Here is a 57671-nt window from a genome sequence, read left to right as displayed (position 1 = left end):
TTTCATCCTCAAAACTCTTTGTACTTTCATCAGAAATCTTATTATTATTTTTTATTTGCACTCCATATTGATTTAATAACGTATTATTAATTATATTTGTAGATAATGCCATGACTATCACCCATTTTTTATAAATTATTTCCCTACATTATCTATATCGTATATACTAAAAAAAACTTTACATACTTTATTTTTTTAAAATCAAATGTATTACATAAGCAAGAATTGAGTAAACTACAAGAATAAGAAAACAAAAATTACACATAACACAGTAAAATGGTCAATCTACTTTATTAAATTTGGGATTTATTTGCAAATATTACTGATGTAAAATAAAAATTGTAGGCAGTGGGCTTATTTATATATTGAAGGTTTTTATGTAGAATTGTATAGGGTTATTAATATATAAGGTTATAGAGGGTGGGTAATATGAATAATGAAATTAATTACGTAGAAATTGGAAACTGAATAAGGCTGGAACGAGAAAGATTTGATATGACCAGAGAAAAATTAGCAGAGCTCTTAAACCTTTCCCCCTATTTCTTGGGACAAATTGAAAGAGGGGAAAGAAAAATGAGTGTTAGTACATTGATAAACATTTCAGAATGTTTACACATTTCAATTGACTATTTGTTTTTTGAACAAGCGCACATAAATACTAATAATAATGTATTGCATTCATTAATTAATAAATGTTCAGAAAAGGAAGTCAATATAATTGAAAGTCTTATAAAGTTATTATTACCGCACCTTGCAAGGTAATAAGTATAAATAACCCTTTTTAAAGGCAAATACAGAGTATGCTAACTCTATTTATAGGCTGCTAGCATATTATGTATTTGCTTTTTTTAATATATAATAAATTATGGATAATATATATACTAATTTTTTAGTATATATATTAGGAGGCTGTTTATGGATGAAAACATAATGAGAATTTTAGCTGAAGATAAGCTTAAAACCTGTATCGATACATTGAGAGACGTTTTAAATGAAATGTGCGCTACCCTTGATGAACATGACATGAGTATAGAGAAATTAATTGTCAGCAGAAAGCTGGATATGCTTATAGTTGAATATATGGTACTTAAAAAAAATAAATCTACAGATGAAATAGAAGTTTTAACACATATGCCTTTTTCTATATAGTAATTATGCTTTTTTTGTCTTTTTCCTTATTAACTTTATATGATTTCAAAATAAATTGCTACATTTATGCGCTTTAAATTATTTTTTTTATAAATGATTTAAATTATATTTATATGTGGTTTGTTTTAATTTATAAATAAACTAATTTTGCTTAGGTGTTTTTTACTTGCCATGTGGAATCCACTTTATGTCCAATCTTTTAAAATAGAACTAATTTTAATATTGAATAAAATTCTTGAGCATGTCCTACTTAATCTTAATTTCAAATTTAATTCATATTCTTCAAATTGGCATCCCATTTTTTGTTTAATTCTATTATGCAGAACATCATGAGTATAGTCCATATCATCATAAGGAACATTATCTATAAGAAAAAAATTCAACTCTTCCCCAGCAACACCTTTAAGCTGAAAATGGCTAGCCATTTTATTAATCATGAACCACTTTTTTATATTTTCATACTCTTTTATCAATTTCTCTAAGGACATATTATATATAGCCTCTTCCAGAAATGGAATCTCTTGCAAATGATTTATGTTCATCACATTTTCTTCTATGTCTCTCACAAAATAAAACATTTTTTCCCCCTCCAAAAACTGTATCCATATTAATTTATATATGTTTTTTCACAATTTCAAATTTCATACCTATTATAACAAATTCTCATTATATTTTCTATTAATACTTAAACCCAGTTGTTGCAAATATTGCTAGTATCCATTTGTTTTTACTCTTACAAAGTGATATTATTATATATATATTGTATAAAGGAGGAATTAAAATGAACACAATGAAAGAATTTACTTTTGAACCTCGTTTTCTCAGTTTAGCTGTCATAAAAGACATAAATGTTGGAAACAAAATACTCAATGAACTTATTTTAGATGATGAAAGTTGCTTAGGTCATAGACAGGTAGGCACTAGAAGTTATCACATCTTTTATTTTAAAAATGATCGTTTTGCAGTTTATTATCATAAAGGTGGCACAGACGCAATGTACTCCTCTAATTCACTAGATGTAGTTTTAGGTTATGTAAATAATTTAAAACCAGAAGATTTTGAATAACTAAATAAACTGAAGTAGGGTTGGAGATGATGTAATGGCAATAACAAATATTACAACACTAGCAGATACAAAGTATTTAAAACTTTATAATGCAGAGTATATTAATAAAAACGGGAAACCTAGAAATTGGACCATTGCTTCTAGAAAAGATTTAGATACCTTAAAAAACAATTATTTTAATGCAGCAGAAGACAATATTGATGCTGTTATAATAGTAGCTACATACGTAGATAAAGCTACTTATGTAGATAAAGCTACTCATGCCACTGAAGATAAATTAGTGGTTATAAAGCAATTTAGAATTCCTCTTAATGATTATGTTTATGAAATCCCTGCTGGCCTTATAGATCCGGGTGAGGACTTTGAAACTACAGTTAAGCGTGAACTAAAAGAAGAAACAGGACTTGATTTAATTCAAATTGATTATAATAAGACCAAATCTAAGGCATACATATCAACTGGTATGACAGATGAATCTGCAGCATTAGTTTATTGCACTTGCCTTGGCGAAATATCAAAAGCTTATTTAGAACCAGATGAGGATATTGAGATTATGCTATTATCAAAGCAAGAAGCTAAAAATCTGATTACTTCCAAGGAAAAAATAGATATTAAAGCACTTCTTGCCATACAAAACTTTATAGGTTAGATGTAATACCTTGGTTATAAATTATTTATAACTTCGCATTCCTAAATAATATTAAAAAGACTATCAGAATATTAATTTATTCTGATAGTCTTTTTTTCTTCTATTAAATCATTTTTTTATTATTAATTTTGGCAATATCTCTGTTTCAAAAAACTTTCTAGAAGTAGCTCCTGAAACACTATAAACTTCACCGTCATCTATTTTTACAGATACTCCCTTTGTACAATGACCTAAGCAGAAAATTGCTTTTAGTTGTACCTTGTCTGCCAGGTTATATTCTTCAATAATTTGCTGAAAGTTATTAATGACATTGTAAGATCCTTTAATATGGCATGCGCTACCTACACAAACACTTAAATCTATCACAAAAATCACTCCTTCCCTTTGTAATCTACATGTAACAGCTTGTGAACCTTACCTTTTAGAATTCCTTGATACAATGACATCATTACTGGATTTTCCTCTGAACGCTTAATGCTACTCATTCTGTCTGCTTCATATAGTCCAGCACCACGTTTTAATTTGCCCTCAGCTTTTGCAAATGGTTGTCCTGCGCCACAAATACATCCTCCTGGACATGCCATAACCTCAATGAAATCATAATGAGCAGCACCCGATTGGATTCTTTTTATAAGCTCATCAGCATTTTTAAGTCCACTTACTACTGCTATATTTATTACACGGTTATCCACAGTGATACTAGTTTCTTTAACTCCCGCCATACCACGTACGCCATTAAAAGCAAGAGCGCGTAATGTGGAAGTTGATTTATCATCTAAGACTCTACGTATTACAGCCTCAGTAACTCCACCTGTTACCCCAAATATAACTCCAGCTCCACTACTAACACCAAATGGCATATCAACTGCCTCAGGCTCTACCTCTGAAAATACAATTCCTGATTCTTTTATCATTTGGATAAGCTCTTGTGTAGTTATTACATAATCTACACTAGAAACTCCATCCTCTGTAAACTCATCTCTTTTTGCTTCGGATTTTTTTGCTGTACAAGGCATAATTGCCACAGATACAACTCTTTTATTAGAGTTTTTGTAGTGTTCCTTGAGTACTGAAGAAAACATTTGCATAGGTGAACGACAAGTAGAAACATTCTTCATTAAACTTGGATAAGTATTTTCTACATAGTTTACCCAAGCAGGGCAACAAGATGTAAATAGTGGCAATTTCTCATTTTTTTCAAGTCTTGAAAGAAACTCTGTAGTTTCCTCGAGTACTGTAAGATCCGCTCCTGTGGAAGTATCAAACACCTCATCAAAGCCCATTTTTCTAAGAGCACTTACTATTTTGCCCATTACGTTTTCTCCATCTTTTTGTCCCAGTTCCTGGCTAATTCCCACTCGTACTGCAGGAGCAATCTGAACTACAACCTTTGTATCCTTATCACTAATGTCTTCCCAAAGTCTCGCTGTATCATTTTTCACTACAATGGCCCCTGTAGGACAGACCGCCGCACACTGACCACAGCCAACACAATTGGAATCTGCTATAGGCTCATCAAAAGCAGTAGTTACAGTCATTTTTGAACCTCTTTTAACAAAATCAATAGCTCCAATATTTTGTACTTCTTCACAAACTCTAACACAATCACCACATAAGATACACTTACTTTTATCCCGTACAATACATGCAGATGAATTGTCTATTTGTCTTTCTTCAGAAGTATTATTAAATCTTACTTGCTTAATTCCAAAGCGTTGTGATAAATCTTGAAGCTTACAATGACCATTTTTTTCACAGGTAGTACAATCTCTACAATGATTTGAAAGTAATAGTTCAAGATTCATTTTTCTATATTTTCTAAGTCTTGGAGTATTAGTGTGTATTTCCATACCCGCTCTTGGAGGAGTAGAGCATGATGCTTCCATATCTCCCCATTTGTTTTCTACCATACACATACGGCAAGCACCATAGACTGAAAGCTCAGAATAATAACAAAAAGTGGGTAAATCTATACCAGCTTTTCTAACTAATTCAAGAATATTTTTTTCTCCATTTATCTCTACAGGTATATCATCTATAATCATAAACTCTCCATTCATTGTCTTAATCCTCCTTTATAGCTTTAAATGAACAGGCTTCAATACAAGCACCACACTTAATACACTTATTTTGATCAATTTTAAAAGGCTCTTTAATCTTGCCTGAAATTGCGTTAACTGGGCAAATTCTTGAACACTTTGAGCAACCTTTGCAAAGTTCAGCTTCAATAAATATTGTTTTAAGCTTAACACAGGTTTTTGAAGGACATTTCTTTTGAATTATATGCATTTCATACTCCTCACGGAAATTTTTAATAGTACTAACAACTGGTAATGCAGCTGTTTTTCCAAGGCCACATAGCGCTGTTGCTGTTATAGTATCCGCAAGTTCTAGCAGCAAGTCTATATCGGAGAGCACTCCCTTACCTGCTACGATTCTTTCAAGAATTTCTAGCATTCTTTTAGTACCCTCGCGACAGGGAACACACTTACCACAAGATTCATTTTGTGTAAAATTCATAAAAAATTTTGCAACCTCAACCATACAGGTATCTTCATCCATAACCACAAGACCACCGGAACCTATCATTGCTCCTACTTTTTTTAGCGAATCAAAATCTAGTGGCAAATCAAGATTTGTGCTAATAAGACATCCACCAGAGGGACCTCCTATTTGTACCGCCTTAAACTTTTTGCCATTTTTGATTCCTCCACCTATATCGAATATTATTTCTCTTAAAGTTGTACCCATTGGTACCTCAATAAGTCCCGTGTTTTCAATATTACCTGTTAATGCAAAGGCTTTTGTTCCTGGACTTTTCTCCGTTCCAATAGTTTTATACCACTGAGCTCCTCTAGTAATGATAGAAGGCACATTAGCAAAGGTTTCAACATTATTAAGTACTGTTGGCTTGCCAAAAAGTCCTTGCTCAACTGTTCTTGGTGGTTTTACCCTTGGCATACCTCTTTTGCCTTCAATTGAAGCTGTAAGAGCACTTCCCTCACCACATACAAAGGCACCTGCTCCTCTGTTGATTTTAATATCAAAGCTAAAGCTTGTTCCAAGAATATTATCACCTAAAATTCCATAACTTCTCGCCTGGCTAATAGCATTTTTAAGCCTATTTACAGCCAGAGGATACTCGGCTCTCACATATATATATCCTTCCTGCGCACCACAAGCAACTGCTGCAATAATCATTCCTTCAAGTACTCTATGAGGGTCTCCCTCCATTACACTTCTGTCCATGAATGCCCCTGGATCACCTTCGTCACCATTGCACACAATATATTTTGTAGGTTCCTTTTGAAGTTTTACCTGAGACCACTTACGCCCTGTAGGAAAACCACCGCCTCCACGCCCTCTCAAATTTGACTCTTCGATTTGTTTAATAATATCCTCAGAATTCATATCGAATAATGCTTTTTCCACTGCGCTATATCCACCTAGCGCAAAATATTCTTCTATGGAAGTAGCATCAATATGTCCACAATGTTCAAGCGCAATTCTAGTTTGTTTTTTATAAAAAGGTATTTCCTCTTGTTTTTTATGTATTTTTCCGTCTTTCGTATATGCAAGCCTCTCCACACATTCATTATTAAGTATAGTTTTTTCTATGATGTCGGCGCAATCTTCAGGTTTTACTTTTATATATAAATATCCCCAAGGCTCAATTCTTACAAGAGGACCCATTTCGCAAAATCCATGACATCCACTTTTTTTGATCCCAACTGATTCATCATGTGGTTCTTTTTCAAGACTTATTGCGCAATTTATTCCCTTCTCTTCCATTAACCTAACAAGTTCATCATAAATCTCCAAGGCCCCCCCTGCAATGCATCCAGTACCAGCACATATAAGAATTTTTTTCTTTTGCATATCAAGACTATCCTTATACTCATTTCTAATATCAATTAAATCATTTCTGTTAAGAAGCATATTATTTCTCCTCCTTAAGTGTATTTAAAAGCAATTTTGCTTTTTCTGGAGTCATAGCACCATGTACCTTTTCATTAACTGTTATAACCGGTGCAAGCCCACAGGCACCTAAACATGATACTGTTTCTACAGTAAACACTAAATCATCCGTTGTAATCTTAGAGTCGGAAAGCCCTAATTCATCCCTTAGCTTATTTAATATGGGAATAGACTTCCTTACATGACAGGCTGTCCCGTCACATATTTTTATAACATATTTGCCTTTAGGTTCTAAAGAAAAGTTGTCATAAAAAGTTGCTACACTATATATTTTCGCTCTGCTCATTCCAAGCTTTTCTGACAGATATGCAAATATTTCCTTAGGTAAATACCTATAGATTTCTTGCGTATCCTGTAATATTGCAATAATATTGCAGGATTTAAATTCATGATTGATTAATATGCTATCCAACTTACTGTAATCAAAGGTTTTATTCATTATAATTCCCCCTGTAAATATTGTTAATTTATTCCGATAATTATATATTATAATAATCTTTGGAATATTGCAATAATAAAATTCACACTTATGTAACTTTTGAATAAAAACTTGTAGGAAATTGTACCACCAAGGTTGAAAGTGACATAAAAAAAATCAGCAGAATATTATTCTACTGATTTTTTTCTTTATATTAATCACTTTCTGGTTTTATTACCTCTTTAACAATTATATTTTCTATAGGCTTTGATACTATTGAATTTTTTTCACTTGCCATATTTGCTAGCACCATACTCATTATTCCTTCCATTGCGTTAGGTGTTTTTCCATCAGTACCACCCATTATTACAGTTTGTGGTACAAGCGGAGACTTGCTTATCTTTAATGCCTCTGCAAATGCTATCATGACACTTTGTTGTACTTGTAACTCTGGGCCACCATATGCATCAACTAAAGCCCTTGCTGCTGCTCCCTTTGCAATACCTACCTTTGTTTCTTGCTCAGCTGTAGCATCTGCAACTGCTTTAATATTAAGTGCTGTTGCATTACCTACTTTTTCAAGTTTGAATGCTTCTGCACTTGCTTGTAATTCTACTTGCTTAGCATTTGCCGTAGCTGTTAATTCTATAGTTTTCGCTTGTGCTGCAGCTTGCGCTTCTCTAGTGTATCTTTCAGCATCCGCTTCTTGAGTTCTCTTATACTTGTCTGCTTCAGCAAGTTTCTGAGTTTTGAAGGCTAACTGTTCTGCAAGTCTTAATTCTGATTTACCTTTATTATCAGCTACCTCTATATCAATACTTGATTGAGTAAGTGCTGATTGCGCCATTGCTTTTGCTTGGGCTTCATTTAATTCTCTTTGCTTTTCAGCAGATTTTTGCTTAGCTTCATTAGTTTTAATCTCTTCCATAGCCACTTGCCTATCTCTAAGCTGAGCAAGGATTTTATCAATTCTTGTATCACTAGATGAAGCAGCTGGTGTTCCAATTAGTACTTCTTGTAGTTCCAAATCATAAAGTTTAAACTTTTCTTTCATTTCATCTGCCGCTTGTTGTTGAATCTGACTTCTGTCTTGAACTAGTTCAATAAGAGTTTTCGTTTGTCCAATATTCTTAAAGTAACCAGCTATCATTGGGTCAAGGGATTGCTCAATTAGCATTTTAATATCCCCAAACCTTTGTATAACTGATGAAGCTTTTCTATAATCAATATTAAATACTACTGTTAAAGGTAGATTTGGCTCAAAAGCGTCTTTAGTTATTAAATTAATTTCTTTTAAATTGTCATCTAACTTGTGTACCCCACTTTGACCAGTAATCCATTTTAATATTACATTGGTAGTAGGAACTGGCATAACTTTACCAGCATAAGTATTAAATGCATACTTTCCTGGCATCATGGAATCTCTCCAAATACCCTTTTTACCTTGTTCTACAAGTTCTCCATGAGAGTACCCTGTACCTGAAACATCTTCACCTTTATCACCAAAATAACTTACTACAACTCCTACATAACCGATATCTATTATACTTTTAGGTACTATATCCACACTTGCAAACATTCTATTAATGAAGTAAACTCCATCCGTAAGTACTTGCATCTGCTTACCTTTTCTACCATTTGCAGCTAAGAATTTTTCTGGTTCTTGAAAATTATTATGATAAAACTCATTATTTATACCATCACCAACAATAGGTGCTATAATCGCTCCATTGTCAGGCGTTGGTCCCTCATTAATAGTTACAATACCTATAGTATCGCGACTACCTGAATTACTACCTATTCTCTTATTAGCAACTGGCATTTCACTACCATCGTCCTGTTGGCTAATTTGCTCAGAGACTTTTGAACTTGATATAAGTACAGGACTAAATCCAGCTACTCTAGATAAATCACTTCGCATTGTTTCTATTTGTGCTGTCTCATCCTTTGAAGTAAATATTGAATGTACCTTGTCTTTCGTGATTATAATAAATTGTGCTAAGTTAAATGCATACGTACCCTCACGAAGAATCTGTCTCTGTGGTCCCTTTTGCCCATCATTCTTTAAAAATGCTACAACATCTTGGAATGATTTACATTCTGGTATGACCTTACCTAGCGTTTGACCATCTCCTAAGCTTTCTCCTGACCTTGAAAATACATAAGCTATTTGACCTTGTGGTATAGTTACCAGCCTTACCTTTTTAACCTTGTACTTAAAGGGCGTTTTAAAGTGAACACCAGCCCTTAGTACTTCTGGTTGATAACCCGCTTCTCCTTTAAGTGCTATTAACCCGTCTGAAGGCACTGAACCACTCATACTCCACCACTTCTCCACAATACCTACTTCATCTGTTCCTATGCTTGTAAACCCTATGCCATAAGCAATTAAGAATATTGATACTAACACTATTCCTGGTATAATTAAAAATGTGTACGAATCCATGATTTTTTCTCCCCCTTACAATTTATGTTTTGTTTTATAAATACTGTCACAAATTAATTATATCACAAATATTGCATTACTAGAACTTTTAGTTGTGCATTTTTCCCACTTGCCTAGTGATAATATTAGTATGTCATAAATTGATTTTTTACATTGCTCTATAAAAAAACATTTTCATATAACAGTTTCACTGAAACAATTGTATGAAGTTAAAGAACTAATTAAGATTAGCTAAATTAGTATTTTTTTAATAAAGAGCATAAAAAAAATAACAGATGTTTCAAATTAATGAATCATCTGTTATTTATATTGGTGCTACATCAGGGATTTGAACCCTGGCACCCTGATTATATGTTCAAGTTCGTATTACATATAGCTAAAGTTCGTATAGCATTTAAGTAAGTTATTAAAGTTAGTAATATAGCCATAGTTCGTTTTTAGTATGAAATACGAACTTTATAAGTTTATAAGTATTAATAGAAACAAAAGCACTTCATTACATAATAAAAAAGAACCAAATTTATAAACTTCCTATTATTCATACTTTTACATTAATTTTTAATTTATAATACATTGAAAGTAACAAGTCAATACAATATGTTACTTTCACATTATAAAAAATTAAAACATATTTTTTATTAACTATACAATTAAATTTGAAAAAGATGAATACCACTATTTTCTGTTCTTATACCGGTTTTCTGTTCCATTACTACACAACCCCCTATATGGGTAAGATGCAAGCTTTTATGGAAGCTTATTCTAAGAATTTGGCTGATTATTATATTTTCTCTGATGTATATGATCATAAAGTTATTTTTGATGATATAAGAAAAGGGGTACTTCCCCCGCGTTATATTAAGTCGGAATACAACTAAATTCGAAATCAATTACTTTAATATTAAAAAAGAAAGAACGGACCATTTATTTACAAAGACCCACGAGGGGGGACCTGATCAAATTGCAAGCAATTTATTTTGCTAAGTATGGTCAACTTTTTAGTTTCTTAAAAGGCTAGAAGCATATACCGTCTAAAGACGGTGGTTTTAACCCCGCGAATGGAAAACAAAAGATAAGACTAGATGGATAAAAGATAAGAAATCCAGATAATTTCGTTTATCACAATTATTTTCAAGAAAAATTAAAAGGGAGTAATAAACTTTCTTTTAAAGTTTATTACTCCTTCATATTATTTAAATTATTTTAACAAAGATTTGATGGTAGTTATTTCTTCACGGAGATTATACTCCTTAACCATTATCAATATAGCTTGTCCATATTATTCCCAATCTATGTAAGGTATCTGGTCCTTGGGTACTTTAATTCTTTTTTAGTTATAAGGTAGTGGATCGCTCCATATGAGAAGCATACCACTTACTAAGTACTATTTTAATAGAAGCAACAACAGGCACAGCTATCAGCATCCCTATAAGTCCACCTACATTTCCACCTATAATAATTGCCATCATAATAAATACTGGATGTAATCCCACACTATTTCCAATAACTTTAGGTGCCAACAAGTTATTATCAACTTGTTGAACTACAAACATTCCAATAATTGCCCATACTGCTGAAATAGGCTGTCCAGTTGTTAGCGTTGCAATTACTGCCAGAAAAGTTCCCACCAAGGGTCCAATAAATGGTATCATGTTACAAATACCCGAAATGACCCCTATTATTAAAGCATAATCTATTCCAATAAAATACAGTATAGCGGCTGATAAAACTCCTACAAAACAAGCCTCTAGTAATTGTCCTCTTATGTAATTATGAGTGGTATCATCTATAATACATAATATTTCTTTAAATCTAACTCCTGCTTTACTTTTCGCGAATATAAGATTAAACATTTTATTCCATAAATTCATAAAATAATTAGAATCATGTATTATATAAATGCTTAATACTATAGCTATAATAAATGAAGCTATGTTGGAGCCTATAGATACAATAGAATTTACCATTACCCCTATACTTGTAAAAAAATACGATCGCACATAATTTATAATTTGGTTAATCTTATCTTTTAACCCTCCTAGTATTGAAATATTTGATTGTTCTAATTTATCAACATTAGAATTAACTAACGATGCTGAATTCTTTAAATAATCAGTGATGTCTAACGTCATATTAGTTATGTTCATATTTTTAGAAAATTTTCCACCAATCATTATATATATTCCAATAATGGTAGCTATAAAACCAACTAATATCAATATATACACTGCTAAAATTCCCACTAATTTTCTAGAAGCGTGTTTTTTTAATATTTCTTTCTTTTCAAAAAAATTTTGTACAATGTTCACACATGGTTTCAATAAGTACACGATAACTAGTGCAGTAAGAAGCGGTTTCAGAACTCCAATAATTTTCCCTAATGTGCTGAATAATAAAGAAAGTATACCTCCTATATTATTTAAAATTGCTATACCAATGTATATTAGAAGTACGGTAACCGTGGAATATAAGCAGTATTGTAATAATTTTTTATCAATTTTCATTTTCGCCTCCAAACTAGCTTGTTTTCTAAATTTCTCTTTTCTTATTTCTGTACGTTACAATAAAAAACCTATAGGCTAAATACTTTTTTAAGTGTATAGTCTATAGGTTATAGTTTAATGTATTATACTTTTTTTAAAATCTCTCTTTATTTTTTGTTGCTTTCGCTTATTGTGGTTTTTAGTTATTGATTAATAAAATAACAACTAAAAAATATGGAGGACTTTGAGTATTATAATTATGACAACTACTCCACCAATTATACCTAATATACAAATCACGCTCCCTTTTATTTTTGAATTACTATTTATATCACGGTCTTTACAACCAATTCATCACAATATTCTACTAATCTATATTAAGTATCATACCATAATTTCCGACAAATTTCAACAAAATTCTTAAATATAGTAATTTTGTTGCAGATTCACTTAATTTTAGAAAGTAAAAACTTCCAGTTTTTACTACGACCTCGGGGTACGTTACAATAACTGGAAGTTATTGTTTACTATTGATGTCTAATAACTGAAAAGTGGCTTAGCATTTTGTCCTCGAACCTCACTCTTCTTGAACAATTGAAAACTTACTCCATAATTAATTGAACAGAATTTTTTATTTCATCGCTTTCGCCTGGTTCCTGTTAACTGCAAAGATAATGATTGATATGATGTTTCAATTATGAAATCAAAAACATCTAAATAATCTCTAGTTTCATTAACATCATCCAAAGTATGGATACCAGAGACTATGTTTTTATCTGCCAACTGATAGAATGCCGCTATAAAAAGTACTATTCTCTAATTTATTAGAATCAAGAAAAATCAACCCTTAAAATATAGTAACAAAGTTCGTATAAGTTTTAATGAGCGCTTGAATTTGTATAACCCAATAAACATGTAAAATATTGAAACAGCCTACATTAATTGTCGAAAAAGATTGAAATATGGCGCATTAGTGATACTATAACTATAATTTTCTAAGTTTTCCGTAAATTTAAATTTGTGTAGTATTAGACGTAAAATTTAGGTATTAACACCTTTTTTTAAAAAATAATTTATAAAGGAGTGATATCTGTATGGGATTCTTACGTTGGATAGCAGGAATATTAATAATTTTCTGGTTATTGGGGCTGGTGCTTAATATTGGTGGTGGCCTGATACACGCATTAATTGTCATAGCTGTTATATTATTCGTTTTTGATGTTATTGGTAGAAGAGGACGATAATAAAAAGTGTTATTTTAAATATAACACAGAGGCATTTTACGAAAAAATAAAATATGAAAGGGATGTTATTATGTTAAACAAGGCCAAAACACTAAAGAATTACAAATTAAGCTGTATAGACGGAGAAATAGGTAAGGTCAAAGAATTCTATTTTGATGACCACTTTTGGACAATTCGCTATTTGATTGTAAACACAGGAAATTGGTTAACTGGTAGACAAGTAATAATCTCACCGTATGCTTTGGCCGGGGTTAATAAAGAAGAACAATCCATCACCATTAATCTCACCAAGAATCAGATTGAAAATAGTCCGTCTTTGTATAATGATGAATTTATATCACAACAATTCGAAGAGGATTACTATAAGTATTATAAATGGCCAATATATTGGGGTGGACCAAACATGTGGGGAACGTATGGACTTTCTCCTCGCATAGAGAGTGGTCAAGACCAAGAAAAATTAATGGGATCACCTCAAGTTCACGAACAGCGGGAAAACCGTTTACACATGGCTAGCGATGTAATTGGCTACGACATCCAAGCTACAGATGTCACAATTGGACATGTTGATGATAAAACATTGGCGATTCGTTACCTAATAATTGATACAAAGAATTGGTGGCCGGGGAAAAAGGTTCTTATTTCACCAAAATGGATAGAACGCATTAGTTGGGATGAATCTAAAGTATTTATCACTCTTCTTCGTGATGACATAAAGCAGTCACCGGAATACACAGATGAAGTTCTGTTAACCCGAGATTACGAGAATGGACTGTATCAACATTATAATCAACAGGGATACTGGATCGATGAAGAGAATTTCAATGAACATTTACGCTAAAACCAGTGAGCGAGAATCTACATTTTTTTAATATAACTATATATTGGTGTAAATGTGTATGTTGATAAAGAACTAATTAATTAAACGGCAATGGTATAAATTGTATTTACCATTGCCGTTTTTGTTTCATTGCTACAGAGACCCCTGACCTGTCGTTATTAAACTTAATTGGTTATGGTGTAATATTCTATACATTAATTATAATTGTTTTCTTTTTTGTTACAGAAAAACTAATAGATAGAGAAATTATGAGTTAATAAAAGTATATATTAAATGATCACCCGTGAAGATAGTAAAACGGCAGAGCCAGATGCAAGTAAGAAGGTACCAATGAAGGCTGGTAAATATTTTTATAAAAAACAATAGGAATGTAATAAATAAACTTGGAATTCGGATAAAATAGATGGAGTTGGAAAATGTCAGATTTAAAAAACAAAATTGAGAACACAAAGGATAAAGTTATAGGAAAAGCTAAGGAGGGTGTAGGAAGGGCCACCGGGAGCCAAGAGACGGAGCTTAAAGGGAAACTTCAGTACCAAAAAGGGGATTTAAATGATAAGGTTGATAATAACAAGGAGAAGATTGCAGAGAAGATCAATGAAACATTGGATAAAAAATAAAAGTCTAAAAGAAATTAGTAGTCTTTAGTTTAGATAAAAAGGTATGAAAAAAAACAACCAAACTATTTTAAAATATATAAGCATGTTTTTTTATAAAGTCTATATCTTAATTTACTTGTTAATTAAAGATATAGGCTATTTTCTTTGTTAGTGTATATTCTAATTGAAAACTTCCCCACTTTATAATTGAATTATTCCCCCACCTGATTTGCAATTGAGAATTTTAGTGTGGGTTGGCGAAGCGTACCATTTACATTGAGAGTGCATGTGGTAGCCTATACCTATTGCTAAGGCATTGTTTACAATGGCTTGGTTAATGGCATATAACCATATGCACAGAGGCTCAATGGCAATGGCAACCCACATGAGCTATCAATTGATATAAGGGTGGGGGAATTTTTCGATTATAATATGGGGGAATTTTCAGTTAGAAAATACACTATACAAGCCCAAAGTTCCAAAAGCTAGTAAAAAGTTATGCGCTAGGACAATCTATGTCAAGGCGTGGTAACTGTTGGGATAATGCGCCACAAGAATCATTCTTCGAACACTTTAAAGATGAAGCAAATATAAAGACATGTGAAACTTTAGACGATCTTAAAAAGGAAATTAAAGACTATATGAGTTACTATAATAATTATAGATATCAGTGGGCATTGGAAAGGATGACTCCTGTTCAATACATAAATCATCTACTTAGTTCACTGTAGTATTTTTATATGTCCTTGACAAAGGGTACACATTATTGAATTTTGCGGTATTTTTATGTCGTCTTTCAAAAATATCCCGATGTAACTTATAAATAAATTATATCACCATATCTTTAATTCGGCACTATAGGAAGTGTATCAATAAACTATCATTGAATGGTGTTACAATTGCCAGATGCTTTAACTGTGTTTCTGCCTGTTCCACGTTGATTATATCGTGCATCATAATACTATAGTTTGTTGGAACACTTTTTTTAATATGTATTATTAAAAATATGCTAGTACTTACTACACACCGTGATAAAAATGAGACTAAGGATATATCTAAACTAGTAAAAAATAGAAAAACTTGATGCCTTAACTGGTACCACTATACAAAATGCACAGTTGGGTAGTCAGCAACAATCAAGTCCTACTATTAGTATAAAACAGCTCCTTTCTTATGTCAATAGCAATGACTTGAAATATTTTCCAAAGATTTTAAAGGTATTTCAGAAAAAACACCTACAGAAAAACAAAATGCATGTGTATCGGTAAGAGAATAGTGTGAATTAAAATCAAGGAGGGAATCATGAATAAAAAAGAAGCTATTCTTGATAAATTAATCGAAATGGGTTTGAGTGCTGATGAAATACAAAAGACTTATAAAAGATATAATTGGCACCTGGATAAGATAGAAAATTAGATCAAGCCAATCAAGATACAAAAAACTATTTAAAGAAATTCAATGGGTGGGTGTGTCCTCGCGATGAATGGAATAAAATGGATGATATGCATGTTTTGAAAAGAAGTTTGATGGCATAAAGCAAATTGCAAATTATATAAAATGATATACCTCTGCTACGATATTAATTAGCCAGAATGTAGATCCAAGTACAGTATCTAAAAGACTAGGTCATGCTAGAACTTCAACGACTATGGATATATATAGTCACAGTTTAAAGAAATCAGACAAAGTTGCAGCGGATAAACTTGAAAACCTATTTAATAAAAAACAACAAAATAAAAAACATGGATAATAAAACCTCTGCTTTCTCGTAGTATTTTATAGTAATTTTCAGTGTATTTTCGTAATAATAAACACCAATTAGCTATTTTCAAAAAAGAGTAAAAAAATAACAGATGCCTCAAACCATTGAGACATCTGTATTTATGCTGGTGCTACATCAGGGATTCGAACCCTGGGCACCCTGATTAAGAGTCAGGTACTCTAGCCAACTGAGCTAATGAAGCATGTTAATCAACTTCTTTAGTATATACCACTTTTCCGTATTTGTAAATACCTATAGAAATTAGGAATAGATACCCACTTATCTATTAGCTTAACTTATGTTTCATATAAAGTAAGCAAGGCCTTCAATAATTTTAATTACCCATTTACAACAAAAATCCAGCAAAATTATTTAATTCTGCTGGATTTATTGTTATTTTATGTAATTTACTGTGTTTTCTTTCCTTTTTGGTGCATTAGTTACCTGAATTTTTTTATATCCGAGGCACAATGCATGTATTTGTCTAAAACCCTCTGGTATTTCAAGTTCCTTAACCCATTCTGCGCCTTCTTCACTATTTAGTAAATGTGCAATAAGACCAATCCAACAGCCACCAATTTCTAAGGATTCTGCTGCTATACACATGTTTTCTGTTGCTGCTGCGCAATCAACTGAGGCAGCCTCATTGTTTTTGTCTCCAGATACCAATACAACTGTTGGTGCATTGTAAAACACATGGAATTTTTCATTATCAGCAAACCTTCTAATATACTCATTTTCTGATTTACTTGCAATATTTTTAAAAGCGTCATTTAATCTGTCTATAATATCTTTTCTTTGTATTACTGTAAAATGCCATGGTTGATTATTTGTAGCACTTGGTGAATAAATACCTGCCTCTATTATATCTTGCACATCTGTATCGTTAAGCTGCTCTGGTAAAAAAGCCCTAGTACTTCTTCTATTTCTTATATTTTTTAAAGTTTCATTCATATTAAACTCCTCCGTCTTCTTATTTTTGAATATCTATGATTATACTACTATATTGTTTTAATGTAAGTACGCACTTTTAAAACTCATAGTCACCAATATAATACCATACTTATAATAAAAACAGATAAAACACTAATATCCCCCCATTACCACAAAATATAAGGTATAATTAAAGTTATTAAATTAAAACATAAGAGGCAAAACAATTAATAATTGTTTTGTGCCCCAGCGAACTACAGGAGGGAAACAAATGATAGAAATAAATGATACAGTTACAGCTCTCTTAGAGAGTCTAAAAACCGCAGATGATAAACAGAGATCTGCAATAGTAAATAAGCTTTCCTTAGATTATAATAATGCAATTCCAATGTTATGGTCAAAAATAATAACTGAAGAGGACCCAAGGGCAATTCTTTCTGTTATGAGGGATATTTTAAAAAAAGAAAAACCAAAGGGCATGTTCAAAAGAACCATTGGTAATTCCAAAGAAAAACTTAGCGCTCTTCTTTCACATCCAGATCCAAAAGTTAGAAAGAATGTATGTGGTGTTATTGGAGAACTAGGAGATCCTGCATATTTAGAAGCACTATATAATGCCTATAACTCCGAGGATAAATTATTTGTAAGATATTCTTATGTACTTGCCATAGGAAACTGCGGTAGCATTCTTGATGCAGAAAAGTTAAAGAAAATGTTTGAAGATGTAGTAATGAACGAAAAAGCTTGCAGAGAGGATAACTCACTAATAACAACTAATAAACATATTAATGAGGAAAAACTTGCACTTACAAGGGCCATAGATAAATTATCCCCCCCTATACGCCATGAATTTAAAGGATTTAAAGAATTTGAAAATGCAGTACCTATGATACTCACAGTTATGAATTATCAGTATCAACACACTTTAAAGGAACTTGAAGAAAAATCTATAGACGGTAGACTTGTAGATGATGGTATTCTTATTTATGAGAATGATATAGATCAGGTTTACACCTGCAGAACCTTTTATGAACTTTTATTTCCGCTAGATGAGTGTGAAGAGCTGCAATTTGATTATAAGGTAATCGCAGCTGCAATTATAGATGCAAATGTTGTTGATTTCTTAAATCAGTGTCATGAATGTGATTCTAATTCTCCTTTTTGGTACAGAGTTGAATTTAAAACTATGGATGCCAGTCGCGAACGTTCAGAATTTGTAAAAAACTTATCAAGAGAACTAGATGAAATTTCCTGTGGAGGTTTAAAAAATAGCCCCTCCTCCTATGAAGTCGAAATTCGAATAGTTGAAAGAAATAATCTCTGCAGCGTATTTATAAAACTATATTCCTTTGCAGATAATAGATTTGACTATAGAAAAAATGAAATAGCTACCTCTATAAATCCAGTAACTGCAGCTATTGTAGTGAAATCTATAGAAAAATGGTTAAAACCTAGTGCGAGAGTTATAGACCCTTTTTGTGGTACTGGAACAATGCTTATTGAAAGAGCTAAACTCGCTGTGGTAGAATCTTTAACAGGCGTGGATATATATAGAACCGCTATTTCAGCTGCAACAGTAAATTCTAAATTAGCTAATGTGAATATAGATTTAATAGATGAAGATATATTAGATTTTTCTACTACCTACCTTTTTGATGAGCTTATAACAAATATGCCTTTTGACAATAAGTCCGCCACCCATAACAAATATGCGGAGCTTTATAGTGAATTTGCAAAAAAAATTCCTAGCCTTGTAGTCTCAGGTGGAATGGCCTTTGTTTATACAATAGAAAAACAATTATTTAGGGAAGTTCTAGTAGATAATGAAGAGCTTGAACTTCTTCAAGAGATAAAAATTGAAAGTGGTAGACTTACACCACATATATTCGTATTAAAAGTAAAATAAATAACAGTTCAAAAAAATCATAAAAGAAATAGGTCACCTAGCTATTAGGTGACCTATTTCTTTTATAAATTTATTCAAACCACCAGGCATCTTTTGGTGTCACTGGTGAATGTCTTTTATGTTCAGACCTTGTATACAAATCCACTATTTCATTCTCGTATTCTTCTGAAATGTCATCTCCCCTTAAATACATGCAAACCTGGTGATTTATTTCTGTTACTTCTTTTTGATTGGCTTCATTATCCCAGGTACCAGTGGTAGACATTTTATCAATTATAGATTGAGGCGCACCAAATATTTTCGCCATTTCGTAAATTATGCCTTTTGACAATCCAGCAATTGGTTGTATATCTGATGCATCGTCACCATATTTAGTTACCATTCCAAGGGTTAGCTCAGACACATTTGTTGCTCCAGCAACTAAAACATCATATACTTCAGCTACTCTATATACTACAGTCATTCTTATTCTAGCTTTTGTATTTCCTATATCTACCTTCGAAGGTGGTAAATCACGAAGTAGCTCAATGGATTCAATTACAGGACCCATTATATCATAAGTTTTAAATACATCTGGTTTTATAATATTTTTTGCAAGTTGTACATCAGCCATATCTGGTTTAATCCCAAAAGGAAGAGATAAATTTATTAAATATAGTCCTGCTTTTTTAATAAGCATACTTGTAACAAAGGTATCTACCCCCCCTGAAAGATGACAAACATAACCCTTTTTGCCAGTATGCTTTGCATAGTTTTTTAAGAAAGTGCAAGCTTCTTCTATCATTCTAATTGCATACTTCTGATCTGATTCATTTTCAAGAGGACAGGGTATACCAATTTCATTCATTATTTGTTGTTGTTTAATTTTGTTCATATCGTGCCTCCTTAAATTTGTTTGTAAGTATATTGTAACACACAATATGCTATTTCTCCCATAAATTTAACATAGGTCACTGACTAAATTTTGAAATTGCTCCCGTTGGGCATTTATGTAAGCAAGTTGATTCACTACACTTTGAAACACAAATCTTACTATCTACTATAGCTATATTATTCTCAATTTTTATTGCACCATGTTGGCAATTCTTAACACAAATTCCACACCCAATACAGCCTACGCTGCAGACTTTACGTACTATAGCACCTTTGTCTTTTGAATTACAATTCACAGCTATAGGAACTCCAATGGGAACCAATTCAATAACTTTTTTCGGGCAAACTATTTCACATTTTCCACAACCTGTACATTTTTTACTGTTAATAATTGGTAGGCCATCTTCACTCATTGTCATTGCATCAAATGGACAACTTCTGACACAGGTTCCAAAACCAAGGCAACCATATTGACATCCCTTATGTCCTCCCTGTAGTAGCGTTGCAGCAACACACTCTTGTATGCCCTCGTATTTATAAGCTTTAATAGCTTTATCTTGATTACCAGCACATTTTACAAAAGCCACTCTTGGTTCCATTTCTAATGCTGCTTTACCAGTTAATTCCCCTACCATTTTTGCAACAGCCGATTTACCTGGAATGCAAAGATTTGGCTGCACATCTGGATTTATAACCACAGCTTCTGCATAGGCCATACAACCAGCATATCCACAGGCTCCGCATTGACCTTTTGGTAATATATCTTCAACAATATGAATCAAGGGATTTACTTCAATGGCGAATTTTTTATTGGCAACCGCCAAAATCAAACCAAACACTAGTCCAACTGATGTCATTACAACTAAAACCGCAATTGCAATACTCATATTACTCATATTAATTTCTCAGCTCCTTTCTATACTGGTATCATACCAGAAAACCCCAAGAAGGCTAAAGCGAGCATTCCAGCTAAAATAAATGCAATACCGAGCCCCTCTAGTGGTTTAGGTACATCTGCGAGTCTTAATTTTTCTCTTAAACTTGCCATGAGGATAATTGCCAACGCAAATCCTAATCCAGAACCAATGGCAGAAACCGCACTTTTCATAAATGAAAAATTAGACTCTGCATTTAATAATGGAACCCCAAGCACAACACAATTTGTAGCAATTAGTAATAAATAAATACCCCACATATTATATAGTGTAGGAGCGTATTTTTTAATAATCATCTCTAAAAGCTGCACAAAGCTAGCAATCAAAAGTACAAATACTGCTGTCGTTAAAAATGTTAAATGAAGTGGAGCTAGCACAAAATGGAATACCGCCCATGCCAGCATTGAACTAAGAGTCATAACAGAAGTTACAGCCATGCCCATACCAATAGAGGCATTTAAACTATTAGAAACTCCGAAGAAAATACAAAGTCCTAGAAACCTTGTTAAAACGAAGTTATTTACAACTACCGCAGAGACAAACAGAGTTAAATATTCACCCATTATACTTCACCTCTCTCAAGTTTAACTTTTTCCATATGCTGAGTCAGCATCTTGAAACCAGCCACCATATAACCAATTAATATAAATGCACCTGGGGGTAAAATCATTATAAGTGCAGGGTTATACCAAGAACCAAGCACTTGTATGCCAAATATAGCTCCTGTACCTAAAAGTTCACGAATTATTCCAATTGATAAGAGTGCAAGTGCAAAACCACACCCCATTCCCAGTCCATCGAAAAATGATGGTAGCACTGAATTTTTCGAAGCAAAAACCTCTGCTCTAGCTAAAATAATTGCAAAAACAACAATCAATGCTAAATATATACCTAATGCCTTATAGAGCAGTGGCGCATATGCCTGTAATACCAGCTGTACTACTGTAACAATTGTTGCTACAGATGTAATATACACCGGTACACGAACCTTAGGATTTACTACTTTTCTAGAAATAGATACAATAGTATTATTTACAGTAATAACAAACATTACTGCAAGACCCATAGTTAATGAATTTATGGAGTTACTGGTTACCGCCAGTGCTGGGCAAAGACTAAGTGCAAGAACAAAAATCGGATTTTCTGCAATAATCCCTTTTTTAAATATATTCCATAACTCTCTCATATTATTTTCCCCCTACAAACTGTGTAACTTGTTGCACAGCTTCTTTGATACCTTTGGTTACAGCCTTTGAAGAAATGGTAGCTCCAGTCATAGCTTGAATATTATTTTCTTTTGATTTATCCTTTACCACTTCTAAATCCTCACTTTTTTTACCCTTAAATTCACTTCTAAAAGCGTCTTTACCCGCATTATCTCCAAGCCCTGGTGTCTCATTACTGGATAATATAGCAAAGTCAATAATTTTACCTTGAGGTGTAACGGACACAAGCATTTTTATAGCTCCACCATATCCTTTACTCTCTGCTGGAACTACATAAGCAATTACTTTCCCATTCTTTTCTGCTGTAAACCAATCTTTTTTTCCATTCAAGGGCTTAAAAGTTTCTGCATCTTTAACCAATGCTTTCATTGCATCATTCTTCATAGTAATCGCATTTTTTGCTGCAACTGGTGCTGTTATGAAATAGGTTCCAGCAATAATCGCACCTGATATGAAACAAGCAACTGTTAAATTTATAGCAATTTGAAAAATACTATATTCTTTATTATGCAAAACCTTATGTTCAACATTATTCTCATCCGACATTTTTCACTACCTCCTTGCTCCAAATTTAACTGGCCTTACTAATTTATCAATAAGCGGCGTAACTGCATTCATTAATAAAATAGAGTAACAAACCCCTTCTGGATATCCACCTTTAAGCCTAATTAAGACAGTAAGCGCACCAGCTCCTATAGCAAAAATCACCTGTCCTTTTTTTGTAATTGGAATGGTAACCATATCTGTTGCCATAAAGAATGCTCCAATAATCAAGCCTCCAGCCATCATATGGAAAACCGGATCTCCAGTAAATAGACCTACTGGTCCAAATACCCAAGTTAAAATACCTACTGTTCCAATCATAAATACAGGAACATGCCAATTTACATACCCTTTATAAATTAAATAGATGCCTCCAAGAAGTAATAAAACCGTAGAGGTTTCACCAATACTCCCATTCCGAGTACCAATGAACATTGCCTTATACATTTGAGGTACGCTTCCAAATGTATCGATAAGCTTTCCATATCCTTGTTGTTTTAAAATATTTAAAGGTGTTGCAGTAGTTACTACATCTACACTTGTACTAAGTTTTGACCAGGTTGTCATTGCCACAGGCCATGACACCATAATAGCAGCCCTACCAATGTGAGCTGGATTAAAAATATTATACCCAAGTCCTCCCATAGAATGCTTTGCTATAACTATAGCAATAAATGAACCAACTATTGCCATATACGGTGGAATGGTAGGCGGTAAACACATTGCAAGCAATAGTCCTGTTAAAAAAGCACTTCCGTCAGAAATAGTTATTGGCTTTTTTCTAAGTTTTTGTACTATATACTCTAGTCCTACTGCTGATAAACTTCCCACAAGCAATGTAATTAGTGCAGGAATCCCAAAATTATAAATTGCAAAAAGCGCAGCTGGCGCTAGAGCCAAATTCACAGTCCACATTATTTTAGAAATAGATTCTTTTCCACGTATATGTGGAGATGTTGAAATTGTAAAGAGATTATCTTCTAATTTTACTTCACTATTCATATAAATTGCACCCCTATTTTTTTGCTGCATACGCTGCATTTAGTTTTGCAGTCTGCGCTGCATTTTGCATCTTACAATATCTAATGTATTGTACGATATTTCGTTTAGCAGGGCATACATAAACACAGCTCCCACATTCCGCACAGTCTAAAAGATTTTGTTCTTCCTTTGCTTCTTGATAAAGGTTTTTCTGCCCCAAAATACTGAGCATACCTGGATTAAGTCCACAAGGACAAACGCTTACGCATTTTCCACAACGAATGCAAGGCGATTCAGTGCCGTTATTCACATCTTTTTTAGTTAAACCTAAAATTCCAGAAACTCCTTTAATAATAGAAACCTTTAAATTTGATTGAGCAAATCCCATCATAGGACCACCCATAATAACTTTAGCTGGCTTTTCTATAAATCCACCACAATTATCAATAGCCTCTTCGAATGTTGTTCCAATTCTAAGCAAAAGATTTTTAGGTTCTTTTACAGCACTTCCACTTATAGTTGTTACTCTTTGGATAAGTGGAATTCCTCTTACCACTGCATCATAAATTGCAATAACCGTGCCTACATTTTGAACTACTACTCCTACATCCATTGGCAAATTACCAGAAGGAACCTCGCGATCTGCCAAGACTTTAATAAGCATTTTTTCCGAACCTTGTGGATATTTAGTTGGGATTTCCTTCACCTGCACTGTAGTTCCTTCAAATGCTCTTTTCATTGCAATTACTGCATCAGGTTTATTATCTTCAATTCCCACATATGCTTTTTGAACCCCAAGAACCTTCATCACTATTTTTACACCAGTGCAAATTTGCTGCGAATATTCTAGCATCATTCTATGATCTGCTGTTAAATAAGGCTCACATTCTGCTGCATTCAAAATAAAAGTATCAATTTTCTTTTCTTTTGGTGGGGATAATTTTACATGAGTAGGAAAAGTGGCGCCTCCCATTCCGACGATACCTGCATCTTTAATGATATTTCCTATTTCATTGCCCTTTAACTTCTCCCAATCTCTTTCACAGGGAATTCCTTCTACCCACTCGTCTTTGCCATCATTTTCAATTACAATAGAAAGACACTTTCCGAATACTACATGAGGGTATTCTGCCACCTCTTTAACCATTCCGGATATTGATGCATGGACAGGACTGGAAACAAAAGCATCGCTACTTGCTATAACTTGTCCCTTCTTTACAAAATCCCCCTTAGCTACAATTGGTAAGCAAGGAGCACCTATATGCTGTCTCACCGGAATAATAACCACACTTGGAAGTGGTGCTATTTCTATAAGCTTATCGGCGGTATAACTTTTATTACCATTTGGATGTATTCCTCCACGAAAACTTTTTATCAATTTTTTACACCTCTTTTAACATATTTAAAGTATATTTAGTTATATATACATACTAACTCTTAAAAAAATCAAGATAAGCTCCGAGTAATAACAGGTTGCATTTTCTTATTATTATGAGCAAATTTATCGAAAATTTTTATATTTAATATTGACAATATAAATGTTAGTGTTCCGCCTACAATTTGAAAACCTCTCACAGAATAACCAAATTTCATTGCTATTGCCTTACCAGCAATAACTCCTAATAAAATAGCAATAAGAGGTACTATATATACAACAAAGGCCGCCATTAGCATATTTGTCTCTTTCACTTCGAATGCAACTCTTTGTCCAGCTTTAGCCCCAATTAAATTTTGAGCTTCTATGATAAGTGCACTATCACCCGGGCATGCACCACAATTTTTACATTCACCATGCCTACCTACTTTGACTTTAGCCATATTGCCTTCCAATATTTCAATTATAATTCCTTCTTCTTCTTTTACCACAGATACATTTACCCCCTATTACTGCAATATTAATTATGTTTATAATGCTACTCAATTCTCGTGCCTACCTTCTGTCGAATTATGCATTTGTTGAACTTCCATTACTTAAGATAGTTTTAAATGGAATGAAAGTCAATAATAATTATATTTTTAACATATACTTCTATAATGTTATAAATATTTGAAATAAAAAAATATGTCTTTGAAAATGTATACAGCATATTTTGTATTTATATTTTCTATTCAACTTACTAATGTTTTCAACAGTATTTTAAAATATTAATCTCTTATCACTTTTATTCGTTAGTGCATTCTGTAGCATTCCTTTTTATCAGTACTATAACAGTTTGTACTAAAAATAAAAAAAATATTTCATGTTTTTTAAATATTATTGATATAATCGTTAAAATAATAACTATTCGACAACTGCCTATGTTCATGGTGTTAAGCTTGTGTTTTAGCCATGTAAAGGCTATCGGTTATCATGTAATCCACCCTTAAAAACCTCATTTAAATATGTAATATGAAATCAAAAAAAATCCAATAGAATATCATTCTACTGGATTTTTTTGTTTATAGTTTTGTATCATCAACACTATCAAGCCAATTTTTAATATCACCTATAACTGATTTAATACAACCATCATCAAATGGTGACTTTAAATTAGCAAGTTCTACTAATCCCAAGAATGATTTGCTACCACCAGCCGCGCAGAGGTTCATATAATCTGCCATAGCATTTTCTCTATTATCATTAGCCTTTTTAAAGAATTGAAATGCACAAACTTGAGCTAGTGTATAATCTATATAATAGAAAGGTGAACCAAAAATATGTCCTTGTTGATACCAAAAGCCCCCTCTTTCTAAATAATCATTTCCAGCGTAATCTCTATGTGGTAAATATTTCTTTTCAATTTTTCTCCAGGCTAATTTTCTTTCAGTTGGCGATGCTTCGGGATTATTATAAACAAAGTGTTGGAACTCATCAACCGTTACTCCATAAGGTAAGAATAAGAGTGCTTCACTTAAATGATTGAATTTATATTTTAATTCTTCTTCTTCAAAAAACAAATTCATCCATGGCCAAGTTAATAATTCCATGCTCATAGAGTGAATTTCAGCAGCTTCATTAGTTGGAAAATTATACTCAGGCACTTCATATTTCCTACTACAATAAGCTTGGAAAGCGTGTCCTGCTTCATGGGTTAACACATCTACATCACCAGACGTACCATTGAAGTTTGAGAATATAAATGGTGATTTGTACTTCCCTATAAATGTACAATAACCACCGCCAGCTTTACCTTTTTTACTCTCTAAGTTCATAAGCTCATTATTAATCATGAAATTAAAAAATTCTCCAGTTTCCTTAGACAATTCTTCATACATTTTTTTACCATTGTTAACTATCCACCCAGGATTACCCTGTGGTTTTGCATTTCCACTTTTAAAACTTATTCCCTCATCATAATAATACAAATGAGCAAGGTCTAGACGTTTACATTGTCTTTCTCTTAATTTAGTAGCCATAGGAACGATAACTTCTTCAACTTGTTTTCTGTAATTTGCAACCATTTCAGCATTATAATCTGAACGAAGCATACGATCGTATCCAAGTTGCACGAAATTTTCATATCCTAATTTTTTAGCAATTTTAGTTCTTACTTTTACTAGACCATCATAAATTTCATCTAATTTTATTTCATTTTCAGAAAAGAAATTATATTTAGCTTCATTTGCTCTTTTTCTCATATCCCTATCAGTGGATAATCTGAAGGGTGTTAATTGAGATAGTGTTCTTTCTTCACCTTCAAACATTATTTTGGCAGAAGCAATTAATTTAGTATATTCACTAGATAACTTATTTTCCATCTGTAAATCTTCAATTATCTCTGGGGAAAAAGTTTTAATATTTAAAGTTGCCATATTAAAAAGTTGCTTGCCCCATTTTTCTTCGAGTTCAGGTCTAAATTTCGAATTAATAAGCGCTTCATAATACTTGGCAACTAGGCCTTGGTATATAGGCATGTTTTCGTCAATGAAATCCTGTTCTCCTTCATAAAAAGCATCAGTTGTGTCAATAGTATGACGTATTCCCACAAGCTCTGCCATTGATTCTAAATCACCTCTTAAGTCATTGATTTTAACCATAATTGAATTTGCATCATCAAAACTAGCACAAGTATTAAATTCAGTTAATAACTGCGTGAACCCTACGACTAGCTCTTTCATATCCGGTCTTTTATACTGCATTTCTGTAAATTTCATAATATTCCCCTTCCTGAGTTAAAATGGTATATTTTTATAGTATTTATATTATATTCTCTAAAAACTAGTTATTTCCTTCAAAAACAAAAAAATAACTATAAAACATAAAAATTTACCAATATTATTGTAACATTAATAAAAGCTGAGTCGTCTATATTGTAACGAGAAACTATTTTCGTTTAAAGGGGGAGTACTAAATTATGAACAGAAAAAAAATATTTTCATTACTACTATGTTCAGTATTTATATTTACATCATTTTCAACCGCATTAGCAGTACAAGTACAGCCTAAACTTGAAAAAATCATGTATAAAACTGAGGTTAATCCTCAAAATCAAGATTTAACCTATGTTACTAATGTATCGCCAGAAATCGAGAAAAAAGTTAAAATTTCTAAGCAGGAAGCGCTAGATATAGGGAGAGCTACCTTCAAAAAATATTTTAATACTAATATTTACGACTCTAAGTTTTCAGTTAGAATAAGTCTTGATAATTATAACAATGGTGGAGCCGAAGATTACATTTGGAATATATCTTGGAGCAAAAATAATGTTTTAAAAAATGTAAATTATAGTGTTTCCGTAATTGCAAATACCGGAAAAATAAAGTCCATTGACAATTCAGAATATAATAGTGATGACAATAATTCTATACCAACTATTTCCTTAAAAGAGGCCAGCGAAGTTGCAGATAATTTTGTTAAAAAGATTGATGCAGACAAATTTTCTCAAGTAACTAGAGTAGATAATGACTTTTCTCAATATTACAGAAATGGTTCAGGTTCTTATTCTTTTTCTTATATAAGGAAAGTTAATGGCGTTGAATTTACTGACAATAAAATAGAAGTAAATGTAGATGGAACTCGTGGAAACGTAACTTATTATGATATAAATTGGGATGATAAATACACATTTCAAGATATAAAGAGTGTTATTAGCAATGAAAAAGCACAGGATATTTTGAAAAATAATATAAGCATGGACTTAAAATATGTAAATTATTATGATAGATATGACGATACTCACAAGAAAAAAGAAATTAAAGTTGTATATTCACCATCATTTAAAAAAGGAAATACTATAGATGCTAGTAGCGGTATTTTTATGGAGGATAATTTAAATAATTCTTCTAATTTAATCCTTAAAGATTTAAATGAAAAAGAAAAAATTGATTTCTATAAAAAATATAGTGAAGTTAATGTGGCTAAAGAACCTATAAGCGAGGAAAAAGCCAAATCTACAATTAAAGATATCATTAAAGATCTTTATGGTGATGGCTATAAATTAGATCCACTTGCTTACGATGAAAGTTCTAACTTAAATGGTGAAAACGAAAAAACTTGGTCAGTACAATTTTATAAAGATGAAAATAAAAAATATGAAGAAGGCGGTTCAATAAGAATAGATGCTTTAACCCAGGGTGTAATATCCTGCTCCAAAAATAATAAATACGAAGAAGAAAAAGATTTTAAAGCAAATTTAACTTGGGATGAAGCTTATAATAAAGCAATTAATACTCTAGCTAAATATTATCCTTCTCAAATAAAAAATATTAAAACTCAGCAAACTCATTTTGATAAGTCAAATGAACCTAAAGAAAATAACAATAAAGAAAGACAGATTTATTTTAATTTTGCAAGAACCGAAAATGGCATAGCATATTATGAAAATAATATAAATTTAGTAGTAGATTTAAAAACTGGAGAAATAAACACTATAAATTACAGATGGGAAGATGGATTAAATTTTCCATCCTTAGATAAGAAAATCTCGGAAAAGGATGCTTTAAGTAAGTTTTCACAGAAATATAAGACAAAACTAGCCTATAATTTAGTAAATACAAGTAAAGACCTTAAAAACCCAAAACTTGAAGCAAAACTTATATATGCTATAGATTATTATAAAGCTAAGCAAGTATTAGATGTGGATGCTTTTACTGGTAATTTCGTAAGCTATGATGGTGAAGAAGTTAATGAAAATATTCAAACCTTTATGAATGATATAAAAAATAGTAAATACGAAAAGGAATTAAGTATATTAGCATATAAAGGACTGTTAAACACAAAAGATTTTAAGTTAAATAAAGAAGTAACTCAAATAGACCTAATTAAATCACTAGTAGATGCTAAAGGTTTTAGACCTTATGTAATGGTGAGTGAATCATCAAAAGATTCGAATGTTAAAGCTAATAATTCAGCACCAGTTGAAGAATTAAAAATAAAAGGAGTCACTAAAGGCACTCAGGACTATAAATATCTTCAAATGGCAGTTTCTTATGGAATAATAGATAATGAAGAAGTGGAATTTAAGGGATATACAAAGGTTACAAGAGAAGAAATGGCAAAAATCCTTGTACGATTTATAAACTACCACAAAGTAGTGGAATGTGGTGATATATTTAAAGCTAATTTTAAGGATACAGACAAATTGTCTAAAGGCTATTTAGGTTACGCTGCCCTTGCTGAAGGTTTTGGCTTAGTACAACTAGACAATGGCAATTTTAATCCTAAAAACATTTCAACTATGGAAGAATTAACACTTGGTATATACAAATCACTTAATAAAATCAGATTTAATAATTATCCTATATATCGTTAATATAAGAATAACTAACCTAGGTACAAACCCAAGTCCCATATCTTTTCCGTAAACACAAAGATCCAGCAGAATATTATTCTACTGGATCTTTGTTATTTATACCTACATTTAAATGACTTTTAATTTTTAAAATTTCCATATCATAGTGAGGTACAATATACTTAAAGTATAATATTTATTTTATAACCACATTTCGGACATATACTATGGCTAATATTAACATTAATATGATTTCTTTCTCTTTCAATAATCTTATAGTCGCACTTTGGACAATATGTGGAGTTATCAATATCCGCTATATTACCTAAATATACGTAGTTAAGATATTTCTTTGCTATATCCCTATCTTTAAACATTACCTCAACTTTTGTAGCAGGGTTATTCATCTTATAGTTTGGAAAATATCTTGATAAATGAAGTGGAATATCTTTATTTAATGAGGCAATAAATCCTGCAACTGCCTCAATTTCTTCTTCAGAATCATTTTCTTCATTTACCAGTAGAGTAGTTACCTCTACATGACACTGCTTGGATGCTATTTTAATAGTATCCATAACAGGTGTCACACTCCCTCCACATATATCCTTATAATACTTATTATTTAAAGCTTTTAAATCAATATTCATAGCATCCACATAGGGAAGAAGTATCTTTAGAGGTTCTTCTTTAATATAGCCATTTGTAACCACCACTATATTTATATCCTTAATGCTTTCTTTTAATAGTTTTGATGAATTGTATACATATTCATACCAAATAGAAGGTTCATTATATGTAAATGCTATCCCAATATTACCTTCCAGGCTTTTGCATATTTCCACTAATTTTTCTGGTGGTACATATTCGCTCTTTGCTCTCCCTTGGGAAATGGAGTAATTTTGGCAAAAACCACAGCTAAAATTGCACCCAAAGCTTCCTACAGAAAGTATGTTACTTCCTGGTTTAAAATGATATAGTGGTTTTTTTTCTATGGGATCTTGGGCCATAGAAGTTATTTCTCCATAATTTATCGTATAAAGTTTTCCTTTGCTATTTACCCGTACATTACATATGCCATGAGCGCCTGATGGAATATGGCAATTATGAGGGCAAAGTTTGCAACTAATTACATCTCCTTGTTTTTCATAAAACAAAGCTTCTTTTTCCATAATTACCACTCCTATTTATGCCTTATAACCTCAAACTTTTCTATAGAATATTTTTCATTTGGAGAAATTGATGCTTTATTTAATACTATACTTATCTGCTCCTCTATGGTATTAACACCGGCAAGATCTGGTAATAGTAGTCCACTCTTTCTACCACTTCTTACAATAATTCCGTATTTTTTAGGATCTAGTTCTTCTTTTAAAGCTGGTACAGGCTCCGTTAAAACATCTACGGAAAATACAATATCCTCAAGCTCTCCCTCCAATACGTGACTAAACCTTGGGTCCCCTTCTCCTGCTTCAATGGAATTTCGCATTATTTCACTTGCTACACTCTCTGTTACAGGAAAGATTGTACCTATACATCCCCTTAACTGCCCAAATTTTTTAAGAGACACAAATACCCCTCTTTTATTATTTATCATTTCCTCTGTTACATAGTTTGGCTGATCCATGAAATTACCCTCTATTAGATAATGAGTAAGACTTTCTCTGGCAAGCCTAACATAAACATCTTCCTTTTTTACTCTTTCCTTATATTTTTTTCTTTTTTCATTAGTAATTTCTGATAATATATCTCTATCACTGTTTTTAAGATCAAATTTCATTACCGCATAGCCCACTCCGAAGGTGCCTTCATAGGAAAGGAGTTCTCCCTTTATTTCATTACCTTCCATTGCTCCAATCATTATATAATAAGACCTTAAGCCACATTCACCAGCATTTTCAACCATTTCTGGATTTATATTAAATACTCCTGCTACATCACCCTTTGTTAATAGACTTATTATTTCGGCATCAAACACTTCTCCATAGGGATTATAATCATAAGGTCCTTCATCTTTAAGATGATGAGAAAGATCACCACTTCCAATAAACACAGCATTTTCATTACTCTCTTCTATTGCCTCTTTGATAAGTTTACCAAATTTATATAACTGCATAGGACTAAGTCCCCCATAGGTAATATGAACAAGCTTAAAAGACTTATATTTATCAACAACAAAATAAAGTGGAACTATGCTACCATGATCCAATTCATATTCTCTACCGTATTTTTTAAGAAAACTTGTGCTTACCTCTACCGTTGGAATATTATTTTCGCGTGCCTTAATCATAATCTTTCCTGTCAAATCCATGTCTATTTCAAAATTCATAGAAACTTTTGAAGCCCCAAATTGCTTTAAATTTCCTGAAATAGAACTTTCAAAAGAAAGAGCTATTGCATCTGAAAACATAGTTCCATGTGGCGTGACTACTATTATTACCTCTGGTTTTAACTCTGCTATTTCCCCTCCAATGCGCGCGCAAGCATCGTATGTGTTTTTTATCTTTTTTTCCTCTCCACGTCCCACCTCTGGAATTATTATAGGTGGATGTGGCATTGTATAAAAGGCTATTATCTTACCCATCATAATCACCGCTCCTATTAATTACTTTAAATTTCAGTTAAACAAATAACAATTCCCTAGGATAATCTATTTTAATATACCTAAATATTTTACCCACTACCTATACTTCATATCCATAAGACTTCTGTAATATTAGCTTTAAGTAAGTCACTTTATAATAAGAAAATAAAAAAGAGATGCCATTGCATCTCTTTAACCTTTGTTAATTTATTATTCTTATATTTATATTGCTACCGTTGCTTGCTTTAAGTACTCTAGTTCTTCGCCCTTTAAATAGGTAGAAAGTTTTTCAAATACAGTTTTATGATAATTATTTAGCCAAGTCTTTTCTTCAACTGTTAATAGTGAAACATCTATAGCTTCTAAGTCTATAGGGCATAGTGTTAAAGTCTCAAACTTCATAAATTGTCCACCATATAAAGTGTTTTCAATTTCCTCCACAACGACTAAATTTTCTATTCTTATACCATGCTTTCCTGCCTTATAAACTCCTGGTTCGTTGGATACTATCATTCCTTTTTCAAGTTTAACAGTATTCGGAGCCACGGATATTCTATGTGGACCTTCATGAACATTTAAGAAGAAACCTACTCCATGTCCTGTTCCATGTTTATAATCCATACCTGCATTCCAAAGTGGAATTCTAGCTATAATATCTAAATTTGAACCTGTAGTTCCATATAAAAATCTTTGCATAGTTAAGTTAATCATCCCTCTTAATACTAAGGTGAAATCTGTTTTTTCTTCGATAGTTAAGGGGCCTACAGCTAGCGTTCTTGTAATATCTGTTGTTCCATCCAAGTATTGAGCCCCTGAATCCAATAAGTAAAAACTCTCTTGCACAATAGTGGCCTGATCTTTTTGCGTAGCAGAGTAGTGAGGCATAGATGCATTTGCTCTGTAGGCTGAAATAGATGCAAAGCTTAAATCATAGTAATTTTCTCCTAAACTTCTTATTGCTTCAATTTTATCTGATGCTTCTATTTCTGTAATATTACGCGTCTTTATGGTTTTCTTTAGCCAGCTAATAAATTTAACCATAGCCACACCATCACGTACCATTGCATTTCTAGTGTTCTCAATTTGAATATCATTCTTTATAGCCTTAAATTTTGTAGTTATATCCATGGCCTCTATAACTTTAACCTTTATGGCGCTATATATCCAAGTACTAGTTCTTGCTGCGTCAAGTAATATTGTTCCCACTTTAATTTTCTCTAAAAATTCTCCTATACTATCATAAGGCATTATTTCTACATTAGCCTTTTCAAGTTCGGCACGAACAACAGAATCAATTTTTCTATCATCTATAAATAGATAATATTTTTCCTCTGAAAGCACTGCATAAGCTATAGTTAGTGGATTACATTTTACATCTCTTGCTCTAATGTTTAATAGCCATGCTATGTCATCAAGACCTGATATAACATAGTATTCTGCTCCCATAGTTTTCATTTCAAGAACTACCTTGGCAAGTTTTGATTCCCTTGACTCTCCTGCATAGGCTACATCATGCAAAACTACCTTACTACAAGGTCTTTGAGGTCTATTTTTCCATATTTTATCTATTAAATCTTCACTAACTTCATAGGAAAATTCATTACTTTCTAGAGATTTTTTAAGTCCTCTAAAATACTCAACTGAAATAACCTTGCCATCAAAAGCAATTTTTGCTCCCTTATTAAGGTTTTGTTTCAAAAATCCCTCAACAGTTGGAACTCCAGTCTCTCCCATTCTAAATAAGGTTACACCTGTATCTTTCAGCTGACTTTCTGCTTGTATGAAATATCTTCCATCTGTCCATAAACCTGCATCTGTTAAAGTTATAATTGCAGTTCCAGCAGAACCGGTGAATCCTGTTATAAATGTTCTAGCAGTATAGTGCTCTGCTACATATTCACTTTGATGTGGATCTGAACTAGGTACTATGTATGCCTCTATGCCTCTTTCTCTCATCTCATGCCTTAACTCTTCAATTCTTTCTTTTACGTTCATTACATTCACCCCATTAAATTGCAATCTTTACTTGCAAAATTTTGTATTGCAAGCGTTACTTGCAATGTCTTATGTTGCAAGCGTTTACTTGCAATGTTTTATATTACAGATATTATTATAACATGAAAGATATGGTTATTACATTAAGTTTTTTATTAAAACTACCCTAGCCGGAGCACCATCTACACCTTTTATTTTAAGTGGCAATGCACACATAAAATATTCATCCTCTTTTATTTCTTTTAGTCTAACACCCTCTATTATAGTTATTCCCCTATTGAAAAGAATCTTATGAGTTTCATGTTCTGGTTGAGCTCTCTCTATACCAAAGGAATCTATTGCTATTCCAATTATACCTTTTTCAGCTAGATACTCCGCTCCACTTTTTTCAACAAAGACAAAATTAGGTTCAAATTCTTCAGTGAATGAATTTCTAGTTTTTAGCAATAAGAATTCACCCTGTTGAATATTTTTATCCATAAGGTCCTCTTTTGTTATACCATCTACTATCTTTGTTAAGTCAATTACTCTACACTTTGTAATTAATTTATTTAAATCAATAGATTCAATGGTTTCACCCATATCATCTACATGATATGGGGCATCAATATGAGTTCCAGTATGCAAGTTCATATACATGCTGGATTCATTAATGCTATCCTTTGGAATTTTTCTTTCGAATTTAATTATAGGCCTTTTTTCCTCTATATTCTTGTACACTCCCATGGTTTTTTCAATAGTCATAGAAATATCATATATAATCATATTTTCTCTCCTTAATCAGACGCAGTATTCCACCACTGTCTGCCATCATTTTCAATTAAATCTATTGCTTCCTTAGGGCCCGATGTCCCTGCTGAATAATTAGGACATGTAGGTATATTATTCTCATATTGCTTTTCAATACTCTCAACAAATTGCCAAGAATATTGGAGTTCATCCCATCTAGTAAATAATGATGAGTTATTCCTAATTGCTTCAAGTATTAACCTTTCGTAAGCCTCAGGTGAATCATTTAAAGCCCTACAACTTTGACAATAATCTAGTTGAACCTTTTCCATTTTAAATTCACTACCAGGCTGTTTTGCATTTATCTGAAAGAAAAACCCCTCTTCTGGCTGAATTTTTAAAACTAAAAGATTATGAGAAATATTATCGAACTCCTTATAATAATTAATTCCAGGAAGTTTTTTAAACTGAATAACTATCTCAGTACTTTTATTATTCATCCTTTTTCCTGCTCTTATGTAGATGGGTACTCCTCCCCATCTAAAATTATCTATATAGGTCTTAAGTGCTATAAATGTATCCGTATTTGACGCTTTGGATACTCTATTTTCTTCTCTATAAGCAATCACTTTCGCATCTTCAATTTCTCCCGCACCGTATTGGCCACGAACAATGTTTTCTTTAAAAGTCTCCGCGGTGAAAGGTCTGAGTGAGCGTAATACCTTCACTTTTTCATCCCTTATAGATTCAGGTTCAAAGTCTATTGGAGGTTCCATTGCAATCATAGTTAGCATTTGTAATATATGATTTTGAAGCATATCTTTTAATATACCAGCATTCTCATAATATGCACCTCTACTCTCTACGCCCAAAAGTTCATTGGAGGTAATTTGAATATTATCTATATGATTTGCATTCCATAATGGTTCAAATAATGAGTTTCCAAATCTAATGGCCAATATATTTTGAATCATTTCTTTTCCCAAATAATGATCTATTCTAAATAAATCTTCTTCTGGTACAAGTTTTGATATATTATGATTTAATATCCTAGCTGTTTCAAGACTTGATCCAAAAGGCTTTTCAATCATTATTCGCTGCCAGCCAATAGCTCTTGACACCATACCATTATTTTTTAAATTTCTAATTATACCTTCAAAAAATTCTGGCGCAACGGCTAAATAATATAACCTTTTGCCACCTGTTAAATATCTTATCTCCATTTTTTCCAAAAACAAATCCAAATCCGCATAGCCTTGATTATCAGAAGTAAAATCAAAGTTTTTATAAAAAATTCTCTTACTGAATTTAAGCCATAAATAATCATTTAGTGAAAATCTAGAGAATTTTTCTACAGATGAACGCATTTCTTCTCTATATTCCTCATTTGTCTTTTCACGTCTTCCTATAGCTACAATTGTAAAATTTTCGGGCAGTTTTTCTTCGTACATCAAACTAAAAATAGCTGGAATAAGCTTTCTTTTTGTCAAATCACCAGTTCCACCAAAAATTACAAATATACTAGAAAGTTCTTTATCCATATTTGTCTCCATTAAAAGTGCCCCTTCCTAATATTCTTTTCTTAACACTGTATTTAGTAAGCTTTAATCATATGATTAATATAACATAAACTAATGAATATTAGCAAATATAAATTGTCCATTATCTTATTAATTTCAATTTTATTTAATTTATATTCTACCGTAATAAAATTCATAGGATTATTAAAAATATAATATTAACATCTCCAATTGAGAACTTTATCTTAGTAAATTAATAATATTCCATTTTTATCATTATTGCAATTTTCTACAGATATTTTGCTGTTTTTAGCTAAAATAAGGAAAATAATAGGATATCCTATTCACAAACAAAGTAATATGCTATAATTTAATGAATTTAGTAAATAAAGGAGGTCATTTTCTATGAGATTTGGTTTTATAATTTCTTTGCTTTTTGCTATTTTAGTAGCCTTATTCGGAATCCAAAATTCTTCAGTAATATCTATTAATTTCTTTTTCACAAAATTTAATATCTCCTTGGCTCTTATAATTTTTGTCTCTGCAATTACAGGTGCTATAATTGTTACTTTATTAGGGCTACAAAAAGAAATCACCCTAAGGCGTGGTAATAAAAGACTAACAAAAAAAGCTAAAAATTTTGAAATTCAAAATGAAACTTTTAAAAATAAAATAGAAACCCTGGAAACTCAAATAGTAACTTTAGAAACTACAATAGCTTTAAACGCTAAAAGTAACATACTCAATGATGAAATAAATACGCAAAATATTGAAATTAAACATCTTAATAATATTTCTTCAAATAAAACTGATACTTTAACGTAAGGTAATTAAACATAATGAGCATTAGTAGCTATTTTTGTAGCCACTAATGCTCATTTAAATTCTTCCAAACAATACTACTCTTCTACAGATGATTTTTTAATTAGCACTTTGCTTATTCTTTTACTGTCACATTCCAATATGATAAACTCATAATCCTCATATAAAATTTTATCATTAACTTGTGGGTATGACTTTAACTGTGAATAAATCCAACCTCCAATGGTATCAATATTTTCAACTTCAAAGTCTTTATCTAACAGTTCAATGATATCTTCAATAAGAACTTTTCCATCTACAAGATAATTACCATCTTCAGTTTTAATAATCTCGTTTCCTTCTTCATCAAACTCATCTTGAATTTCCCCAACAATTTCTTCTAAAATATCCTGGATAGTTACTAATCCAAATGTTCCCCCATATTCATCAATAATTATAGCCATTTGTACCTTTTGTTTCTTAAATACTTTTAATAATTCACTTATTGACAATGATTCTGGAACAAATTTAATCTCACGAATAATGTCTTCTATATTTTGATTATTACCCTGAATTTTCTGCTTATATAAATCCTTGATGTGTACAAAACCAATAATATTATCTTTATTATCCCTGCAGATTGGATATCTAGTATGCTGTTCATCTAAAGCAGATGCTATAATATCCTCAAAAGAATCCTCAATGTAAATACATGCCATATCAGTGCGAGGTATCATTATTTCTTTTACGGTTTTCTCAGTAAAATCAAATATATTATCTATAAAGGTTAATTCAGTTTTATCTATTAATCCATGATTATAGCTCTCTTCAACCAATAATTTTATTTCCTCATCAGTATGCGCTGCTTCATGTTCATCTATAAGGGTCACACCAAAAGCCTTTAAAACTATACTAGTACTATGATTAAAAGCCCACATTATAGGATAAGTTACGTTATAAAACATTATGAGTGGCAGTGCGGTGTACATCGCTATCTTTTCTGCACTTATAATTGCCAATGATTTAGGAACTAACTCTCCTAGTACAATATGAAAGCCCGTTATAATTGAAAACCCCAAGATAAATGAAATTGAGTGTACAGCACTTTCTTGCAAATGAAACAAATTAAATATCGGAGTTAGCATATCTGCAACAGCAGGTTCTCCTATCCATCCGAGTCCGAGCGATGCTAAAGTTATTCCTAGCTGACATGCAGATAAGTATGAATTTAAATTATTAACAACCTTTGAAGTATATTTTGCATTTCTAGCTCCTTCAAGTACTAAAGTTTCTATTCTAGATTTTCTAACTTTTACCATAGCAAATTCCGTAGCAACGAAAAAACCATTCATAAATACAAGCAAAAATACAATAAGAATATTTATAAAAATAATCAATTTTGATAGCCCCTTCCAAGACAGTACATATGTTTTTTTATTATCATAACATACTTTTCTAATTTATATAATATCAGATTTAATATTGATTCATTTAATGAGGACTCGCTTAAATTGATTGCTAGGACATGTAATGGTAAAAAGCATGAAGATAACAAAAAAATACCGGCAAAAGTGTTTACCCTCGAAAACAAACACTTGCTACCAGTACCTCAGTTATTTGAATATAAATGAGTATTACCATTATCATACAGTTTTTATTCCATTTTCTTTTTTCTATATTCAGATGCTGAATATCCCATGTGCTTTCGAAACATTCTACCAAAATGAGTTATATCGTTAAAACCCACTCTATAGGCTATTTCTGATACAGATAACATAGTATCTCTTAACATTATAGCAGCCATCTTAACTCTTAATCTAATTAAATATCCCATAACAGACATCCCAGTAGACCTAGTAAATCTATCTGTAAGTGTTGTTCTGTTAATATGAAATTCTTCTGTTAACTCTTCAATAGAAATTTTTCTTTCATAATGTGTATGCAAATATAAAATAATTTCATTAATTTCATCTGAACACTTTATCATTTCAAATTTAGTGGTATTTTCCATATCAGTATATATATACTGAATCAAAAATAGAATCTCTAAAAAGAAAGATCTACTGCGACATCTCCAAAAATTATTATTTAATAATGTTAATTCCGCTTCTAAAGAATCAAATAATTTTGCTATTCGATTAGCAGTTGCAGGCCCAACTTCAAACTGTCCAAAACTCAACTCTTCCCTATAAACAAATGGTAACATAGAACAATAATCACGGTATTCTGATTCAGATATATCTGCCTCTAAATTATTCATTTTTTCTAAGGTTAAAACATTATTTACCAAGGTAGGACTAAAATAAATTGCTCTTGCACTTAAATTACTACACTTATCAAGATTAATCCTATCATTAGCATTTAAGCAAAAAATTGTAGGTGCTGTAAAGACAATAGTGTTTTCATTAACACTTACAATTCCTCCCCCTTTTTCAACAAGGATTAACCTAAACATAAAATAATTTTCTGAAGAAAATGGCTCCTTAGTTTCAATATATACTGGTAACTTTATCTCCCTGCTCTCATCAATGGTGAATAATTCCATAATTAAAAACTCCAATCATCTAGAACTCAATTACTAATTACTATATTCTAGGTGATTGGAAATTAACCTTTAACTTTGTAATTTTTTTTACTTATTGAAGTTTAATACAACTATTTTTTTCTCCTTTGATTTTGTTATTTCTGATTTGTTAAAAGTAAAGGTGTCTACTTTAACTACTTGCCAATTATTCATTTTCTCTATAAAGTTATCTACCTTTGATAATTTTCCAAATTCAGGAACAAGCACTTCCGTTTGATAATGCATTGGTATAACAACCTTAGGATTTAATTGACTAACAACTTTAGCAGCTACTTCCCCATCTATTGTATATAATCCTCCTACTGGAATCATTAATATATCTACTTTGCCAATACTTTCAATTTGCTCCTTTGATAATTCATGTCCTAAATCACCTAAATGACATAGGTTTACTCCATCAATATTATAGGTATATACTGTATTCTCACCTCTTTGAGATCCACTTTCAGTATCATGATATGTCTTTGTCCCTTTAATTTTTATACCATTAATTTTAAATTTTCCTCTTTCTCTTATCGCTGTAAAATTGCTTTTAATGGATTCTAAATAATTATGATCAAAATGATCATGACTAACAGTGGCTATTTCAGCATATAACTCTTGAACCTTATATCCAATACCATCTCCAAAAGGATCTGTTACAATTCTAGTTCCTTTCCCATTAGTAATTGTAAAAGAAGCATGCCCATTCCATTTAATAGAAGAAGATTTTTTTTCTAAAGGACTATTTATGTCTCCTGCAAATGCTACCCCACTCATCATGAAAATAGTTAATATAAAGCTTAAAACGTATACATACCCTCTCTTATAATTTTTTTTCATTTTAACTCCTCCTTTACTTAAGCCCTTGGCTTTACTTTATAATTTTATTTTATCAATGATTTACCATTTAAAACATAGAGTATCTACAATGATTATCTGCGTATTGTCAATAAATATAATAAGTTGCAATACAATGGATACATAGAAATAGAAGCAGGAAGCCCTAATAATTTAGAGTCCCCTGCTTCTATTTGATATTTAATTATTAACTATCAGTTTTTTTCTTACCTTCTGTTGCTGCCTTATAAGCCTCCAGCTCTTTTGCGTAAGTCTTTGGAATTATAGTCTCCCATAACTCAGCACCCTTAATACCTAAATTTGATGGTATAAATACAGGGTCAATGCCAAGCTTCTTTTGAGCTTCATAGTCCTTAAGTGTAGCAATCCCTGGCTTATATAGTAATAATATTGCAATTACATTAAACCAAGCCATGGCACCAACACCTGCTGAACCGAAGTTCCACATCATATCTGCTTGTGCTATAGCACCAACAAATACACCAGCAGCTAGTATAGCTCTGAAGACGTTAAGAGTTATCTTATAAGCCTTAACATTTTTGCTGTCCTTAAATAGATAACCTACGTTGGAGTCTGTATAGAATGCATATGCAAAAACAGTTGTAAGAGTGAAGAAGAATAACGCTATTGCAACGAAAGCTCCACCGAATCCAGGAATAAATGAACTTACAGCTGTTTGTGTAAAGTTACCCTTGTCTATTCCAGGAACTAGTTCAGTTATAAATCCACCGCTAGCAGATATAACGTTATATGAACCTGTTACAAGGATCATTATAGCTGTTGCAGTACATACGAATAATGTGTCAACATACACTGAGAAGGCTTGAACAAGACCTTGCTTCGCTGGGTGTGAAACTTCAGCCGCACCTGCAGCTTGAGCTCCAGTACCTTGCCCTGCTTCGTTGGAGAATATCCCTCTCTTAACACCCCATGCTACTGCGCTACCAAAAACACCACCAAATATAGCATTAGCACCGAATGCTGAGCTAAATATCAAACCGAATACATCACCTATTTTTGAGAAATTAACACCAAGAATTACTAGTGCTAATAGGATGTAAGCTATAGCCATAAATGGAACTACAAATTCAGCAGTTTTTGCAATTCTCTTACCACCGCCAAAAATTACTGCTACAGTTATTACTGTATAAACTATGCCCCAAACCAACGGTGATACAGGAAATGCTGTACCAGCAGCTACAACGAATGAGTTGGATTGTATACCTGGAAGCAATACTCCACAGGCAAGAATTGCAAGTATAGCAAATGCCCTACCAAAGAACTTGCTGTGTAACCCTTTTTCGATATAGTATGCAGGACCACCACGATACTCACCGTGAACCTCTTCCTTCCATACCTGAGCTAAAGATGATTCGATGAAAGCTGAACCTGCACCCAAGAATGCGATTGCCCACATCCAGAAAACCGCACCAGGACCACCAAAGTAAATTGCACTAGCAACACCAGTGATGTTACCAGTACCAACACGTCCTCCCAAAGCCATTGCAAAACCTTGGAAAGAAGATACTCCAGTTTCTGAGCTTTTACCACCAATTAATTGACCAACCATGTCTTTTATTAGTCTTACTTGTGGGAATTTCATAATAACCGAAAAGAAAATACCAGCACCGATACATAGGAAAATAATTACTTTTCCCCAGAAGAAGTTGTCTAAACTACTTGATAGTTTTAATAAATCCATAATGTCCCCCTTTGTATAAATATTTTCAGGTTAAAATAACATAAACCAATGTTATCACTTTTTTCGTCATATTTCAATGTTTTTTTGCAAGATTATTCTTTATTTCATTCTATTATTACAATTTTCCATTAAATATGTCATTATATTTAAATCTAATTAAAGTTTAACTTTATCAATAAACTTTCCCTTCTAGAGTGTTTTTATAATAAATAAAAAAAAAGAATGGTATGAATAAAACATTCAAAACCCATTCATTGTATTTATTATTGCGAATATTGCGAATATTTATCTATAATACGGTCCACCGTGCAATATTCTATTTTTTTCATCTCCTAGCTCATTCTCCCTCTTCTTAGTTGTGTTTTGTTTGTTTAAGCTATTAATGACCTTTCTATCTAATACTCTATCACTTGGAGTTCACTTCAAGTCAATGTCTTTTTAAAAAAAATTTGCAAAGTACCCTAAAAAATAGTACCTTCACAATTTTCTAAAATTACGTAAGAGTTGTAACTACCCCAAATTGATTTAATAATGGTTTCCTATCTGAACTATGTCGAGCGGTTCTTACACCTCTGATTTTGATTTTGATTTTGTTTTTGTTTTTGTTTTGTTTACCTTAATACGGGAAAGATAGGAGTGTTTAACTGAAACTCCCACACATAATTGAATGGGGTTCTTGAATACTAAATAACTTCTTTTATACTCTCATTTATAATAAAAACTATAAATTACAACATATAAAAACTAATTATTTTCTTCAAGAATTTCACTATCAAGCATCACAATTGACACATTAACGATAGTATATGGCTCGTTTCAAAACCTAAGTATATTATATCGTACTAAAATAACCATGTCTAATGGTATATTTTAGTAGCGCTATCCATCCCACACCTTAAAAGAGTGGGCTTTACGCACAAATTCTTTGTAATCATGAACAAAATAAAGGATATTTTAATCGGCATAGTTGTAAGTACGTTCGTACTAATAATATATAGTTTTTACACAAGAAAAACCATATATACACTAATGAATACGATATTGTTGTTAATACCACTGTTTCTATGGTTTATGTCTATGCAACAGTCATTAATATACCACTATCACAAATATGATACTTTGGTTAGTATTCTAGGTTTTTCTATTACTTTGGTTTCATTTTTACAACTTATTTATAGGAAAGTGAAAATAAAGGTTAAGACCTAATGTTCTTAAATGTAGCAGCGACCCCTTTCGTCAAATAGTGAAAGGGGGTCACTTATACCCATATCACTTATATAATATTTACTATAAAAGTTTTTTTAATTACTCGCTAATAAATATTATTAATCCTTGTAAAAACAACGTCCCATTTAAGTTTGCAACATAGAATTTCATTGCATTGATGACTGTCACCATAATGGAGCATTGGCTATTTGTATAAAACATGTATAGTCTCTAAATAGTTAAATTTATATCCAACCCATTTACTAATATTAATGGCAGGTTTGTTTTCAGGATGATGGCTTACAAGCACTCTATCAAAAGCAACATTTTCAAATAACCCTTTATACATAGATGCATAAAGCAATTTTCCTAAGTTTCTCCCTCTATAGGATCTTTTAACTCCAATCATAAATTGGTAAGGAAAACGAGGGTCATTATTATTTACAGATACATTTGATTTAGCTATCATTTCATTACTTGAATTGAAAATCATATAGCAATTATGAGTGATATTTCTTTTCTTAAAAGAATCATTGATTTGTCTTTGTTTTTCAGGGGTTATAATATATTCAACATAACCATCTTCCTTTGAATCTGTCATATCAGCCATAGTTTCCATAAATAAATCACAATATTGTTTAATATACTCCTCTGAAATAATATCAGTATATTTAATAGAAAGATCGTGATTTTTTGTTTCATATTCTTTTATAGATTTATTAAGCATGTCTATATCGATGTCTTCTTTTTTCAAAGTATAATAGTTACCTCTTAAACTTACCTTGCTAGTATATCTTTCTATTAACCTTTCTAATTCATTATTATACGTAACTACTGCAAGTTCACCATGTTGATCTAACTTATCTTCAATTAATTGATTTATAGATTTAAGCATAGCTTCATCAATAATTGAATCAGAGAAAGAGATACTTAATTTATATTGTTCTTTTCCACTCCAATCAGCAGACTTAGTGTAATTTAATATTCCACATATTAAAGAATCCTTCTCAAGTATAAATAGCTCATTATCAATTCCAATAAAGGTTGATAAAAATAAATCTTTATAGTTATTAGTGTCCTTAAACCGATCTAAAAGGTTATATTTTTTTACTATATTCTTATTGATTAAATATAAATTTTCAATTTCATTTGTTGTCAAATTATTAGGATCGATTTTATAAATTTTGTACATTACTTTGCCCCCCATTTTTTTGTGTTTTGCTTAATTAACAAACATTATAACATTTTTTATATACTTATATATTACAAGTATATACTTATTAACGAATATATTTAAGAGTCTACGTTATACCCGTTACGGTGAACCGTACCACAAATGACGTGGGCTTTTTCATTATCATAATCTACATTTATTTTTTTTGTTTTGAAAGCAATCTTTTTGATATTGGAAAAGTATATTTTCGTCTACTTTCGTTTAACCTTCCCTATTTTGTCGTGAAAGGGGCGCCACAATACCCATTTCCACTAATAAATCCTATTAAAAAAAGGCTCTAGCATAATTGCTAAAGCCTTTTATATTGGCGGAGAGAGAGAGATTCGAACTCTCGGAACGGTATAACCCGTTCGCCTGTTTTCGAGGCAGGTACCTTCGACCACTCGGACATCTCTCCATATAATAAGTTACCTTTTACAGTATAACATATTTAAATTTTATTTAAAGTATATTTTTTAAATTATAGCTAAGGATATCCATTTTGAAAACAAGAACCATAATGACTAGTGTTTACTTTTCTTGTTTCTAATTGCTTTAATAAAAAAGTATAGAGCAATAATTAAAATTGCTATGTAAGTTATGAATTGCCCAAATCCTGTTACTATAGGAATTATAGTTTCAAATGAATCCCCAAACCAATATCCTAGTCCCAAGTATATACAAGTCCAAAACAATTCGCCTAAAGCGACAAACAAACTAAATGTCCAGAATTTATATCGCGAAAGACCTGCTGTAGCATTTATAAAAGGTCCCATAGCTGATATTATAAATCTGCTAAAAAAAACTGAGCTTCTTCCGTGTTTACTTAAATAATTTTTAGCTTTAAATATTTTGGGTTGAATGTAGAATTTTATTTTAGAATGCCTATTTAAAACTTTATCCCCAATAAATCTCCACATAATATAAGCAATATTATCCCCAACCCATGAAAAAAACCAAATTTCTAGCAAAAGACTCACCGCATTAAATTCACCAGCATAAGCGAACGCTCCAGATGCCATTACAAGTAAGGATGCTCCTGTTGGAATTCCTATACACTGAAGTACAATGATAATACTCAAAAACCAAATGTTATAGTTTCGAAAACATTCTATTAGTAAATTACTAAATTCACTCATGTTTTTTACCTTCTATATCTCTATTACCTTGTATGTTTTTATCGTTTTCTATTATTTTCTTTAAATTATCCTTCATATCTTTTAAAGGCTTATTATATTTTTTGCCCAAGTCTTTGATATATAAATTTTCATCACCCTTCTGCGGAACAATCTCAAGAGTTTTAAAGATTCTTTCTTCACTTATATTATATTTTTTAGACATTTTTTTTACTGTTATCCATTTATGAGTACTCATATCTCCAATTTGTCTACTTGCTTTGGTAGGTAAGTCAATATTTTTAAATTCCAAATGTAGTACCGTAAACCGTCTTATTATTATAAATGTAGTTATAATAATTAAAACTGATAATAAAGCCGTTTTTACATCTTTTCCCATCAAATCCCCTCGCTCTAATAATACTGTATTATATATATAATAATAGAATATACCACTAGATTCAATAAATGATAACTAAGTCGTTAATATTGCAACACTGCAGGTGATGATTTAACCTTAAGGTTATAATAACCATAAATTATAAATAAGTAGATTGGTATTCCGGGTTACCTTATGAACGTAGCAAACTTACTAACATATTTTACAAAGTAAATTTACCTACAATTTTATCTAATACAACTACTAATTCTTTTAATTGTTCTACGGTTTCTGATACAGTTTTAATTGCAACTTCTTCTTGTTCCATACTTGCGGCTACTTCCTGCGTTGATGCTGCAGCTTGTTCGGTTATTGCAGTTATTCCTTTAATAGCGCGAACTATATCCTCTTTTCCACTATCTACGGTATTGATGCTCGATGCTATGCTTTGTATTTTTGACTTTGTATTATATATTGCCTCCCCGATGACCTCAAAGGCATCTGTAGATGTTACCATTACAAAATTTGCTTCTTTAACAGTATTTTTAGCTTCATCCATATTGCATTTTCCTAAACTTATTTCATCTTGAATTTGTTTTACTATGTTATCTATTTCATGTGTAGATGTGGCTGTTTTTTCTGCAAGCTTTCTAATTTCCTCTGCTACCACTGCAAACCCTTTCCCGCTCTCGCCTGCCCTTGCTGATTCAATTGCCGCATTTAAAGCTAATAGATTTGTCTGACTTGCAATAGCTTGAATGGTACTTATAATTTCCCCTATCAAGCTTGATTTATTTGATAATCCATCTATATTACTCGCAACCTTTTCAGTGGCTTGTACATTTAATCCGAGCTTTACATTAAGTTCTTTAATCGCTTTACTACCCTTCTCTTGCATTTTTTCCATTTCTATTGAATATTCTTTAAGACTAGTAATGCTAAACACAACTTCGTCTATCTCACCGGCAAGTACATTTAATTTATATGAACCATCCTGAGCCTGTCTTGCTTGGTTAACAGCTCCCCTAGCTAACGCTTCAACAGTTTGCGCCACAACAGTAATAGAAGATGTTGTTTCCTCCGCGCTTACAGAAATAGTATTTGAATATTGTAATACATCAGCAGAATCCTTCTTTAGTTCATCAATAACCTTTATTAATTCTTCCCTTAGTTTCATTAAGCTATTTGCCATAACACCTATTTCATCTTTGCTTGATAGCATTTGATTAAGATTCTTGTCATTATAGGTTAAGTCCAGCTTAGCTAATTTACCTATAAAACTTGTTGCAACTTCTATTGGTCTAGATATTCTTCTTCCAATAAATAATGCAATAATTATTGAAATTATAATTCCTAGAGCTATAATTAAAATAATAAGACCTATTAAATTTTTTAAATTTTTGAACACTTCCGAGCTAGGAACTTTCACTCCCATAATTTGGCCATTATTCAAAGTGTAATAACCCATCATCTGTTTACGTCCTTCAAAGGTTGTCTCTAACGCCATTGATTTCTTATTACTTAATTCAGCAGTTATAAATTTATATTTTCCATTTTCTAAGGTATCTAATTTATCAGTAGCTTTTTTGCTTACATCAACTATAAAACTATAATCCTTATCTAACAAAAATGCAGAACCTGTGTCATATATCTTTGTATTTAAAATCATCTTTCTCAAACTTTCAAAAGAAATATCAATACCTACAACTCCAACTAATTCATTATTAGCATATACAGGCATGGTATAGGATATCATATTTATCTTACTTATTGAGTCTATATAAGATTTTGACCATACTCCTAGTTTAGCCTTAATTGGGCTGTAATACCAATCCATATCCACATTGCTTTCCTTAAAGTCATCTAAACTCTCATCATCAATAGCCATCTCGCTTTGTTTTTTCTGCTCGTCATATTCATAAAATACCTCGTAAATTTTACTTCCATCTGTAAATTTAGAATCAAAAGTCATATACATCCCTACAAGCCCATTATTGCTATCCCCTAAACTCTTCATTAAACGACTTAACTGTTTTTCATATGTATTCATGTAGCTTGGGTCTTTAACCTTAGAAACTTCTATTGTGCCTAAAACTAGTCCAGATAACTCCTTTACAGTGTTTTCTACCTTTGTAGTTTGTATTGTATATTCATTTCCTTTACTAGAAGCTATGTCTAATAGTTTCTCTGTGGCTTCATGTTTAATTATGCTTGTGGATTTAAAAATACTTGTAATTCCCACAATTGCTGATACTAAAATTGAACAACTCACTATTGCAATAACTATTTTAGTGCTAATTCTATTTTTCACTAAAATCCCCTCCTTAAAATAATTAAATTATCCTTTGAATATAGTTCGACAAAATACAATGCTTGATTATATTACGTGTTTCAAACTACCCTTACAAAATAATGTAAAAGAATAAAACCATTTCGCCGATATAGTTCTATGGATAAAAATATACGGAGAGGGAATGATTCTATGTCATGTAAAAATTATACTACATCGGAGGATAAAAATGAAATAAAAATTTTAGCGAAATCAATAAAAAAAAAGGAATTTATAGGTAAAATTAGCGAATCATAAATTAAGCTAGTAATAGAGGTTGAAAATCTAGCATTAGAATTTACATACGTTGAACTAAAAAGAGCTAGGGGCAAATTGGTTTTATATCCAATTTGCCCCTAGCTCTTTACCTGATTATTAGTCTTTAATGTATTTATTAATTGTAGCTGCGCCTTCTTCGTTTGCATGATAGTAAACTCTTAAGACATCCGCCTTATCCATATTAAATCTCGTTTCTTCAAGAAGACCATTAGCTTCAGCTGTCATTAAAGCTGCGATTACATCATCTCTATTAAACGCTTTGAAATTAGCATATTCGCCTTTTAAAGCTTCAATAACGTCTTCAGCGCAAGCTTCTTTAACTTTTGTGAAATGTTTTAAAATAGCATAGTTAAGAGCTTTCATACTAATTTACCTCCTTTTTTCTAAGCAAGTCCATTGGATTCATAGAGATTACTAAGATACCAACCATCATTAATACAGCAGCCATCCAAGCGATAGGAGGTAACGACCAACCTTTCATACCGCTAAATACGCCAAGTATAATCCAGCAACAGAACGGTCCCCAGAATGAGTATGTACCATTACACGCCATACCGAGAGCGGCACCACACATACTGTTACCCCTATACCAACTCATATACGAAACGAATGCGCAAAGACCACTTACAGCAAACCAAATCATAGCAGGACCACTTGTAAACGCCTGAACAACAAGGCCATTTGAAATCTTAACGCCACCTGCCATTATACCAAAAATAGGAATTAAAATAATTAAGTTTGAAAGACCTGATATTGTCTGACGGATAGTAATACCAATCTCAGAGTCAATCATAGATGTACCGTAACCAGCTACGCAACCCTCAAAGCCCCAACCAAGAGCAGCTATGAAAGCAATACAAACACCCAGGAACCTACCTTTTGGTGCATCTCCACCAATACTTGTGCTACCAATCATAAAACTAGCAAGAACACAAATACCAATGCCTACCATCATACGCTTGTTTAATTTTTGTTTGAATAATATTTTACCTAAAATAGCACCAATAGCTGGACAAAGGGCAGTAATAGGAATAACTATTGAACCAGCCATCTGAAGTCCAACAACATAAGCTGTGCTGGAAATAGGACCTCCTATAAGAGCCGCTAAGATCATCACTCGACCTGGAGTAGTATTAATACATCTAAAGAAATCTCCAAGTTTACCTTTAACCCCTGCATAAAGTAATGCCCAAACAGCACTACAAGTATCATTTACCGCACTACCAAGTGCACCTAGTAAATATGTAATAACAAAAGCTGATAAACCGGCCGTGTTAGTACCATACCACTCACCCCAAACCCCCTTAGACATACCTAATGTCAAAAATGCTGAATAAAATCCATACATAAGACCTGAGAATAAAGCGATTGATATACCCTTTTTGTAAAATTGTGATGATAGCTTCTTTTTAGCAGCAATTGCCGATGCACTAACTGTTCCTGTCACTTCGCTCATAAACAAAACCCCCTTCTTCTAAATATTTTTAGTATATTATGATTAAATTGTAATTTATAATTTATAATGACCCCTTTTCTTAACACAGTCATTAGAAATTTCTTGCAGAGTTTTATGCAACTTTAATCTCCTTAAAATTTAACCTTACTTAGGGGGAATTTAGAAACCGTTTTCCCTAACAACGAATGCCGGCCCCAGCTTACACGCCCCCTACTAATATAACTTAATAAGAGATTTTTTCATGGCATAAAGTGCAATTTTTTACTGCATTATATCCGCCAGTTTTTTGAAGTTTTTGTACTATCGTTACTTTATTGCACTAATAGTTTAAATCAAGCCATCATAAGAGAAAATTATGGTTTATTTACCATAAAAACACCCCCTAAATTGAATGGACACAACTCTTTTTTAGTTGTGTCCATTCAATTTAGGGGGTGCACTTCAAACATCAAAAACGCTTACTCTACCAACCGTTATGGCTTCCTAATTCTTTACCATATCGGCAATAGAGCAATCTCCTGAAACCGTAATTGCCTTGACATTCTTCTGAAAGCGTTCATATCTCGCACAGCAGTAGTCAAGAAAATCGTCGCCACTGTAGTGTCTAATCATGGCCCATACCATCCAAAGCAAATCCTGCGCTACCATGTAGCATTTTATTTTTAATATTTCTCCTGGCGTCAGAAATTGGCCATAGTAGTCCAAAAGAAAATATTGAATTGCCTCTTCGGTAAGTCTAGATTCAAGGATATAAGCCGCCACATCCCAGCTTGGATCATTCATTCCAGAATATTCCCAATCTACAAGGTAAGTTCTGCCATTTTCATCCACAACAAAGTTTTCAGGCACTGTGTCATTATGACAAGGTACAGAAATTGTATTTTTAATATTTTTTTCCATAAAATCAACCAATTCTTTTTTAAGTGCAGCGTAGTCAAAGAAAAAACCGCCGTTAAGGTCTTGGATAATCTGTTCATATTTATTAAGCTCCGTTTGCCAATCAAAGGAATTAGGAAAATGCTTTGGGCTGGAGTGGGTTTTTTTCAGCAGACCAGAAACAGCTCTCAAGTTCGCAATGCAGCATGGATCAATAAGGGCAATATTTTTGCTGTTCTTAATGCATACGCTGATTTTAATACCGCTTTCATCATCAAAATAAACACACTCGCAATTCAGACCAAACTCCGAGGCCATGCGATTGTTGATCTTTTCAATTTTTCGGTCGATCATCTTATTGGTCATGCCACCCGGTTGCCGTACAACATATTCAGTTCCCTTGATATTCATAAAGTAGTTGTAATTGGTAAGTCCGCCCGCAAAACGGGATTTATCGAATATAATGCTATCGTCATTAAAGACGAGACGCAGTTTTTTTTGTACTAATTCTTCCATTTCCATTAATAATCCCACCACACATATATTAATTTATTATTTTATAAATATTGAATATATTATTATTATAGCACATTTCTATATCAAAAAAGAAGAAATGAAAAAATCACAGCTTTAAAGTAGCCATTGTTCAAGAAAAGCAATATTGTACAATGTTTCCTTTTAACTGGATACAATAGTGCTAAAACTATATATTGAATCTGCAATAAACTAATTGTTTTGTATGCTATCATATATTATCAGTCATTTTAGTTACTGGAAATAAGTCTTACTGTAGTAGCAAAGATATAGGAGGTAAAAATCATGGAAGACACGTTTAAACTGAAATCCAAGGTTTATTTTAATAAGCAATCCATACAGGTTTTAGAACAAATTACTGGCTCCCGAGCATTTATTGTCTCGGATTCCATAATGGAAAAGTTAGGATATCTTCAAAATGTCGTAGATTACCTAAGCAAGGCGGGAATAAGCTCCGTTGTTTTTTCAGGGGTGCGCCCTGATCCGGATGTCAATGTAATTGCAGAGGGGCTTAAGTTATACGAAGAAAGTGATGCAGATGTACTAGTTGCAATGGGCGGAGGCTCTGCCATTGATACTGCCAAGGGAATTCTGTATTTTTCCTGGAAGCTTAAAAGCGCAGCTGGTGGTGAAATGAAAAAACCGCTGTTTATTGCAATTCCCTCCACAAGTGGAACGGGCTCAGAAGTAACGGACTTTGCCGTTATTACTTCCGGTAAGGAAAAGGTATGCATAGTAGATGAGTTTATCGCACCAGATATCGCCATACTTGACTCTACCTGTATTCAGCATGTTCCACAGCGTGTGGTTGTGGATACTGGCATAGATGTCCTGGTTCATGCCATCGAAGCCTATGTTTCCACAAACGCAACTGACTTTACAGACGCTCTTGCAGAAAAAGCAGTAAAACTGATCTTCGAGAACATTGAGAAGCTTTACAAGGACGTGAAGGATTCCGATGCGAGAGATCGTGTTCAAAACGCTTCCTGCATGGCAGGAATGGCATTTACAAATTCGAATCTTGGCATAAATCACAGTTTAGCCCACGCAATTGGAGCTACTTTTCACATTGCTCACGGTCGATCCAATGCGCTCCTGCTTAATGCGGTGATGGAATATAACGCCGACTTAAGGGGAAGTGCCAACGGTTATGCTACCGAAAGGTATGCAAAACTAGCAATGGTTCTGCAGCTTCCAGCCAGAACGCACCGTGAAGGCGCTGTGAATTTCATTCAGGCTGTAGGTAGACTAAAAAAAGCTCTGGGGGTCGAAGATAATCTTCGTGCGCTTGGAGTTGATCAAAGTGAGTTTGAAAAATCGCTTTCGCATATGGCCGAAACAGCCATGCTCGATCGTTGTACACCAACTAATCCAAGGCAGCCTTCTAAGGAAGATCTTATTAATATCTATCAAAAATGCTATTAATAAGTTTCCAAAATCATAAAGAATGAAATAGAATAAAAAAAGGCTAAAACCTGAGTTTTAGCCTCTTTTTTTGACGAAATTCGTCGAAAAAACATATCGCTGATTGTTTACTTTTATACTATTGTACATTATAATAATTAATAAGCCATAATCAGATTCGAAAGAGACTTTTAAGCCCATAGAACTTCAACATTTTTTTCTTTTGAATATAAATTACATGGCAGAAAAGGAGTGCTATAAGCATGAATAAAACTAATAATCTGCTGAAAAAATTAATAGCCTCCAATATTTTATATACCCGCTACATGAGTATTTTATCTCTCTCAGATCTCTCCCTATTTTTAGTAGATACAAATGGAGATATTTTGTTTGAGTTTATTCCATCCCCGGATTTTTGTACCTATATATGCCAGGAAAATAAAGGTGGGGTATGCCCAGACTACAAATGCCGCCTAAAGCCCAGCGGTGAGGATAGATTTGTCTGCCGATACGGGCTTGAAAACATTCTCTTTCCCATAAAGGTGCAGGATAAAATTGTGGGTTATATAGGCGGTGTACAAACATATTTGGAGGGTAATGAATATCAAAAACTCATGATTGATGTCCAGTCCCTCCAAAGGGATAAAACTCCTGAATTGGAGTTTATAGCCAAATCAATTCTCTCGCTGAAAACCGTGGAATCAAATAAAATTAAAGTACATGAGCAATTGTGTGGCCACATTGCCAAAAATATTTCTCTTGACTTATCCGAAAGCGTCAGTCATGCCGATCTAGATGCGGTAAGGCTGTCCATTGAAAAGGACATACTGGAGAAAAAGATCATCGATTTAGAAGCTAAAAACATGTCCCTGATGGTGAATCCCCATTTTTTGTTTAATACCTTGAACTGTATCGCCCGCATTGCATATTTTGAGCATTCTAAAACGGAGGAACTTATCTATTGCCTTTCCGATTTACTGCGGTACAATTTAAAACAAGATGACCAGCTTCACACCATTGGTGCCGAAATTGACAACATTAAGAAATATCTGTATATCCAGAAGGTAAGATTTAAAAATCGTCTGGTATATGACAGCGATATCCCTGAGAATATTAAGTCTTACAGAATCCCCAACATGGTTATCCAACCTATTGTTGAAAATGCTCTTATCCACGGTATCACTCCAAAGCGGGACGGAGGTAAAATCAGTATTTATGCTGAAGAATATAAAAACGAAATCGTTATTTCCATTATGGATAATGGAAACGGTTTTCCAAAGGATGTTTTGCAGAACATACAACAGTCTGAAAATAAATCAGGTCTAGGGTTCTGGAATACAGACAAACGTCTAAAACGATATTACGGAGAACAATACGGACTTACAATAGTAAAATCTGACTATAGCGGAAGTACCGTTACCATAACTATTCCTACCCACCCTATTGGGGGTGTATCGCTATGATTGTAGTCTTAATTGTGGAAGATGAAATGCTTGAACAAGAGTTCCTCAAAACAGTTGTACTGGAGGATCTTTCCACCGAAGATAGGCTACTGACCTGCGAAAGCGGGGTTCAGGCCGTCAAACTAGCAAAGCAGTATCGACCGAACATTATCATAATGGATGTAATGATTCCTGAAATGGATGGTCTGAGTGCCATTGCGGAGATCAGAAAATTTCTGCCTAACGTGTGTATCACCGTTTTGTCCGCCTACTCCGACTTTCCCTATGCACAGAAAGCTATTAGACTTAGGGTTTTCGAATACCAATTAAAGCCCATCAAGCCCAACGCCTTCAAACATATTTTTCACAAAATGCTGGACTCGGTAGCCGAATCTCCTGTGCTAGTGGAGGCTGTGCCTGAGGAAAAAAGCACAGAGCCCAAGGAATACCTTCATAACTTTATCGAAGAATCCATAAAATATATTAAAGAGCATTTCAGAGAAAGATTGACTTTAGAAATAGTTGCATCTAAGGCGTTTATGAATCCCAAATATTTCAGCCATGTTTTTAAAAAAGAAATGGGTGTTGCATTTACAGAATATGTAATTAATTTAAAAATTCAATATGCTTGCAGGTTGCTCGAGACAACTAATTATCCCGCTTACCGGATTTCAATTGAATGTGGCTTCTCGGATCCGTCTTACTTTAACAGAGTATTCTGTGCGAAAATGAACATGACTCCCAATAAGTATAGAAAACATATATGTGCGTCAAAACCGTCGGATTAAACTTGCGGTGTTAATATATTTAAAATCCACAACCAAGGTTTGTATAGGCCTTAGTTGTGGATTTTAAACATATTTTTTAAACTGTGCTACACTTTAGTATATTTATGTCTACCTCATGCATTCCAGTCACATATCTTTACAATTATTTAAATTTTTAATGTGCCTCAATAAAGGCTTCCATTTGTTTGTGCCAACTCTGAGTTTCATAATTATCTGTTAGTGTATCTTCTCTAAACAACAAATCAATAATAAATCGTGGTTTTTTTCCCCCAATGTACATGGATTTGATGCAGGAAACACAAGAGACCACAACTTCCTCACAAGGCATTTGCTGTGCACGTTTTTTCATCAGCTCATTGACTTGTTCTACAGGTAGCTTTCCATAAAAATGGTCCCCACAACAAATTGCTTTGGACCCTGCTAATTTAGGCTCAATAACTTTTATATTCATTCTCGCTAACAATTTACGAATGGCGTTCAGGTATCTTTCCTCTTTGCGACTGTAACAAGTATCTTGTATAGCCATTTCTACGCCTTTATAGTCAGGGAAATTGAAAGTCACACTATCAGCCAGTACCTCCCAAAATAATACCGCTCTGATTCCTTCATATAATTCTCTATAACTTTTGTCACAAGCTGAACATACAGTAATTACTCGTGTACCTTGATCCAATTTAGGATCGTGAAAGCAGCAAGTCAAAAGTGTGGGCATCTCGCCAAACTCTGAGACTATAATCATTTTAAGTTTATCTACAAGCTTCGGTTTGTATAACATCAAAGTGCAGCCTGGTGCAAATACTTGATTCATAATTTTGCCCTCCTTTAGTGTTGACTTATGTCGGTAGTTTGGAAAGCCGCATTTTAGTTTTAACAAAAAAATTAGGGCTGTTACACCCTAAATATTTTTTAGTTGTGCAACAGCCCTACATTTAATAATCAACCATTATTTGTTTAAATGGCAACATGCAATCTATTTTGCTTCTTCTTCTATCTTTAGAGTTTTAGGAAGAATAGCTTCAACTTCAGCATGTGGACGAGGGATAACATGAACAGAAATCAATTCTCCAACACGTTGTGCAGCAGCCGCTCCTGCATCAGTTGCTGCCTTTACAGCACCAACGTCACCTCTTACCATTACTGTTACTAGACCACCACC

Annotated in this window: 51 protein-coding genes, 2 tRNA genes and 1 pseudogene (1 of these 54 running past the window's edge); 14 read left to right on the top strand and 40 right to left on the bottom strand. The window is 32.6% G+C overall.

Going from position 1 to position 57671, the window contains the following annotated elements; genetic code table 11:
* Positions 1-112 carry the 5' end (the start) of a VgrG-related protein gene (locus Ctaglu_RS02650; RefSeq protein WP_124997780.1) on the bottom strand. It extends 833 nt beyond the left edge of the window, so the window shows 112 of its 945 coding nt (coding positions 1-112); the start codon lies at positions 110-112; its stop codon lies beyond the left edge, outside the window.
* Between the two features lie 356 nt (positions 113-468).
* Here Ctaglu_RS02650 and Ctaglu_RS02645 point away from each other — a divergent pair, with 356 nt between their 5' ends.
* On the top strand, positions 469-762 hold the full coding sequence (locus Ctaglu_RS02645) for a helix-turn-helix domain-containing protein (protein ID WP_307720459.1): 294 nt from the start codon (positions 469-471) through the stop codon (positions 760-762).
* 153 nt (positions 763-915) lie between these two features.
* A complete protein-coding gene (locus Ctaglu_RS02640) occupies positions 916-1149 on the top strand; it encodes a Spo0E family sporulation regulatory protein-aspartic acid phosphatase (protein WP_124997778.1) in 234 nt (77 codons plus the stop codon).
* A 185-nt stretch (positions 1150-1334) separates the two neighbouring features.
* Here Ctaglu_RS02640 and Ctaglu_RS02635 read toward each other — a convergent pair whose 3' ends face one another.
* A complete protein-coding gene (locus Ctaglu_RS02635) occupies positions 1335-1727 on the bottom strand; it encodes a hypothetical protein (RefSeq protein WP_124997776.1) in 393 nt (130 codons plus the stop codon).
* Positions 1728-1930: 203 nt separating this feature from the next.
* Here Ctaglu_RS02635 and Ctaglu_RS02630 point away from each other — a divergent pair, with 203 nt between their 5' ends.
* Entirely contained in the window at positions 1931-2215 is a 285-nt protein-coding gene (locus Ctaglu_RS02630) for a hypothetical protein (protein WP_124997774.1), read from the top strand.
* A 34-nt stretch (positions 2216-2249) separates the two neighbouring features.
* Positions 2250-2864: an NUDIX hydrolase gene (locus Ctaglu_RS02625; protein ID WP_124997772.1), complete on the top strand. Its 615-nt coding sequence runs from the start codon at positions 2250-2252 to the stop codon at positions 2862-2864.
* Positions 2865-2972: 108 nt separating this feature from the next.
* On the opposite strand, the gene Ctaglu_RS02620 is transcribed toward Ctaglu_RS02625, so the two are convergent.
* From Ctaglu_RS02620 to Ctaglu_RS24985, 8 genes are all read right to left on the bottom strand, one after another.
* A complete protein-coding gene (locus tag Ctaglu_RS02620) occupies positions 2973-3230 on the bottom strand; it encodes a (2Fe-2S) ferredoxin domain-containing protein (protein WP_124997770.1) in 258 nt (85 codons plus the stop codon).
* Between the two features lie 5 nt (positions 3231-3235).
* Positions 3236-4924 (bottom strand): [FeFe] hydrogenase, group A, encoded by a 1689-nt coding sequence (locus tag Ctaglu_RS02615; protein WP_124997768.1) that lies wholly within the window; start codon positions 4922-4924, stop codon positions 3236-3238.
* A 4-nt stretch (positions 4925-4928) separates the two neighbouring features.
* Complete coding sequence (gene nuoF / locus Ctaglu_RS02610) at positions 4929-6803, bottom strand: NADH-quinone oxidoreductase subunit NuoF (RefSeq protein ID WP_124997766.1); 1875 nt, start codon at positions 6801-6803, stop codon at positions 4929-4931.
* A gap of 1 nt (position 6804) precedes the next feature.
* Entirely contained in the window at positions 6805-7281 is a 477-nt protein-coding gene (locus tag Ctaglu_RS02605) for a complex I 24 kDa subunit family protein (RefSeq protein ID WP_124997764.1), read from the bottom strand.
* Between the two features lie 193 nt (positions 7282-7474).
* Positions 7475-9706, bottom strand: coding sequence for an SPFH domain-containing protein (locus Ctaglu_RS02600; protein ID WP_124997762.1), 2232 nt, complete (start codon positions 9704-9706; stop codon positions 7475-7477).
* 1334 nt (positions 9707-11040) lie between these two features.
* On the bottom strand, positions 11041-12210 hold the full coding sequence (locus Ctaglu_RS02595) for an AI-2E family transporter (protein ID WP_124997760.1): 1170 nt from the start codon (positions 12208-12210) through the stop codon (positions 11041-11043).
* A gap of 516 nt (positions 12211-12726) precedes the next feature.
* Positions 12727-12783 carry a hypothetical protein gene (locus Ctaglu_RS02590; RefSeq protein WP_233439668.1) on the bottom strand — a complete coding sequence of 19 codons (57 nt, stop codon included), beginning with the start codon at positions 12781-12783 and terminating at the stop codon, positions 12727-12729.
* A 42-nt stretch (positions 12784-12825) separates the two neighbouring features.
* Positions 12826-12972 carry a hypothetical protein gene (locus Ctaglu_RS24985; RefSeq protein WP_185732572.1) on the bottom strand — a complete coding sequence of 49 codons (147 nt, stop codon included), beginning with the start codon at positions 12970-12972 and terminating at the stop codon, positions 12826-12828.
* Positions 12973-13283: 311 nt separating this feature from the next.
* On the opposite strand from Ctaglu_RS24985, the gene Ctaglu_RS02585 reads away from it, so the two are divergent.
* From Ctaglu_RS02585 to Ctaglu_RS02570, 4 genes and pseudogenes are all read left to right on the top strand, one after another.
* A complete protein-coding gene (locus Ctaglu_RS02585) occupies positions 13284-13433 on the top strand; it encodes a lmo0937 family membrane protein (RefSeq protein ID WP_124997758.1) in 150 nt (49 codons plus the stop codon).
* A gap of 70 nt (positions 13434-13503) precedes the next feature.
* Positions 13504-14274: a PRC-barrel domain-containing protein gene (locus Ctaglu_RS02580; RefSeq protein ID WP_124997833.1), complete on the top strand. Its 771-nt coding sequence runs from the start codon at positions 13504-13506 to the stop codon at positions 14272-14274.
* A gap of 416 nt (positions 14275-14690) precedes the next feature.
* Complete coding sequence (locus Ctaglu_RS02575) at positions 14691-14894, top strand: CsbD family protein (RefSeq protein WP_124997756.1); 204 nt, start codon at positions 14691-14693, stop codon at positions 14892-14894.
* A gap of 434 nt (positions 14895-15328) precedes the next feature.
* A pseudogene (locus Ctaglu_RS02570) lies at positions 15329-15604 on the top strand (IS3 family transposase); the annotation flags it as partial.
* A gap of 1156 nt (positions 15605-16760) precedes the next feature.
* Here the strand turns inward: Ctaglu_RS02570 and Ctaglu_RS02560 are convergent.
* Together Ctaglu_RS02560 and Ctaglu_RS02555 are read right to left on the bottom strand one after the other, a co-directional pair.
* A tRNA-Lys gene (locus tag Ctaglu_RS02560) sits at positions 16761-16837 on the bottom strand.
* A gap of 191 nt (positions 16838-17028) precedes the next feature.
* On the bottom strand, positions 17029-17589 hold the full coding sequence (locus Ctaglu_RS02555; protein WP_124997751.1) for a nitroreductase family protein: 561 nt from the start codon (positions 17587-17589) through the stop codon (positions 17029-17031).
* A gap of 250 nt (positions 17590-17839) precedes the next feature.
* Here Ctaglu_RS02555 and Ctaglu_RS02550 point away from each other — a divergent pair, with 250 nt between their 5' ends.
* Complete coding sequence (locus Ctaglu_RS02550; RefSeq protein WP_124997749.1) at positions 17840-19474, top strand: HEAT repeat domain-containing protein; 1635 nt, start codon at positions 17840-17842, stop codon at positions 19472-19474.
* A 70-nt stretch (positions 19475-19544) separates the two neighbouring features.
* Here Ctaglu_RS02550 and nadE read toward each other — a convergent pair whose 3' ends face one another.
* The 9 genes from nadE to Ctaglu_RS02505 form a co-directional block, all read right to left on the bottom strand.
* The gene (nadE, locus tag Ctaglu_RS02545; protein ID WP_124997747.1) at positions 19545-20348 is read right to left on the bottom strand and encodes an NAD(+) synthase; all 804 of its coding nucleotides are present in this window, start codon (positions 20346-20348) and stop codon (positions 19545-19547) included.
* A gap of 76 nt (positions 20349-20424) precedes the next feature.
* Complete coding sequence (rnfB, locus tag Ctaglu_RS02540; RefSeq protein ID WP_124997830.1) at positions 20425-21234, bottom strand: RnfABCDGE type electron transport complex subunit B; 810 nt, start codon at positions 21232-21234, stop codon at positions 20425-20427.
* A 29-nt stretch (positions 21235-21263) separates the two neighbouring features.
* A complete protein-coding gene (locus Ctaglu_RS02535; RefSeq protein WP_124997745.1) occupies positions 21264-21845 on the bottom strand; it encodes an electron transport complex protein RnfA in 582 nt (193 codons plus the stop codon).
* A complete protein-coding gene (gene rsxE / locus Ctaglu_RS02530; RefSeq protein WP_124997743.1) occupies positions 21845-22468 on the bottom strand; it encodes an electron transport complex subunit RsxE in 624 nt (207 codons plus the stop codon). Before rsxE ends, Ctaglu_RS02535 begins: the two co-directional genes overlap by 1 nt.
* Position 22469: 1 nt before the next feature.
* Entirely contained in the window at positions 22470-23054 is a 585-nt protein-coding gene (locus tag Ctaglu_RS02525; protein WP_124997741.1) for an RnfABCDGE type electron transport complex subunit G, read from the bottom strand.
* 6 nt (positions 23055-23060) lie between these two features.
* A complete protein-coding gene (locus Ctaglu_RS02520) occupies positions 23061-24053 on the bottom strand; it encodes an RnfABCDGE type electron transport complex subunit D (RefSeq protein WP_124997739.1) in 993 nt (330 codons plus the stop codon).
* Positions 24054-24066: 13 nt separating this feature from the next.
* Positions 24067-25410 carry an electron transport complex subunit RsxC gene (gene rsxC, locus Ctaglu_RS02515; RefSeq protein WP_124997737.1) on the bottom strand — a complete coding sequence of 448 codons (1344 nt, stop codon included), beginning with the start codon at positions 25408-25410 and terminating at the stop codon, positions 24067-24069.
* A 68-nt stretch (positions 25411-25478) separates the two neighbouring features.
* Positions 25479-25898 carry a SoxR reducing system RseC family protein gene (locus tag Ctaglu_RS02510; RefSeq protein ID WP_124997735.1) on the bottom strand — a complete coding sequence of 140 codons (420 nt, stop codon included), beginning with the start codon at positions 25896-25898 and terminating at the stop codon, positions 25479-25481.
* A gap of 573 nt (positions 25899-26471) precedes the next feature.
* A complete protein-coding gene (locus tag Ctaglu_RS02505; RefSeq protein ID WP_124997733.1) occupies positions 26472-28166 on the bottom strand; it encodes a M3 family oligoendopeptidase in 1695 nt (564 codons plus the stop codon).
* Between the two features lie 200 nt (positions 28167-28366).
* Between Ctaglu_RS02505 and Ctaglu_RS02500 the strand changes: the two genes are divergently transcribed.
* Entirely contained in the window at positions 28367-30763 is a 2397-nt protein-coding gene (locus tag Ctaglu_RS02500) for a YcdB/YcdC domain-containing protein (protein WP_124997731.1), read from the top strand.
* 161 nt (positions 30764-30924) lie between these two features.
* Here the strand turns inward: Ctaglu_RS02500 and amrS are convergent, their stop codons facing one another.
* From amrS to zwf, 5 genes are all read right to left on the bottom strand, one after another.
* Complete coding sequence (amrS, locus tag Ctaglu_RS02495) at positions 30925-31911, bottom strand: AmmeMemoRadiSam system radical SAM enzyme (protein WP_124997729.1); 987 nt, start codon at positions 31909-31911, stop codon at positions 30925-30927.
* 11 nt (positions 31912-31922) lie between these two features.
* Complete coding sequence (amrA, locus tag Ctaglu_RS02490) at positions 31923-33323, bottom strand: AmmeMemoRadiSam system protein A (protein WP_124997828.1); 1401 nt, start codon at positions 33321-33323, stop codon at positions 31923-31925.
* A 222-nt stretch (positions 33324-33545) separates the two neighbouring features.
* A complete protein-coding gene (locus Ctaglu_RS02485) occupies positions 33546-35318 on the bottom strand; it encodes an aminopeptidase P family protein (RefSeq protein ID WP_124997727.1) in 1773 nt (590 codons plus the stop codon).
* Between the two features lie 138 nt (positions 35319-35456).
* On the bottom strand, positions 35457-36083 hold the full coding sequence (locus Ctaglu_RS02480; protein ID WP_124997725.1) for a cyclase family protein: 627 nt from the start codon (positions 36081-36083) through the stop codon (positions 35457-35459).
* A gap of 11 nt (positions 36084-36094) precedes the next feature.
* Entirely contained in the window at positions 36095-37600 is a 1506-nt protein-coding gene (gene zwf / locus Ctaglu_RS02475) for a glucose-6-phosphate dehydrogenase (RefSeq protein WP_207669440.1), read from the bottom strand.
* A gap of 372 nt (positions 37601-37972) precedes the next feature.
* Between zwf and Ctaglu_RS02470 the strand changes: the two genes are divergently transcribed.
* A complete protein-coding gene (locus Ctaglu_RS02470) occupies positions 37973-38392 on the top strand; it encodes a LapA family protein (RefSeq protein ID WP_124997723.1) in 420 nt (139 codons plus the stop codon).
* Between the two features lie 74 nt (positions 38393-38466).
* On the opposite strand, the gene Ctaglu_RS02465 is transcribed toward Ctaglu_RS02470, so the two are convergent.
* The 12 genes from Ctaglu_RS02465 to Ctaglu_RS02410 form a co-directional block, all read right to left on the bottom strand.
* Positions 38467-39765, bottom strand: a complete 1299-nt coding sequence (locus Ctaglu_RS02465) for a hemolysin family protein (RefSeq protein ID WP_124997720.1) — start codon at positions 39763-39765, stop codon at positions 38467-38469.
* A 257-nt stretch (positions 39766-40022) separates the two neighbouring features.
* Positions 40023-40913, bottom strand: coding sequence for an AraC family transcriptional regulator (locus Ctaglu_RS02460; protein WP_124997718.1), 891 nt, complete (start codon positions 40911-40913; stop codon positions 40023-40025).
* An 87-nt stretch (positions 40914-41000) separates the two neighbouring features.
* On the bottom strand, positions 41001-41774 hold the full coding sequence (locus Ctaglu_RS02455) for an MBL fold metallo-hydrolase (protein WP_124997716.1): 774 nt from the start codon (positions 41772-41774) through the stop codon (positions 41001-41003).
* Positions 41775-41979: 205 nt separating this feature from the next.
* Positions 41980-43494: an alanine/glycine:cation symporter family protein gene (locus Ctaglu_RS02450; protein WP_124997715.1), complete on the bottom strand. Its 1515-nt coding sequence runs from the start codon at positions 43492-43494 to the stop codon at positions 41980-41982.
* Positions 43495-44905: 1411 nt separating this feature from the next.
* Complete coding sequence (locus tag Ctaglu_RS02445; RefSeq protein WP_185732571.1) at positions 44906-45892, bottom strand: GNAT family N-acetyltransferase; 987 nt, start codon at positions 45890-45892, stop codon at positions 44906-44908.
* 347 nt (positions 45893-46239) lie between these two features.
* A tRNA-Ser gene (locus Ctaglu_RS02440) sits at positions 46240-46331 on the bottom strand.
* A gap of 106 nt (positions 46332-46437) precedes the next feature.
* Positions 46438-47052: a DedA family protein gene (locus Ctaglu_RS02435; RefSeq protein WP_124997710.1), complete on the bottom strand. Its 615-nt coding sequence runs from the start codon at positions 47050-47052 to the stop codon at positions 46438-46440.
* Positions 47045-47428, bottom strand: a complete 384-nt coding sequence (locus tag Ctaglu_RS02430) for a hypothetical protein (protein ID WP_124997708.1) — start codon at positions 47426-47428, stop codon at positions 47045-47047. The genes Ctaglu_RS02435 and Ctaglu_RS02430 overlap by 8 nt, the downstream gene beginning before the upstream one ends.
* 202 nt (positions 47429-47630) lie before the next feature.
* The gene (locus Ctaglu_RS02425) at positions 47631-49718 is read right to left on the bottom strand and encodes a methyl-accepting chemotaxis protein (protein ID WP_124997706.1); all 2088 of its coding nucleotides are present in this window, start codon (positions 49716-49718) and stop codon (positions 47631-47633) included.
* A gap of 393 nt (positions 49719-50111) precedes the next feature.
* Entirely contained in the window at positions 50112-50378 is a 267-nt protein-coding gene (locus tag Ctaglu_RS02420; RefSeq protein WP_124997704.1) for a hypothetical protein, read from the bottom strand.
* A gap of 1 nt (position 50379) precedes the next feature.
* A complete protein-coding gene (locus tag Ctaglu_RS02415; RefSeq protein ID WP_124997703.1) occupies positions 50380-51471 on the bottom strand; it encodes a DMT family transporter in 1092 nt (363 codons plus the stop codon).
* Positions 51472-51954: 483 nt separating this feature from the next.
* The gene (locus Ctaglu_RS02410; protein WP_124997701.1) at positions 51955-52869 is read right to left on the bottom strand and encodes a choline/ethanolamine kinase family protein; all 915 of its coding nucleotides are present in this window, start codon (positions 52867-52869) and stop codon (positions 51955-51957) included.
* Between the two features lie 297 nt (positions 52870-53166).
* On the opposite strand from Ctaglu_RS02410, the gene Ctaglu_RS02405 reads away from it, so the two are divergent.
* The 3 genes from Ctaglu_RS02405 (at position 53167) to Ctaglu_RS02395 (ending at position 56515) form a co-directional block, all read left to right on the top strand.
* The gene (locus Ctaglu_RS02405) at positions 53167-54306 is read left to right on the top strand and encodes a 1-propanol dehydrogenase PduQ (protein ID WP_185732570.1); all 1140 of its coding nucleotides are present in this window, start codon (positions 53167-53169) and stop codon (positions 54304-54306) included.
* Positions 54307-54548: 242 nt separating this feature from the next.
* Positions 54549-55748: a sensor histidine kinase gene (locus Ctaglu_RS02400; RefSeq protein ID WP_124997697.1), complete on the top strand. Its 1200-nt coding sequence runs from the start codon at positions 54549-54551 to the stop codon at positions 55746-55748.
* Positions 55745-56515, top strand: coding sequence for a response regulator transcription factor (locus Ctaglu_RS02395; RefSeq protein WP_124997695.1), 771 nt, complete (start codon positions 55745-55747; stop codon positions 56513-56515). Before Ctaglu_RS02400 ends, Ctaglu_RS02395 begins: the two co-directional genes overlap by 4 nt.
* Before the next feature lie 154 nt (positions 56516-56669).
* On the opposite strand, the gene Ctaglu_RS02390 is transcribed toward Ctaglu_RS02395, so the two are convergent.
* On the bottom strand, positions 56670-57323 hold the full coding sequence (locus tag Ctaglu_RS02390; RefSeq protein ID WP_124997692.1) for a heterodisulfide reductase-related iron-sulfur binding cluster: 654 nt from the start codon (positions 57321-57323) through the stop codon (positions 56670-56672).
* Between the two features lie 162 nt (positions 57324-57485).
* On the bottom strand, positions 57486-57671 hold a 186-nt coding region (locus Ctaglu_RS02385; RefSeq protein ID WP_124997824.1), incomplete at its 5' end, for a BMC domain-containing protein.

The sequence above is a fragment of the Clostridium tagluense genome (assembly GCF_003865095.1).
In the GTDB taxonomy this organism is placed as follows: domain Bacteria; phylum Bacillota; class Clostridia; order Clostridiales; family Clostridiaceae; genus Clostridium_AD; species Clostridium_AD tagluense.
The sequence above is the reverse complement of the archived record's forward strand: the minus strand, read 5'-3'. Positions and strand labels throughout refer to the sequence as shown.

What these genes read in the sequence shown, in the direction of transcription:
- Ctaglu_RS02600 (WP_124997762.1), bottom strand. Translation starts at nt 9,706, where the DNA reads ATGGATTCGTACACATTTTTAATTATACCAGGAATAGTGTTAGTATCA.
- Ctaglu_RS02430 (WP_124997708.1), bottom strand. Translation starts at nt 47,428, where the DNA reads ATGGGAAAAGATGTAAAAACGGCTTTATTATCAGTTTTAATTATTATA.
- Ctaglu_RS02535 (WP_124997745.1), bottom strand. Translation starts at nt 21,845, where the DNA reads ATGGGTGAATATTTAACTCTGTTTGTCTCTGCGGTAGTTGTAAATAAC.
- Ctaglu_RS02400 (WP_124997697.1), top strand. Translation starts at nt 54,549, where the DNA reads ATGAATAAAACTAATAATCTGCTGAAAAAATTAATAGCCTCCAATATT.
- Ctaglu_RS02525 (WP_124997741.1), bottom strand. Translation starts at nt 23,054, where the DNA reads ATGTCGGATGAGAATAATGTTGAACATAAGGTTTTGCATAATAAAGAA.
- Ctaglu_RS02445 (WP_185732571.1), bottom strand. Translation starts at nt 45,892, where the DNA reads ATGTACAAAATTTATAAAATCGATCCTAATAATTTGACAACAAATGAA.
- Ctaglu_RS02420 (WP_124997704.1), bottom strand. Translation starts at nt 50,378, where the DNA reads ATGAAAGCTCTTAACTATGCTATTTTAAAACATTTCACAAAAGTTAAA.
- Ctaglu_RS02625 (WP_124997772.1), top strand. Translation starts at nt 2,250, where the DNA reads ATGGCAATAACAAATATTACAACACTAGCAGATACAAAGTATTTAAAA.
- Ctaglu_RS02485 (WP_124997727.1), bottom strand. Translation starts at nt 35,318, where the DNA reads ATGAACGTAAAAGAAAGAATTGAAGAGTTAAGGCATGAGATGAGAGAA.
- Ctaglu_RS02635 (WP_124997776.1), bottom strand. Translation starts at nt 1,727, where the DNA reads ATGTTTTATTTTGTGAGAGACATAGAAGAAAATGTGATGAACATAAAT.
- Ctaglu_RS02615 (WP_124997768.1), bottom strand. Translation starts at nt 4,924, where the DNA reads ATGAATGGAGAGTTTATGATTATAGATGATATACCTGTAGAGATAAAT.
- Ctaglu_RS02405 (WP_185732570.1), top strand. Translation starts at nt 53,167, where the DNA reads ATGGAAGACACGTTTAAACTGAAATCCAAGGTTTATTTTAATAAGCAA.
- Ctaglu_RS02605 (WP_124997764.1), bottom strand. Translation starts at nt 7,281, where the DNA reads ATGAATAAAACCTTTGATTACAGTAAGTTGGATAGCATATTAATCAAT.
- amrA (WP_124997828.1), bottom strand. Translation starts at nt 33,323, where the DNA reads ATGGGTAAGATAATAGCCTTTTATACAATGCCACATCCACCTATAATA.
- Ctaglu_RS02580 (WP_124997833.1), top strand. Translation starts at nt 13,504, where the DNA reads ATGTTAAACAAGGCCAAAACACTAAAGAATTACAAATTAAGCTGTATA.
- Ctaglu_RS02395 (WP_124997695.1), top strand. Translation starts at nt 55,745, where the DNA reads ATGATTGTAGTCTTAATTGTGGAAGATGAAATGCTTGAACAAGAGTTC.
- Ctaglu_RS02450 (WP_124997715.1), bottom strand. Translation starts at nt 43,494, where the DNA reads ATGGATTTATTAAAACTATCAAGTAGTTTAGACAACTTCTTCTGGGGA.
- Ctaglu_RS02435 (WP_124997710.1), bottom strand. Translation starts at nt 47,052, where the DNA reads ATGAGTGAATTTAGTAATTTACTAATAGAATGTTTTCGAAACTATAAC.
- Ctaglu_RS02455 (WP_124997716.1), bottom strand. Translation starts at nt 41,774, where the DNA reads ATGAAAAAAAATTATAAGAGAGGGTATGTATACGTTTTAAGCTTTATA.
- Ctaglu_RS02575 (WP_124997756.1), top strand. Translation starts at nt 14,691, where the DNA reads ATGTCAGATTTAAAAAACAAAATTGAGAACACAAAGGATAAAGTTATA.
- rsxE (WP_124997743.1), bottom strand. Translation starts at nt 22,468, where the DNA reads ATGAGAGAGTTATGGAATATATTTAAAAAAGGGATTATTGCAGAAAAT.
- Ctaglu_RS02640 (WP_124997778.1), top strand. Translation starts at nt 916, where the DNA reads ATGGATGAAAACATAATGAGAATTTTAGCTGAAGATAAGCTTAAAACC.
- Ctaglu_RS02415 (WP_124997703.1), bottom strand. Translation starts at nt 51,471, where the DNA reads ATGAGCGAAGTGACAGGAACAGTTAGTGCATCGGCAATTGCTGCTAAA.
- nuoF (WP_124997766.1), bottom strand. Translation starts at nt 6,803, where the DNA reads ATGCTTCTTAACAGAAATGATTTAATTGATATTAGAAATGAGTATAAG.
- zwf (WP_207669440.1), bottom strand. Translation starts at nt 37,600, where the DNA reads ATGGAGACAAATATGGATAAAGAACTTTCTAGTATATTTGTAATTTTT.
- Ctaglu_RS02460 (WP_124997718.1), bottom strand. Translation starts at nt 40,913, where the DNA reads ATGGAATTATTCACCATTGATGAGAGCAGGGAGATAAAGTTACCAGTA.
- rnfB (WP_124997830.1), bottom strand. Translation starts at nt 21,234, where the DNA reads ATGAGTATTGCAATTGCGGTTTTAGTTGTAATGACATCAGTTGGACTA.
- Ctaglu_RS02630 (WP_124997774.1), top strand. Translation starts at nt 1,931, where the DNA reads ATGAACACAATGAAAGAATTTACTTTTGAACCTCGTTTTCTCAGTTTA.
- Ctaglu_RS02555 (WP_124997751.1), bottom strand. Translation starts at nt 17,589, where the DNA reads ATGAATGAAACTTTAAAAAATATAAGAAATAGAAGAAGTACTAGGGCT.
- Ctaglu_RS02595 (WP_124997760.1), bottom strand. Translation starts at nt 12,210, where the DNA reads ATGAAAATTGATAAAAAATTATTACAATACTGCTTATATTCCACGGTT.
- Ctaglu_RS02470 (WP_124997723.1), top strand. Translation starts at nt 37,973, where the DNA reads ATGAGATTTGGTTTTATAATTTCTTTGCTTTTTGCTATTTTAGTAGCC.
- Ctaglu_RS02550 (WP_124997749.1), top strand. Translation starts at nt 17,840, where the DNA reads ATGATAGAAATAAATGATACAGTTACAGCTCTCTTAGAGAGTCTAAAA.
- nadE (WP_124997747.1), bottom strand. Translation starts at nt 20,348, where the DNA reads ATGAACAAAATTAAACAACAACAAATAATGAATGAAATTGGTATACCC.
- Ctaglu_RS02585 (WP_124997758.1), top strand. Translation starts at nt 13,284, where the DNA reads ATGGGATTCTTACGTTGGATAGCAGGAATATTAATAATTTTCTGGTTA.
- Ctaglu_RS02410 (WP_124997701.1), bottom strand. Translation starts at nt 52,869, where the DNA reads ATGGAAATGGAAGAATTAGTACAAAAAAAACTGCGTCTCGTCTTTAAT.
- Ctaglu_RS02390 (WP_124997692.1), bottom strand. Translation starts at nt 57,323, where the DNA reads ATGAATCAAGTATTTGCACCAGGCTGCACTTTGATGTTATACAAACCG.
- Ctaglu_RS02500 (WP_124997731.1), top strand. Translation starts at nt 28,367, where the DNA reads ATGAACAGAAAAAAAATATTTTCATTACTACTATGTTCAGTATTTATA.
- Ctaglu_RS02520 (WP_124997739.1), bottom strand. Translation starts at nt 24,053, where the DNA reads ATGAATAGTGAAGTAAAATTAGAAGATAATCTCTTTACAATTTCAACA.
- Ctaglu_RS02480 (WP_124997725.1), bottom strand. Translation starts at nt 36,083, where the DNA reads ATGATTATATATGATATTTCTATGACTATTGAAAAAACCATGGGAGTG.
- amrS (WP_124997729.1), bottom strand. Translation starts at nt 31,911, where the DNA reads ATGGAAAAAGAAGCTTTGTTTTATGAAAAACAAGGAGATGTAATTAGT.
- Ctaglu_RS02505 (WP_124997733.1), bottom strand. Translation starts at nt 28,166, where the DNA reads ATGAAATTTACAGAAATGCAGTATAAAAGACCGGATATGAAAGAGCTA.